A 57,671-nucleotide genomic window follows, 5' to 3' on the forward strand; every position below is an offset into this window, starting at 1 on the left:
TGTTCCATTTTAGAGATTTGTTTAAGATAAGATATAACTCATTGAGATGTGTCATAGTATTCGTCGTTAGAAAACAATTATTGTGACATTATTTCAATGAGTTATCTATTTTTGTCGTGTACAGAGAAAATTTTGAAACTTACAATCTAAAAGAAGAACTAAGCTCAAAACTCAGGCAGAAAAAAGCCAAACACTACGGTTTGGCTTTTTTCACAACATATTTTCGCACTTGGCAATGATTATGCACCTTGCTTAAAGCATATTGTTATTTCGGCTCAATGGGTGCAAACGGTGCAACCACATCGGCATTCTGCGCACGATGACGCATGAAATGATCCATCAATACAATCGCAAGCATAGCTTCTGCAATTGGCGTTGCACGCACACCTACGCAAGGATCATGGCGTCCTTTGGTCAGTACATCCGTATCTTCACGGTTTAAATTAATGGTTTTACCAGGTGTAGTAATACTGGCTGTTGGTTTTAAAGCAATCGCAACACGAATATCTTGACCACTAGAAATACCGCCTAAAATACCGCCTGCATGGTTCGCCAAAAAGCCGTCAGTGGTCAGTTCGTCACGGGTTTCATGCCCAAACTGCGCTGCCACTGCAAAACCATCTCCAATTTCAACGCCTTTCACAGCATTGATAGACATCATGGCATGGGCAATATCGGCATCTAAACGATCAAAAACAGGTTCCCCCCAACCCACAGGAACTTTTTCAGCCACAATTTCCAGTTTTGCACCACAGCTTGTACCCTGTTCACGCAAAGACGTTACCAAAGCTTCAAAACGTGGTACAGCATCGGCATCGCCACAGAAAAATGGATTGTTTGGTACTTCGTTCCAATCTAGCTTTTCAGCTTTTTCTGTACCAATTTGAGTGACGTGACCACGAATCACAATTCCAAATTTTTCGAACAGGTATTTTTTTGCAATTGCACCTGCTGCAACGCGCATTGCTGTTTCACGTGCGCTTGAACGTCCACCACCACGATAATCGCGGAAACCATACTTTTGCGTATAGGTATAATCTGCATGCCCAGGGCGGAAAGTCTGTGCAATATTACCGTAGTCTTTCGATTTTTGGTCAGTATTACGAATCAGTAAACCAATTGAAGTTCCAGTGGTTTTACCTTCAAAGACACCTGAAATAATTTCAACTTCATCGGGTTCTTTACGCTGTGTCGCAAACTTAGACGTACCCGGTTTACGGCGATCCAAATCTTTTTGTAAATCTTCTGCAGACAGTTCAATCCCCGGTGGCACGCCATCGACAATCGCCATCAGACCTACGCCATGAGATTCACCACAAGTCGTTACACGGAAAAGTTGCCCTATACTATTACCTGCCACGTCCAACGACTCCTTATGCTTGAACAGATTGAATAAATAAATCGCGATATTGACGGCATTGTGCTGCAGTCAATGCAAAAATACCTGAACCACCTTTTTGGAATTTTAACCAGTGCAAATCAACCGTGTTGAAATTCTGTTTCATCGCCCATTCAGAATTACCTACTTCAATCACAATCAGACCATCTTCAGTTAAGTAATCTGCCGCCTGCGCCAACATTTTACGGACTAAATCTAAGCCGTCTTGCCCTGCTGCCAATGCCAATTCTGGCTCATGATGGAATTCTTCAGGTAAATCTGCCATATCTTCCGCATCAACATACGGCGGGTTAGATACGATTAAATCATACTGATTTTCGGCTGGGATTTTGGCGAATAAATCAGACTCAAGCAACGCCACTTGGTATTGTTTGTTGTGATGTTCACAGTTAATTTGTGCGACTTCCAAAGCATCTTTTGAAATGTCAGTTGCATCGACTTCAGCATCTGGAAAAGCATAAGCCAAAGCAATCGCAATACAACCTGAACCCGTGCACATATCCAAAATACGTTGTGGGGTTTTAGGCGCAGCATTGGCTGGTAAATTGTTATCTGCTTCGCGCATTTGACCTTCTTCATCTAGGCAATATGGCGCAAAACGATTTTCAATTAGCTCGGCAATAGGTGAACGTGGAATTAGAACACGCTCATCGACATAAAATGGTTTTCCGAAGAAATACGCCAAGTTTAATAAGTAAGAAGTTGGTACTTTTTCATTGATACGACGTTCGAGCAAGCTTAAAAATTCAGCTGCTTCGCTCGGCAATAATTTTGCATCTAAAATTTCAGCGTCTGCATTCCAGTCTAAAGACAAAGTTTGTAACACCAATGCAGAACTTTCTGCAAAATAATCTTCTGTACCTTGACCTAAATGTGCATCGTATTGACGTAGTGCTGTAACCCCAAAGCGAATAAAATCACGAATGGTTGATAGGTTTTCAGCAGCTTCCTGCAAATGTTCAGGGCTAATTGTCGGTCGATCCACTTAAGGCGCTCCAAGGTCAAATTTTAAAACGCCTTATGATACCTTGTTTTGCTCGGTTTTATAATGTTTAAGCAGTTTCCAAGTAATTTATTTACTATGGTTTTACTTATTTGATTCCCACAAACTGACCTTGATAATAATCAGCGCGCTCTGCTGTTTGCAGCAAAACACATTGTGCACGTTGTAATGCGGCAAAATCGCTTTGAGTCGATAAATAACAGCGTTGTTTTACACGGTTTTCCCAAAGTTGATGCTGTTGTTGAATATTACTGGCATTGCCTGCGCTGCGTTTTACATAGGCTTTATAGTGTTTTTTGAGTCGTTTGGTTTGTGCTTTTTGCTCAGTTTTAATACATTTTTGCGATTGGGAAATTTTGCCATAACTATTGTTCATACATTGCGTATAGCCTTGTGAAACGCCATTCGCCCAAACTTGAGCTGTACCCAAAGTCAGCATCCCCAATAGTGTAAATATCCAAACTTTCATATTTTCCCCTGAGCGCAGTCTGTTTTTAAAGCGCGGTAAATTTTCAATATTTTATAATTTTACAAAACCCAAATTGCTGCATTGATGCTACAAGATTCAGGTTAAAAAGCATATAGTCAATCCCCTGCTTTTTATGATTCAGTCTATGATAAATGCACAACAATCATTGAAAAATGTGACAATATCCCAATAATTGAATTACTCATTTTATAGATGAAACTTTCAGCCTTATGAGCTACAAACACAATAATTTGATGGCCATGCGCCAAAGCTATTGGAACGACAACCACTCCGAAGCAGTCTTGATTGAAAAACAATTTTTTCAGCAAATTTTGATTGAAAACGGCATTTTTGAAAATTCGTCATTAGATGATGCCAAATATCTATTTTTTAGTTTGCCCAGCGTGATTATTGTTAAGGGATATGCGCATGGTTTTTTACACGATTCTGTAAAATTGATGATTCTCAAATTTATCCAAGACAACAAAGCGCAATTGATGAAAAAAGCCGAAACCAAAGTGCAATATCGGATGTAAAAGTACTTTTAAGCCGTTTTTCATACTTTTTTCACGAGGAAACTCGTCGTTCAGCAAGTTGAACTTTTTTAATACGTTAAGACGCGCTAATATCCGTTACAATCTAATTTTCCTGCGTATTGCTGATTTAAGGATTGATTTTAATGTCAGATCAGAACGATAAGCTTAAACAACTCAAGACTTCCTCTATGGATCGACGCTTATCCATCGCAAAGGCATCTTTACTTGCAGGAACACGATGGGCAGCCTCGAATGCCACCTCTATGTTTTCAAGCGAAGAAGAAAAAGAACGTAAACGAAAAAAAGCCATGAAAGAACAAGCCGATTACTTGGTGGCTGAAATTGGCAAACTCAAAGGCTCTATCGTGAAGATTGGGCAAATGATGGCGCTGTACGGCGAACATTTTTTACCTGAAGAAATTACGCAAGCACTCAACACGCTGAATAACCAGACTGTCGCATTGGCATGGCCTGCGATTAAACAGCAATTACAGGCACAGTTAGGTGCCAAACTTGATGATCTCACCATTGATCATGAGCCATTAGGTACAGCCTCTTTGGCTCAAGTTCACCGCGCGACCCGCAAGTCGGATGGTTTGGAGTTGGTATTAAAAATCCAATATCCAGGCGTAGCAGATGCGATTGACTCAGACATGAGCCTATTTAGAAATATGCTCAAATTGACACGCATGGTGCCGCAAACCCGTGAATTTGATCAGTGGTTTGATGAAGTGCGTGAAATGATGCATCGTGAAGTCAACTATCAAATTGAAGCGGAAACGACACGTCGTTTTGCTGCCCGTTTAAAAGATGATCCGCGCTACATTGTGCCGCAAATTGTGGATGAATACTGTAGCGACCAAGTGCTGTGTATGACCTTTGAACGTGGCGTACCGATTAACAGCCCTGTCATGCTCTCATTACCTCAAGAACGCCGTAACCAATTAGGCGAAGCCTCTTTAGAAATTGCTGTGCGTGAAGTATTTGAATGGGGCGAAATGCAGACTGACCCGAACTTTGGCAACTACTTAGTTCGCTTAGGTAATGGTGAAGATATTCACGATAAAATTGTACTGCTCGACTTTGGTGCTATTCGTCAATTTGATCAACACTTGCTGACTGTGGCGCGTAATTTGATCAAGGCGGGTTATTACCACGACCCACAAATGATGGTGAATGCCATGACGGGTTATGAGTTTTTTGACAGCATCCCTGAAAGCATTAAACCTGACATGGCAAAAGTGTTTCTATTGGCAACCGAAGCCTTTAGTCACTTAGACAATAACCGCGATTTACCTGCAGGCGTGATGGATGAACAATCGCGCTATGACTGGAAAAAAAGTCAGCTGCATAGCCGTGTCATGCAACAAGCATCTAAATCGATGGCTTCGCGTTACTTTAGTGTGCCGCCTAAAGAATTTATGTTTATTAGCCGTAAATTTATTGGTGCCTACACCTTTATGACCGTGATTGATGCGAAAACCAATGTCCGCAAAATGATTCAAAAGTTTATTTAAGTCCCAACTTTTATTTCTTTGATCAAAGCTGTTATATAGACCTAAATGATTGTTGCCCACTCGATGCAATTGTCATTTAGGTCAATTTATTTTAAAAGCGTAGATTTCTATAAAATTAATAATCTATAAAAATCCACATATTAGTCCAGTTATAAGAAAATTTTTACCGTTTATCTTTGACAATTCTGCATGTCAGCAATGACATAGTTTTTTTATAGTCTGCATGTCAGCATAAAAAACAAGCATTCTCTGTGTAGGACAACACAATCATGAGTCAAATGATAAACAAAGCCCAAGGATTCGGCTTAGCGCTACTCACTAAAATGGCATCGAGTGATCTGCTCGATCAATTCAAATTACGCAAATGGGTTGAACAATCTCTATATCACTCAGCCAAAGCAGGTTTTAAAACCTTTGAAACCACTCAAAAAAATTTTAAAAGCACACAAAAATTACCGCAACAACGACTGACACGTCAATCCAAAGATTTATTTGATTTGTCATTGAGTGAAGAACAGCAAATGCTGGTCGATGCCATGCAGCAATTTGCTACAGAAGTGATCTATCCATTGGCACATCAGGCAGATCATGATGCGAAATTCCCACAAGTATTATGGCAATACAGCACAGATTTAGGTTTGAACACCTATGCTCTGCCCGAAGCTTTAGGCGGTGTTGCCACTGAACAAAATATTGTCAGCCATATTTTAATTGCCGAACAATTGGCACGTGGCGACTTTGGCTTAACCGCAGGATTACTTTCCACATTTGGCGTAATGAATGCCATAACTCGCTGGGGTTCAGAACAGGTTCAAAATCAGTATTTATCTGCGTTTTCCGAAACAGACGCGAACCATCCAACGCCACTTCAAGCCACTTTTGCGATTCAGGAAAATACTGCTGCGTTTAATCCGTATCAGCTAAAAACCAAAGCGACTTTGCAAAATGGACAGTACCTAATTACAGGTGAAAAAACGCTGGTGATTTTGGCCGAAACAGCAGATTTATTTTTGGTTAGTGCAGAGCTAAATGGTCAAGCCGATGTGTTCATTGTGCAACGTGATGCTTCTATTCAATTTAAAGCAGCGCCTGCAATGGGCTTAAAAGCCTGCGAAACGGCGACTTTAAAGTTTAATCAAACCCCTGCGGAGCGTTTAGGCACAGATGATTTCGATTACAGCGCATTTTTAGATTTAGGCAATCTCATGTGGTGCGCCATGGCAGTTGGTTGCTGTGAAGCAGTGAAAAGTTATTGTATTCGCTATGCCAATGAGCGCACTGCATTTGGCGAACCAATTTCACATCGTCAAAGTGTGGCTTTTATGATTGCAGATATGGCCATTGAAATTGAAGCCATGCGCATGCTGTTGCTGAATGCAGCGAGTCTTGCCGAATCGGGTAAAAACTTTCATCGAGAAGCATATTTAGCACGTCTGCTCTGTGCAGAAAAATCTATGCAAATTGCCACCAATGGCGTGCAAATTTTAGGTGGTCATGGCTTTACCAAAGAACATCCTGTAGAGCGTTGGTATCGTGATTTACGTGCGACTGCAATTATGCATTCAGGCTTGCATGCTTAATCTCACACCATCAATAAACGATAGCCAGCTAGAAAAATAAGGAATACATCCATGAATTTACAAAATCCAAAAAAATTCAAAATGTTGGTCGATCAGGCACATGAAGTTGCTTTAAATGTATTACGTCCCATTTCAAGGAAATATGATAAAGCCGAACACGCCTACCCGAAAGAATTAGACATGCTTGCCGCCTTAGTTGATGGTATGAACCAAGCGGGCGATGGCATGAATGCAGGTGCAGCAGTCAACAAACGTGGTGACACATCTACAGGTAACAAAAATGGCGTAAATATGTCTACCGCACTGAGTATTGTCGAAATGTGTTATGGCGATACAGGTTTATTACTCAGTATGCCACGCCAAGGTTTAGGTAATTCTGCGATTGCTGCGGTGGCCAATGAAGAACAATTACAACGCTTTAATGGTGTTTGGGCAGCCATGGCAATTACCGAACCCAACTGTGGTTCTGACTCTGCGGCTATTCGTACCACTGCCACCAAAGTAGACAATGAATATATTTTAAATGGTGAAAAGATTTTTGTGACCTCTGGTGACCGCGCCGATGCCGTTGTTGTGTGGGCAACCTTAGACAAAAAACTGGGACGTGCTGCGATCAAATCCTTTGTTGTGACTAAGGGCACACCTGGCATGACCGTGGAACGCTTAGAATATAAATTAGGGATTAAAGCCTCGGACACAGCAACAATTCGATTTGAAAATTGCCGTGTTCCTGCGAGCAACCTTTTAGGCAATACAGAAATTGATGTTGCCAAAGGGTTTGCAGGTGTGATGGAAACCTTTGATAACACTCGCCCTTTGGTGGCAGCTATGGCCGTTGGTTGTGCCAAAGCCGCTTTAGAGCGGATTAAGGAAATTTTTAAAGACCAATTAGATGCAAATTATGCCACGCCCTATTTACAGTGTTCACATATCGCAGCACAGACTTATCGGATGGAAGCAGAATGGGAAGCCGCACGTTTATTGATGCTCAAAGCAGCATGGATGGCAGACAATAAACAGCCTAACTCACGCGAAGCTTCTATTTCCAAAGCCAAAGCTGGTCGCGTGTGTAATGAAATCACGCTCAGGTGTGTCGAGTTAGCTGCATCGGTGGGTTATAACGAAGATGAGTTATTGGAAAAATGGGCACGTGATTCGAAAATTTTAGATATTTTTGAAGGTACGCAACAGATTCAGCTATTGATTATTGCCCGTCGTGAATTAGGTAAAAGTTCGAGTGAGCTCAAGTGATTTTATGATTTAAGGCATATAGTAAAGTAAGATAAAAGACAGATTTTCATAGAAATATTGCTATAAATTTCTGTCTTTTTCTATATAAATTAATCTTCAGGTGAAAAAATTGCGATATATCTTGCTAAAACCTCATCCAAAACATCTGCGTGCGAGGATTCTAAAAACCGCGCGTGTCTAGCTTCAAAATCTAAAGCTCTAGATTGATCACAACGCACAATACCTGTAGTTTTCCCACCAATAAGCTCTACAGCGAAACCCATATTTCGTGCAAAGTTTCCACCAGAAGTAATAGGCAAAACAATCGGCATTTTAGTAATAAGATTAAATGACTTAGGTGAAATAACAAATACAGGTCGCTTACCTTGTTGTTCATGTCCAAGTGTTGGATCTAATGAAATCAAATAAATATCGCCTTGATTCATTAGATTTCTTCTCGCCCAACTGCTTTTACATCATGCCACGCATCTTGCTCTAATGCTAAAGCTTGATGCTCTTGCAGCAAGTCAGCCAATTTATAAGATGGCTTCGCTTTAGGTTCGACCACTAACTTACCATTCACAATGCTCAGAGAAACTTCCTTTCCCGCATCTAAACCTAAACTTTTTAATAATGTAGGCGGTACGGCAAGCATGACCGAACCACCTACTTTTCTCAAGTTTGTATGAATCATACCCACCTCAATATTATATAAATATATAACTTTATTATGCGCCAAAATGAGATGAAGTCAATTCATAGTAAGATGAGTGAAAATAGACATCTGGTATACATCTCAATCTTTCTTTTGAAAGATATATACAAAAGAAATATCAAAATGAATATTAAAAAATAATCTTAATAATTCAATCAATTATCCACCACACCAAATTTCTTAAAAATTCGTGCACGGCGTTTAGGCTGAATATTGGCTTTGTTTAAATTGCCTTGATAATGTTCAAATACACGTTTATCCATAATTTTAAACCACAAAGGTGGAATCATGGCAGGCAGCAACATGCTGGCATAACCGCTTGGTAATTCAGGCGCTTCATCAAAATGTCGCAAAGCCTGAAATGGTCGGGTTGGATAAGCATGATGATCGGAATGACGTTGTAATTGATACAAAAACAAATTGGTCACAATATTGTTATTATTCCAGCTGTGTTCAGGCATAGTGCGCTCATATTTGCCATGCGCATCTTTTTGTCTAAGCAAGCCATAATGTTCTATATAATTAATTATTTCAAACAGGCTAATGCCATAAAAAGCCTGTGTCGCCAAATACGGAATGATCCCAGTACCAAAACGCGCCAACAATGCAGCATGAAATGCCGCACTCATGCCCCAGCCTTGTAATAATTCATTGTCTTTCGACCAAAAACTTTTGCCTTTACGTTTTAAACGCTGAGTTTCAATTTGCAGTGCAGACTTAAACGAACCTTTTACCGTGCGGGGCCAAAACTCATAAAATGTTTCTCCCATACGTGAAGATGCAGGGTCTTCAGGTGTCGCAGCACGTTTATGATGCCCATACGGATGCTCAACCCGAAAATGGTTATATCCTGTTGGTGCTAAAGCCAAATGTGACAGTAAGTGATCTATTTTTGAAGATTTATGGCTGAGTTCATGCGCAGTATTGACAGCAATACCATTCACCATCCCCATGGAAATACCCAGAAAAATTTTATCGACTAACGAGGTTTGTGGCCGTCCAACCAAATAAGCTGCATAAATATTGGCGGCATATTGCAAAGGAATAAAACTTTTCACCAAACGCGAATAATACCGATCTTCCTCAAGTCGTTTCATATCTTCATTGCTTGGGTTATTGGCATCTTGACCAATTAAAGTATCAATTGTTGGAATAATCACATGCAATAATAAAGGGCCACCTAGAGCAAAAACTTTTTTCGCAGGCTTCGGAGCGAATTGATAACCCGCCAAAATCCCCATCCCCAATACAGGTAAAAATGGGCTGATCAACCATAAATAACGCTTTTTATCGAGTTGAGCCGCGCTTTTATAAGGAACATCCTGTTCCATCTCTTTAAGCAAATGAAGTGGTGCGTTCATCTTATTTTCTTCCTTCTACGCTGTTCTACCTATATATTTGAGGAAAGACACGAGAATGAACAGTTGCAGACGTCCAAAAAAGCTATGCAAAAGTCTTTGGCGCAAAAATGCGCTATATTGTCCTGAAATCACAGGTTTATTTTTTATAATGATTTATGCTTAAAATATGGATGCTTTAAGTAAAATTTTTGATGATATACATCTGCACCAATCAGAATATATCTATTTAAATCCTCAAGGAGATTGGTCATTTCAATATCGTGACCAAGGGGCAATGCTGGCTTATGTAGTACTACAAGGCTCGCTGCATATCCATTTATCTGCACAGACACACCTTCACATTGATGCAGGTGATATTGTCCTGATTCCATCGGGTTGCAGTCATTACGCAAGTGCAACTGCAGACACTCACTGGACAGAACACTTTGATATTTCGGATTTATTTCAAATTCAGTCACAGCAGTCAATAAATTTTGGCACGATAAATCACACACAAGCTGAAGACGCATTTATTTTGGTGATTCAATGCCACATGGACACCACCATGGCAAAACCGCTTTTAAGTGCCCTACCCGAATATCTGCATATTCCGCATATCATGTGCAGCACAGCGCCCGAGTGGTTACAAATTGGCTTGCAATTTTTAGCGGTGGAAAGTCATCAAATCCGACCGGGACGGGATAAAATATTAGATCACTTGGTCAGTATTTTACTGATTGAATGTGTGCGTGATTATATTTTTCAGCTTGATGACTCAAATAACTGGCTCGGCGCTTTGGCACATCCTGAACTTTCCAATGCGCTCGCAGCTATTCATGGTCAACCCGAAAAAGCATGGACGGTAGAAAGTTTGGCAGAACAATGTTGCATGTCACGTTCTAAATTTGCCAATTTGTTTAATCAGGTGATTGGTGAGCCGCCTTTGGCATACTTACAACAACATCGGCTACGCTTGGCATCGCATTATTTACAGCAAGGACAATTGTCGATTCAACAAATTGCCCATCGTGTCGGTTATTCTTCCGAAACCGCCTTTAGCCAAACTTTTAAAAAGCAATTCGAGCTAACACCTAGCCAGTATCGGCAGCAGTTTCAAAACAACAATGCAATCACGAAATGAACAGTTTAACGATCTAAAATCGCCAAAATTGCTTGTGCAGGGTCTTCGCTGTTATCGGACAATAATTGCTTATGCATAGTGATATGTTGCATCACTTGAATTTGTGCAGTTTCGATATAAATTAACTTTTCAATTTCTGCTGCCAAACGCTCTGGTGTTGCATCATCCTGAATTAATTCCTGAATCACCTTTTTACCTGCAATAATATTTGGCAATGAATAATAAGGAATTTTCACCAACAGTTTCGCAATCCAGTACGTAATGCGATTGAGCTTATAAAACGTAACCATTGGACGATGTAATAGCATCGCTTCTAACGTCGCCGTGCCTGAAGCCAGTGCAATCATATCGGACGCATTCATTACCTGACGACCAATTTTGGATTCTGTGCCACGATTTTCCATCAATTGCACTTTGTCTTGTAATGCACTCGGATAAGACTGCAGTAACGCTTCAATTTGTTGTTTACGTGCATCATTAATTGCAGGAATTAAAAACTTAAACTGCGGATATTTTTGCGTCAAAATATAAGCCGCATCTAAAACTAACGGCCCTAAACGCTCAATTTCACCACGTCGGCTACCAGGCAATAACGCAATATGTTGTTGCTGTTGGTCTAAACCCAATTCTTGTTTTGCTGCAGCAATTGGATTTTCCAACGGCAACTGACTCGCCAAAGGATGTCCGACAAAGGCTGCAGGCACATCCCATTTTTTAAAAAAGGCTTTTTCAAACGGAAATAAACACAGTACCAAATCTATACTGGCTTTAATGCCATGTACCCGACCTTGTCGCCATGCCCATACCGAAGGACTGACATATTGCACGGTTTTAATCGGCAAGTTTTTCTGTTTTAAACTTTTGGCAAGACGTAAATTAAAATCAGGCGCATCAACTCCGACAAAGACATCGACGGGATGTTGAGTCCACTTTTCGACCAAACCATCCCGTACTGCAAAGAGTTTTTTCAAATCTTTCAGCACTTCAACAATGCCCATTACCGATAAAATATCCATCGGATAATAACTTTTAAAACCTTCCGCAATCATTTGTGGGCCACCAATGCCTTCAAACTCTGCATCAATGCCTTGCTCACGAAAACGTCGCATGAGTTGTGCCCCTAAAGTATCACCCGATACTTCTCCCACAACGATACCTATTTTAAGTTTCCGATTTTGCAAGCGTTTTGTCCTCTAAATTTTAATGGATATGAATTTTCGCATTTTAGCATAGCCACTGTATTTTGTAAGAAACAGAAAGTAAGCCGTGGCTTGAATCTGCGATCTTTTGCACTGATTTTCCACATTGACTATATCTGTTTTAAGAATAAGTAAATCATTAATCAAGACAACAGCTTATTGCCAAAAGTCATAATATATTCACGATTTTTGACTTCGGCATATCTTCATGGTTGGTCCTTTAGAGTTTATTTTGGCAGGTGTATTGGTCGGCTTCTGCGTGGGTGTGACTGGCGTAGGTGGCGGTTCACTGATGACTCCCATTCTGATCAGCTTGTTTAAAATTGAACCGCATATCGCAATTGGAACAGACCTACTTTATGCCGCCATTTCAAAATTCTGCGGCTCATTGGTTCATGCCAAAAAAATGAATATTGTATGGCCCATTGTCATTTGGCTTGCGGTGGGCAGTATCCCTGCTTCATTTGCGACCCACTGGGTTTTAGAGAATTATTTAAGCCAATCTACCCATTACAAAATGGTACTGACCGTGGTACTGGGCTTTATGTTGACCTTAACTGGCATCTCAATTGTGTTTCGCAGTCAAATTGAAACATTTTTCAATAAATACCATAAACAAGAATTGCCTGATATGACTCAAGACCTTGAAAAGGTCAAACTACAGGCTGCAGATAAGCGTGCCCTCATTGTAATTATGGGAGTTGTACTGGGTGTATTTGTCACACTTTCTTCAGTGGGTGCAGGTGCTTTTGGCATCATGGCATTGGTGCTGATGTTCCCGAATCTACCGATGATTCGTATTATCGGTTCAGATGTCGTGCATGCCGTCTTACTTACCCTAGTTGCAGGCTTAGGTCACATGAGTTCAGGCAATGTCGACTTTCACCTATTGGTTTGGTTGTTGGTTGGCTCGATTCCTGCAATTGTGGTGGGAACTTTAGTCAGTTCACGTTTACCTGAAAAAGTGATTCGTAAAGTTTTAGGTATTACCTTATTTATTATCGGGATTAACTTTATGGTCAATCCTGTGAAATCAAAACCTATCAGCACACCAGAAACTGCAACAGCAGTTTCTGAGGCACAAGCCAGCCAATAATGAATGCTTTATCTGACAGGATTTTGCTAAAACAGACCGTTTAATTTATCTACCCGATTCATCACTTATTTTTTAAAGAAGTATTCATCTTTTTATAACAAAATACAGTGAAATTCATGTTATATTCAGACTATTAAACAATCTTTTGTATGATCAAACCAGTGACGGCAATGAATACTTTACAGTCTAATCCTCTTACACAATCAGACATCGATGACGTGAATATTGAAAGTATTCAGCCACTCGTGACTCCTGCAGAATTAAAAACTGAGTTACCTTTGACTGAAAATGCTTATCAAACCGTTCTTCGTGGTCGTGAAACAATCCGCAATATTTTAGATGGTAAAGACAAGCGTCTATTTGTGGTGATTGGTCCATGTTCTATTCATGACCCTGCTGCTGCACATGAATATGCAGATCGTTTAAAAGTATTAAGCGAAAAAGTAAAAGATTCTCTTTATATTGTGATGCGTGTTTATTTTGAAAAACCACGTACTACAGTGGGCTGGAAAGGCTTAATTAACGATCCAGACATGAATGACTCTTTTAACATTGAAAAAGGCTTGCGTCTTGGTCGTAAACTTTTACTTGAGTTAAATGAAAAAGGTTTGCCATGTGCGACTGAAGCACTTGATCCAAACTCTCCGCAGTATTATCAAGATTTAATTTCTTGGTCTGCAATTGGTGCACGCACTACAGAAAGCCAAACGCACCGTGAAATGTCATCTGGTCTTTCTTCTCCAGTCGGCTTTAAAAATGGTACAGATGGCGGCTTAACAGTTGCTACCAATGCCATGCAGTCGGTAAAACACGGTCACAGCTTCTTGGGTCTTAATGATCAAGGTCAGGTTTCAGTAATTCGTACTAGCGGCAACCCGTATGCACACGTGGTTTTACGTGGTGGTAATGGCAAGCCTAACTACGATGCAGGCTCTGTTGCAGATGCTGAAAATGCATTAAACAAAGCCAAAGTCAGCACCAAAATCATGATTGACACCAGCCATGCTAACTCAAACAAAGACCCATTCTTACAGCCATTGGTATTAAAAAATATCACTGAGCAAATTTTAGATGGCAATAAGTCTATTGTTGGGATTATGGTCGAAAGTCACCTGAAAGGTGGTCGTCAAGATATTCCTGAAAACTTATGCGATTTAGAGTATGGTAAGTCTGTGACTGACGGTTGTATCGACTGGGATACCACTGAAAAAGCATTGCTTGAAATGCATGAAGCATTAAAAGACGTTTTAGTGAATCGTTAAGATTTAAAAACGCCATCTTCATGATGGCGTTTCTATTTGTAGCATAGGAAATTCTGCGCGCATGAATGACATTGAAACCCAACTTAGCCAAATTAAAAATTTCCAGTTCATTCATGAGCGTTTGTTTTCTTCAGGTCAGCCTACGGCTGAAGAATTAAAACAAATTAAAGAATATGGTATTGGCACTGTCATTAATTTGGCTGAAAGTGATGCGGAACACGCCCTTCCCCATGAAGACAAAATTTGTCTGGATGTTGGACTAAACTATATTCAACTGCCAATTTCATGGGAAACACCATCCTCTGATCAATGTTTATTATTGCTCGATTTGGTCAATCATTTATTAGAAAGCCAAATGGTGTGGGTACATTGCAGCAATAACAACCACGTCAGTAGTTTAATGTATTTGTATCGTCAATATTTTATGGATGTGGATATTGCAACGGCTCAAGACTTTTTACATGATATCTGGAAACCCAATGAAACTTGGACAGGCTTAATTCACGCCGTTTCTTTGCAATTACAAGGTCGTAAAGCCACGCAAGATTTACAACAAGCTTTAGAATCTGCTGAACTTTCTTAATTCAGCAGATTGTATAGATAAAATTCTAACGCGATTATTTTGTATGAGAAATCAATACAATCGCTGTTGCTAAAATACCTTCCTGACGCCCAGTAAAACCTAATTTTTCAGTGGTTGTCGCTTTGATACTGATTTGTGTGACCTCTACATCCAATACATCAGCGACACTTTGGCGCATTTCTAGCGTATGCGGTGCAAGTTTAGGACGTTCGCACGCCACAGTAATATCGGCGTTATTCAGTTTATAGCCACGGTCTAAAATGAGTTGATAAACCTGTTTAAGCAATACCCGACTATCTGCACCTTTATAATTTGGATCGGTATCTGGAAAATGCTGCCCAATATCCCCCAGCGCCAAAGCACCTAATAATGCATCGCATAGTGCATGCAGCACTACATCACCATCTGAGTGTGCTTTTAAACCTTGTGTATGAGGAATTTGAACACCTGCAAGCGTCACAAAATCTCCCGCTTCAAAGGCATGAACATCTAATCCTTGTCCAATACGAATCTGTGCAACCATGTTCAACTCCTGTAGAAATAAATCATTGAAATCTTGTATTCATACTTTCGATTTCGCTATATTAGACCTAGCGCAACATAGTGAAAGTATAAGCGATCATGCTGTTGAAATCTGAGATTCATCTTATCAAAAACTTAAGTACACTGCTGTTATTTGGCTGTTTATATTCATCTTTCTCTTATGCACAAGGGATTGATTGTAGATCTACACCCAATAAAAAGTTGGCGCAGGTGTGCACAGAAAATTTCTCAGAATTGAGTGAAAAATTAAGTGATCAACATTTAACAGCTTATTTGATGAGTGATGCGCCTATTCGCTTGTTAGAAGATACTCAGCAATTGTGGATCCAACGCTTACAGCAATGCAAAAGCTTAAATTGTTATACTCAGCAATTTGATTTTAGAATTGATCAACTGAATTTTTTCACTTCAATGAATCAAAGCATGACTCAACATTATTTAAAATATGAAAATGGTCAATTTGCTGCACAACCCGTACATTTACAAATTCATCAACTCAATAAAAACAGCATTAAAATTGAAGGTATTGCTTATCGCAATCCAAATAACCGCCTTGAAAGCCAAAGTATTGCCTTTTTAGCTTATACAACACCTGATCAAAAAAACAAAATCATCGACAATGAGCACGATTGCAGTTATGAGTTTAATTATTCTAAAGCAATCTTAAAAATTCAAACCAAACAAAAAGGTTGTGAACGCTTTGCGGGCATCTATCGTTTATACGATTAATGCTGAACAATAGATTGTATTAGACAGATTAAATGAGCAACCACAACACAATTGGCAAAGTTAATGCGGCGAATACGGTTTGCAAGCTAATAATTGAAGCCATTAAACGACTATCTCCCCCTAAAACTTGTGTAAGTACATAAGCTGCCGATGCAGTAGGTAAAGCAAAAAACAAGACTAAAATTTGCGACTCCAACACTGGAACATTTAAGCTCTGACAAATTAGCCAAGCCAAAGCAGGCATAAATAACAAACGCCCGAACACATTCAATGCCAATGCGAATACATCTCGTTGCAAGCCATTAAATTGTAATGCTGCGCCCACACACATTAATCCCAAAGGCAAACTGCATAACGCTATTTGACGAATAAAATGCGCTGCACCTTCCCACAAGCTCAAACCTGATAAATTAAATAGACCGCCAACAATACACCCTAAAATTAATGGATTTTTCATTAATGACCATAAGATTTGCTTTGCCTGTAAAGTCTTAGTATCGCTTAAAGCCAGCACAGATAAAACATTCACCAATGGAATGCAGAACACCAAAATAATCGCAAACAGCGCCATGCCCTGCACCTGAAACAATGCTGCGACCAAAGCCAAACCGATATACGTATTGAAACGTACCATGCTTTGCATATACACCCCAAAACGGACTGCGGGTGTTTTGAAATAGCCGCGCAAGGCATATAACAGACAACTTACTAAAGCCACAATAATCCCTACGACCGACAAAATCTGTGCGATTGATTTCGCTTCAATGTTTGCTGTAGCGAGGTTTAAAAACAACATGCTAGGAAACAAAATATAGTAATTTAACTTTTCTGCACCCTTCCAAAATGGCTCATCCAACATACGTGATTGCTTAAGCAGATAACCCATTGCAATTAAGGCAATCAAAGGGAAAAGTGCAATAAAAATTAAATGGGTCATGGGGTGCTCTGTGTTACTGTTATGCTGTTCTTTTTAAATTATTGCTTAATAAATAAAGTAAATTTACTGGATATTATAAGGATTGTTTTGTGTTTATCCTAATTGCTTAGGCTTTTTAAAACCACAAAAAGAGAAAAAGATGATAATAGCAAAACTCACCTACATCATCTTTCAGATGGATTCTGTATTAACGATGAGTATGGATAGACATCACAATCCCCATACTCGCCAACATGGAAATAACAGCCGTTCCACCATAACTCATCAGCGGCAATGGGTCACCCGTTACAGGTAAAATACCACTCACCATCCCTGAGTTTAGAAATACAAAGAAAAAGAAAGTCAGACCAACCGTGCCTGCATACAAACGTCCAAAATTATGGAAACAATTCATCCCAATCATCAAACAACGTAAAATAATGGCAGCAAACAAACTGAACAGTAAAAATACGCCAATAAAACCAAATTCTTCGGCATAGGTCGACATAATAAAGTCAGTATGATGTTCAGGCAGATAACCCAAATGTGATTGCGTTCCTTCTAAATAACCTTTACCTGTAAAGCCGCCTGAACCAATGGCAATTTTAGATTGAATAATATTCCAGCCTGCCCCCAAGGCATCCGACTCTGGGTCAAATAAGGTGAGTACCCTTTTCTTTTGGTACTCCTGCAAAAAGAACATCCAAAGCAATGGTGCTGCGAGCGCCAATGCAGTGATTGCTCCTAAGATTAATCGCCATGACATGCCACTTAAAAATAGCGCAAAGACACCAGGAATAATCAAACCAATGTTTAAATCGGGTTGCAATGCCACCAAGACAAAAGGAATCATCATAATCACTAAAGCGACAATGATATGGATCAATTTAGGCGGGAAAGCACGACGCGAAAAATACCACGCCATCATCAATGGCATGGCAAATTTCATAAATTCACTGGGTTGCATACTGCCAATACCCGGCAAGCTGATCCAGCGTTTTGCCCCCATACGGGTTTCACCAATGACCAAAACCAAAGCCAGCATGATGACTGCAAAGATATAAAAATATGGACTGGCAGCTTGATATACCTTAGGCGGAATTTGCGCCAAAATAATCATGGCGATAAAACCAATGCCAAAACTGGTTGCTTGACGCAGCACCATCCCCATATCTTGCGCGGTGGCACTATATACCACCATTAAACCCAGAATCGCATTTAAAATCAGAAAACACAGCAACCATGGATCTAAATGTAATTTAGTCCAGCGTGAGGAATCATTTTTAATGCTTCTACCATCACGTAATGAGTGACGTAAAAAACGATACTGCTGCGATGGATTCATGCGACTCAAAGGTATTTAAAATAGACAGGATGGACAATTATAGAAGCAAAGCGGCACAGAGTGAATCATTAAAGCTTAATCGTTGAAGATTCAAGTTTAACGCGGTGTTAATTACACTAGATTTTTATCATCCATGTTGTTGTGAGGCTAAAATTAAACGTGCCAGCTCTAAATCATCGGGATAGGTGATTTTAATATTATCCGAACGACCGTGCACAACATTTACAATTTGCCCTGCTGCTTCTAAAGCACTGGCCTCATCGGTAATCGTCAATTGCTGTTTTAATGCAGATTCAATGGCTGTTTTAAGCACATCAAGTTTAGCAATTTGCGGAGTTTGCGCTTGCCAAAGTTGGTCACGGCTTACCGTGGTTTCAATTTTTGTGCCTTGGCTTACCTTTTTTAAAGTATCACGCACTGGAATAGCCAAAATTGCACTTTGATCTGTTGCCAGTGCAGTCTGATACAACTGTTCAAGGCAAGCAGCTGTCACACAAGGACGCGCTGCATCATGCACCAAAACCCAGTCATCTACATGGGCGATTTCAGATAAATAATGCAGTGCATTCAAGACTGAATCCACTCGCTCTGCACCACCTACGCAAAAATGTGCTTTTTCTTTTTCTGCCAAGTTTAGGTTTTGCGCCACATCATCTGCTTGACCAATCGCCAAAACATAACCCGCTAAAGGCAAGTGATTTAAACGTGCGATGCTGTGCGCTAAGACTGTTTGATCTTGAATATACTGATATTGTTTAAGTTCAGTTCTAGAAAAACGACTACCAGAACCCGCTGCGGGAATAACCGCCCAAAGTTTAGGGTGTCGGGGCGGTTGCTGCTGCAGGTTGTTGTGATTCATTGGTGCGTAAATCTACTGTGGAATTTGGTTGAATATAAATTGGTTTATATTGTGTGCTGATGGTGCTCATTTGCACAAAGGTTTCATGTGGCTTAATTAAGCCTAAATCTAAACGGGCATGCTCTTCAATGGCTTCTACCCCATTTTTTAAATCATAAACTTCTGCTGCAAGTACACGATTGCGCTCCTTCAGCTCTGTATTTAATTCTATTTGTTGTTGGATTTTTTCTGTCAGTGCAGCATGGTCACGATAACCACCTTCACCAAACCAGTGTAAATATTGAAACCCTGCGATCAAAAAGATCGCAAGGCCCAACAATGCTTTACTCGCTTTGGAGTCAAATACATTTAATAATGACATCTACTGATTTCGCTTAGTTCAAACCTTTGAACTCAGCTTTACCGCGATATGCAGCATTCGTCAATTCTTCAATACGAAGTAATTGGTTATATTTTGCTACACGGTCAGAACGGCACAGTGAACCAGTCTTGATTTGACCTGCTGCTGTACCTACTGCAAGATCCGCAATTGTAGAATCTTCAGTTTCACCTGAACGGTGTGAAATAACAGTTGTGTAACCATTGGCTTTCGCAAGGTAAATTGCATCAAGCGTTTCAGTCAAAGTACCAATTTGGTTGTACTTGATCAGGATTGAGTTACCTACTTTTTCATCGATACCGCGTTGTAAGATTTTCGGGTTAGTAACGAACAAGTCATCACCGACCAATTGAATCTTGTCACCTAAGATCGAAGTGAGGTAAGACCAACCTTCCCAATCAGACTCATCTAAACCATCTTCAATTGAGATAATTGGATATTGATTTACAAGACCAGCTAAATAGTCAGAGAATTGGTTGCTTGTGAATGCTTTGTTGCCTTCACCTGCAAGAATGTACTGACCATTTTTGTAGAATTCTGAAGATGCACAGTCAAGCGCCAACATGATGTCAGAACCCGCTTTGTAGCCAGTCTTCTCAATAGCTTCAAGAATAACTGTGATTGCTTCTTCGTTAGAACGTAAGTTTGGCGCAAAACCACCTTCATCACCCACTGCTGTGTTTAAACCTTTTTGATTCAATACAGATTTTAATGAGTGGAAAATTTCTGCACCAGCACGTAATGCTTCAGAGAATGAAGTAAAGCCCACTGGCTCAATCATGAACTCTTGAATATCAACGTTGTTGTCTGCGTGTGAACCACCATTTAAGATGTTCATCATTGGTACAGGCATGGTTAAAATGCTGTTGTTACGAAGGTCTGCGATGTATTGGAAAAGAGGAATTTTCTTTTCATCAGCAGCAGCGCGCGCAGCAGCCAAAGACACGGCTAAAGTTGCGTTAGCACCTAATTTTTCTTTGTTTTCAGTACCATCAAGCGCAATCATGGTGTTGTCGATGTCTTTTTGTTCAAACACAGACTTACCAAGTAAAGCATCACGAATTAAAGTATTGACGTTATTTACCGCAGTTTTAACGCCTTTACCCAAGTAACGTGCTTTATCGCCATCACGAAGTTCTAGAGCTTCACGAGAACCAGTTGAAGCACCTGATGGTGCACATGCACGGCCAACTACGCCAGATGCTAAGATTACGTCTGCTTCGATGGTTGGGTTACCACGAGAGTCCAAAATTTCACGTGCACGAATGTCAACGATTTGGCTCATGAACAATTCCTCAGTTGATTAATAACGTGATGCTTTAGGCATCAATGAGTCTATAATTTAATATGGATCTAATTTAGTGTGTATCTAGCTTTTGGAAACCTTTTACCAAGGTATCCAATTCTTTAAGCTGTGCCAAGAACGGCTCAAGTTGTGATAGACGCAATGCACATGGGCCATCACACTTTGCCTGCTCTGGTTCAGGATGTGCTTCTAGGAATAAACCTGCCAAGCCAGTTGCCATACCTGCACGTGCCAAGGTGGTAATTTGTGCACGACGACCACCTGCCGAATCTGCACGACCACCCGGAGTTTGCAAAGCATGGGTTACATCAAAGAACACAGGTACATTCATTTCTTTCATGATGTCAAAGCCCAGCATATCGACAACCAAGTTGTTGTAACCAAATGCTGAACCACGCTCACAAAGAATCAATTTGTCATTCCCTGCTTCTAAACACTTATGCAAAATATGACGCATTTCGTGCGGCGCAAGGAATTGTGCTTTTTTGATGTTGATAATGGCTTGAGTTTTTGCCATCGCTTCAACCAAATCGGTTTGGCGACTTAAAAACGCAGGAAGCTGAATAATATCTGCCACTTCTGCCACAGGCGCAGCCTGATACGGCTCATGCACATCGGTAATAATTGGCACATTAAAATGCTTTTTAATGTCAACCAGCCATTCAATACCTTTTTCTAAACCGGGACCACGAAATGAGTTCAGGCTAGAACGGTTGGCTTTGTCAAAACTGGCTTTGAATACATACGGGATATTTAAGCGTGTGCAAATATCCACATAAGTTTCAGCAATTTCAAATGCAAGGTCTTTAGACTCAAGTACATTCATGCCGCCAAACAATACAAATGGCAAATGATTCGCCATTTGTATATCACCCAAACGTACAATTTCTTGTGGTTTTAATTGTGACATTTCAACTTCCTAGTTTATCCCTAAAGCCATCTTATTTGGTTTTTTGATGCTGTTGTTTTGCCGCACCGATAAAGCCAGCAAACAATGGATGTCCATCACGTGGCGAGCTGGTAAATTCTGGGTGGAATTGTACCGCAATAAACCAAGGATGTTGCGGAATTTCAACAGTTTCAACCAAGTGCTGAATTGGTGAATAACCCGAAATTTTAAGACCTGCTTCTTCAAGCACAGGAATATAACGGTTATTCATTTCATAGCGATGGCGATGGCGCTCTACAATTTCTGCAGAACCATACACTTCACGAGTTTTGGTACCTTCAACCAATTCAGATTTTTGTGCACCTAAACGCATAGTGCCGCCCAAGTCAGAATCGACAGAACGCTGTTGAACTTCGCCGCGCTCATCTAACCATTCAGTAATCAAACCAATAAGTGGCGACTTAGTCGAACGGTTAAACTCTGTTGAACTTGCATCGGCAATACCTGCCACATTACGTGCATATTCAATCACAGCCAATTGCATACCCAAACAGATTCCCAAGAATGGGACACCGTTTTCACGTGCATATTTGATGGCTTGCATTTTACCTTCGGTACCGCGCTCACCAAAGCCGCCCGGAACTAAAATTGCATCGGCATCTTTAAGTACAGTATTAACGTCTTGGCTTTCAAGGTCTTCTGCATTGACATAGTCAATTTCAACTTTGACGCGGTTTTGAATACCCGCATGCAATAATGCTTCGTTTACAGATTTATAGGCATCTGGCAGTTCAACATATTTACCCACCATCGCCACACGAACGCTGTATTCAGGGTTCAATAATGCATCAACTACGTTATCCCAATCAGATAAATCTGCTTCTGGAAGATCATTGAAGCCAAAACGCTCACAAATTAAATCATCAACGTCTTGTTCATAGAATGTACGCGGAATTTGGTAGATGGTTTTGGCATCTTTACATACCACAACCGCACGTGCTTCTACGTTGGTAAATAACGCAATTTTACGGGTAGTGTCAGCATCAACATCATGTTCAGTACGGCAGATGAGAATATCTGGCTGAATACCGATAGATAACAATTCTTTAACTGAGTGTTGAGTTGGCTTGGTTTTTAACTCTGCCGCAGATTTGATATATGGCAATAAAGTTAAGTGCATGAGCATAGTACGCTTATGCCCTAATTCCACCATCAATTGACGTACAGATTCCATGAATGGGAGAGATTCAATGTCGCCTACTGTACCGCCAATTTCTACGATTGCGACATCGTAGCCTTCGCCAGCGCGAAGTACACGTTCTTTAATATTATCGGTAATGTGTGGAATCACCTGAACAGTACCGCCCAAGTAATCACCACGGCGCTCTTTGTTTAGAACGTCTTGATACACGCGACCAGATGTAAAGTTATTTAACTTGGTCATTTTCGCACGACGCAAGAAACGTTCGTAATAACCCAAATCTAAGTCAGTTTCGGCACCATCCTCTGTGACAAAAACTTCACCATGTTGGAAAGGACTCATTGTCCCTGGATCGACATTAATGTATGGATCCATTTTGACCATGGTTACTTTTAAACCACGGGCTTCTAAAAGTGCAGCAACTGAAGCAGCTGAAATACCTTTACCTAGTGATGAAACTACACCACCAGTCACGAAAATAAAATGGGTCATTGGGTTTCTCGTACAATCGAGCCTAAATCGGCCTGCAATGTTGCGCAATTTTACTTTACTCTGCACCAATAAAGCAAAGTCATTCCGCATCAATTCATAGAACAATAAACAATTGGTTATTCTATCAGCATTTCCTATAAAAAATTAGAACTTCTTGAGAGGATTTTCATCTGTCATTTTATTGCTATAATACGTCCGTCTATCCGATCTTTTATTTTGTGCAATTATGAATAAGAAACTTTTAATTTGTGGTGCAATTGCAACGGCGTTGTTATTAACTGCATGTGTAAAAAAAGAACAGCCAAAGCAAGATGAGCAAGAACAAGTAGAGGTTCAAACTGAACAAACTACTGAAACTGCTCAATTTGAACCACTAGAACCTGTTGAAAACATTCAAGATGCTGAACCAGAAGCGCCTGCACAGGTAGAAGTGGAGCGCACTGAAACAGTGAACACCACAACTGAAATCCGTCGTGAAACACCTGCACAACCTGCTGCTGCACCTGCGCCTGCGCCGAAAGCGGCAGCTCCTGTAGCAGAAGATAAACCAACTCAAGCACGTCCAAGCAATAACACAGGTGCTCAATCTGAAGATGATGCTGTTGCCGCTGCGATTGCTGCTGCAACCCCAGCACTTGAGAACTAAGTGCTCACTTAAAACTAAGCTTTAAGTTAAAGTCAGTTTTAAGGTGTAAGTTCTTATCTTAGATTTGAATTGACGTTAAAAAACCCAGTCATTGTGTACTGGGTTTTTTATTCATTTGGATGAGTCTTCGCTGAGATAACTCGTGAATACATTTGCAATACAGCTACCTATTTCTATATAGGTTTGTGCGCTTCACTTTAACTTGCCTGCAGCAACTGCGATTGCACTTTAAAATAATTAGAAATTAAACGCGATGCCCAAGATTTAGTAAAACCGACACCTTCATAAAAACCACAATGACTGCCTTTACGGGTCGTCACCACCATAATATTTGGCATTTTCCGTATGGTTTCTTTATAAGGGTCAAAGTTTTTGATGTGGCACACTGGGTCATCTTCTGCATTTAAAACCATAAGCGGAATTTTGACATTCTCAAACACATAAATTGGGTTAATGGCTTGTGTGTAGCTGTCATAATCTTCAAAACCCGCCAATTCAAAATACGCCTTTTCAAACTCTGCCAATGTAGTCGCACTTAACACTTGCGATAAAGATTTTACGTTTTGCCAAATGTCCTGATGGGGCTGAATAAAAAACTGGAATAATTTTTTGGTCATCACTTTACTGTAAAAAGGATGCACATGCTGAAAGCCTAGTTCAGTGTTATATCCTGGGCACAGTGCAAACGCGGCTTTAATTGGGGTTTGCTCGCCTTCTTCGCCCAAATAGCGCACCAATAATCCTGTCCCTGCGGAAGAACCAACAGCATATAATTCAGATTGTGGAAATTGTTGCTGAATAAACACTATTTGTTCACGCAAATCATGCGTCGAACCAAACAGATTCATTTGTGGTACAGGCATAGGTAAATTGCCATGCCCACGACGTAAACATAAGGCAATACGCCACTGTGTCTGCTGATGTAAATCGCGCACCAACTCACGCATACTTTCCAAAGAACCTGTAATGGTATGCATTAAAACAATTGTGGGAGTATCTGCAGGTAAGTCATAACCCACCCAAGCAACTGCGGTGATACCGCCATCTTGCATAGTGAGTTGATCAACCCGATCATACTGCTGACGAATGGTTTTCTTTTTAATTAAATCAAAATATAAAAGATGCGCATGTGTATTGGACAGCCACGGTGTTGGACGGTATTTTTCTTTGAGCTGTGGTAAATAATCCAATACCCGACGGATTTCTCCATGTGGATGATAATACAACGTCGGTAAATCTGCGCCTGTGACCTGATCTAAAACCGCTTGTGTAATTTTCGCTATTTTTTGTAATGTAGACATCATTTTACTCCCAAGCAATACATGCACTTTCAAGCATGCCAACCCGAAACCGATTTCTATAAAACAACTTCATTGCCATACACACGCGGTATTTTATTTTTCGGTTGGCATAAAGGCAGCCATACGTTGTCCCATTTGCACAGCCAATGCCTCTAAACCACTTTTCGGGCGAATCATCACTTCAAAGTCCACAATTTGTCCTTGTGTATTGAATTGAATCATATCAATTCCTTTAAGTTTTTTATCTCCCACATTGGCGGAAAATTCAAGTACAACATTGCAACCATCTTCAGTATAAAACTCACGGTGATAAGTAAAGTTTTCAAAGACCTGAATTACATTGGTCAAAATAAAAAATACCACTTGTTTACCCGCATAAGGTTGGTACGCTACAGGTGAACGAAACACCACATCATCTGCCAGCAATTCACTCAAAATAGACATATCATGGTTTTGCAGCATTGTATGCCAACGCTGTACCGCTAATTTTGTTGTTTCCAAAGTCATGTTAAGTTCCTTTTTTTTGTTTTGATATTTCATTTCTATGCAGAGTCCCTGAGTGAGACTGAAGCACTGCTGCACTGGGCAGAAGCGATTATTAACTCTCTCCCCAGCCCCCTCCCAAAGGAGAGGGAGAAGGAATTACATTAAATTTTCGCTGCCAATTCAGCACCCTGACGAATTGCACGTTTGGCATCTAACTCGCCTGCTTCTTTCGCCCCACCAATTAAATGCACATTTTTGCCTGCTGCCTGTAATTGCTCATACATGGCGGTGTAAGACTCTTGCCCTGCACAAATCACCACATGATCAACTTCGAGCACTGTACTTTGACCATTGACGGTGATGTGCAAGCCTTGATCATCAATCAGGTCATAACTTGCCCCTGCAATCATTTTAACGTCACGGTTTTTTAAACCTGTACGATGAATCCAGCCTGTTGTTTTACCCAAGCCAGCACCCACGGATGATGCTTTACGTTGCAATAAATAAATTTCACGTGGCGATTCTTCAACTTTTGCTGCTTTTAAACCACCGACATGCGCATAATTGGTATCAATTCCCCATTCATCGTAGAATTTTTCAGGATTTAGACTACCACTTTCACCTTCATGGCTTAAATATTCTGCAGTATCAAAACCAATACCACCAGCGCCAATAATCGCAACACGTTGACCTACAGGCTTACGCTCTTTTAATACCTCAATATAGCTCAGCACTTTAGGGTGATTAATACCTGCGATATCCAATTGACGCGGGGTTACACCTGTTGCCACAACCACATCATCGAAGTCAGCATTGAGCAATTGTTCAAAACTAGCCGTATGATTCAATACCAATTTAATATTCGGTTGCAGCTCAATTTGGCGTTTGAAATAGCGCAAAGTTTCGTAAAACTCTTCTTTACCAGGAATGGTTTTAGCAATATTAAACTGCCCACCAATTTGATTCGATGCTTCAAAAATCGTCACCTGATGCCCACGTTCTGCAGCATAGGTTGCAAAGCTCAAACCTGCAGGCCCTGCACCAATCACCGCAATTTTTTTAGTCTGTGTTGCTTCTTTAAAAATGAGTTCTGTTTCATGGCAAGCACGTGGATTGACCAAACATGAAGCAATCTTCATTGAGAAAATATGGTCTAAACAAGCTTGGTTACAACCAATACATGTGTTGATTTCATCACTGCGACCTTGCTCTGCTTTTTGCACAAAGAAAGCATCTGCCAACATTGGACGTGCCATCGATACCATATCGGCATGTCCTGCAGCCAAAACATGCTCAGCCATTTCAGGGGTGTTAATACGGTTTGAAGTGATCAGTGGCACTTTAACCAAACCTTTTAATTTCTCTGTCACCCATGTAAAAGCTGCGCGAGGGACTTTGGTAGCAATGGTTGGGATACGTGCTTCATGCCAGCCAATCCCTGTATTGATAATGGTTGCACCTGCTTTTTCAATCGCTTGTGCCAATTGCACCACTTCTTCAAAACTCGAACCGCCTTCGACTAAATCCAACATCGACAAGCGGTAAATAATAATAAAGTTTTCACCCACTTCTGCACGGGTACGTTTAACAATTTCAATTGGGAAACGAATACGGTTTTCATAACTGCCGCCCCATTCATCATCACGATGGTTGGTACGCGCAACAATAAACTCATTAATTAAATAGCCTTCCGAACCCATGATTTCGACACCATCATAGCCTGCGTATTGTGCCAATTTGGCACAATTCACAAAGTCGGCAATGGTTTGCTGTACTTCTGCCGATGTTAGTGCATGTGGTTTACTTGGGTTAATCGGTGCCTGAATTGCTGACGGTGCGACAATATCGGGCTGATAGGAATAACGTCCCGTATGTAAAATCTGTAAAGCAATTTTGCCGCCTGCATCATGCACAGCCTGAGTCACCACTTTATGTTTTTCTGCTTCTTGACGAGTATCAAGTTTATTGCCGCCCGCAAAGGTTAAGCCTGCATCATTCGGTGAAATACCACCTGTTACAATCAGCCCAACGCCACCTTTGGCACGCTCTGCATAAAAAGCCGCCATACGTTCGTATCCACCCGGTGCTTCTTCTAGTCCAACGTGCATTGAACCCATTAAGACCCGATTTTTTAAAGTGGTAAAGCCTAAATCTAAAGGCGCAAGTAAATGTGGATAGTCAGACATAGAATCTCCCTGCTGGCAAAAATGCTGGCTGTTTTATGCTTAATGCAACTTGTTGCATACTTTTATATTCTAGATTTAATTTTTATGCAACATGTTGCATAATTAAAGCTGAAAAAAATAAAGTTGCTCTGTTTATGTCGCTCGCTCACGTTTTATTGACCAGTTTAATTGAAAAACCCAGTAACGGTATTGAATTGGCACGCCGTTTTGACCGCTCTATGGGGTTTTTCTGGAATGCGACCCATCAACAAATTTATCGCGAACTAAATACAATGCTGAAAAAAGGTTGGATTTCAACCTTAGAAGATGAAGATTCTAGCAGTCGTAGCAAAACCTATCAGGTAGAAGCTTTGGGGCGGCATGAACTGGCAAACTGGATGGTCGAGCAAAGCCCGCCTGCACAATTACGCGAAGAACTTATGGTACGTTTACGTGCCGAAGCCCAACTTGGCGGCAACAGCGTCTTACCCGAACTAGAACGACATTTGCTGCTTCACAAAGCCAAGTTGCACACCTATCAACAGATTTTTGCCAAAGACTTTAGCCAAGCACCTGCGAACAACCGTACCCTGTATATTCATAAAATGATTTTGCAGCTAGGGATAGATCAGGAAATTGGCTGGATTGAATGGCTAGAAAATGTGATTCCTGAACTGAAAAAGTTTGATGCCGAAGCCTCATCTTAAAAGTATATTTTTAAGTAATAGCAACCACATCAATGTGAAATCAGGGTTGCTCACCATACAGAAATGATCAGGCTATGCTATAAAGAATAACGCATCTTTAATTACAACCATGCAAGGAAATGCTGATGCCTTTTTACCGCATGCCCGATGGCGAAGCTCTATTTGTACGTGAATTTGGTCAAGGTGAGCCTGTGGTTGTGCTTTCAGGTTTAGGCATGCACAGTTGGCAATGGTTGCCATTTCTGTATCAACATAAAAAGCAGTATCGTTTTATTATTCCAGACTGGCGTGGTTTTGGGGGTTCAAACCTGTGTGCCGTTCCAGAACTGGATGCTATTTCGAGCCATTGGCAAGATTTAAACAGTCTGCTTCAACAACAGAACCTGCAACAATTTAAACTGATTGGCTATTCCATGGGGGCAACCACTGCCATGCATGGCATGCAATATGGACAATTGGCTGCGCATTTAAGCAGTTATTTACAAATTGACCAAGCACCAAAAATTGGGGTAGATGAAAACTGGCCTTATGGCTTATTTGGCAATCAACATCAACAATTTAAACAGTTATTGATTCATCTGTCCGAGTTTTTACATGATCACGCGCAATATACTGATATTCAACAAATGGATGTGTTGCAGCGTAAAAACTTAGTCGAACTTTGGCTAGAATTTATAGAATTACAAGCCAGCAATAAAATCAGTCCGTTTTTATTTAAACTGGCCGTCAAACGTCCTGTTTTACAACGCTATATTTTACCTACACAGCGTTTAGATTATTTACGCTGGTATATCGACAATTATTTACACCATCAGGAAGATTATCGTGAGGCTTTAACTCAACTGGGTTGTCCGACAGTCTTTTTTACAGGCGCACAATCGACCTTGTATGCGGCAGAAGGACAACGTCAAGTGGTAGAAGCTATGCCGAATGCGAAACAAGTCATATTTCACCAATCTGGGCATACCCCTTTACTGACCGAACCGTTGAAATTTAATCAGGAAATTAGCCAATTTTTAAAACTAAACAGCTAAAGTAAAACGGTGGAAAATGTGGTTTGCAATATTTTCCACCGTAGCATCATTAGACCTAGATTTAGTTTAGATCTAGATTTAATTGGCAAAAGCCGCGATACCCGTTTGCGCACGACCTAAAATTAGCGCATGCACATCGTGCGTCCCTTCATAGGTATTCACGACTTCCAAATTGACCAAATGCCGCGCCACGCCATATTCATCACTGATACCATTCCCACCAAGCATATCGCGCGCCATACGAGCAATCTCTAAGGCCTTGCCACAGTTGTTGCGTTTAATCAGCGAAGTACCTTCGAGTGAAGCAATACCCTCATCTTTCATACGACCAAAACGTAAAGCAATTTGTAAACCCAGCGCGATTTCGGTTTGCATATCGCCAAGTTTCTTTTGAATGAGCTGATTGGCCGCCAAAGGACGTCCGAACTGAATCCGATCCATCGTATATTGATGCGCAGTATGCCAACAAAACTCAGCCGCACCCATAGCACCCCAAGCAATGCCATAACGTGCACTATTTAAACAAGTGAACGGCCCTTTTAAACCACGCACTTCAGGTAACATATTTTCTTCAGGCACAAAAACATTGTCCATGACAATTTCACCTGTGATTGAAGCGCGTAAACCAACCTTGCCTTGAATGATTGGTGCAGAAAGTCCATCCCAACCTTTTTCTAAAATAAAACCGCGAATATCACCCACTTGCCCATCTGCTGAAACTTCTTTTGCCCACACCACAAATACATCGGCAATTGGACTATTGGTAATCCACATTTTCGCACCGTGTAAACGATAACCGCCAGCAACTTTATGTGCTCTGCTGTTCATACTGCCAGGGTCGGAGCCAAAATCAGGTTCAGTCAGACCGAAACATCCCACCCATTCACCCGAAGCAAGTTTGGGTAAATATTTCTGTTTTTGTGCTTCACTGCCAAACTCATAAATTGGCACCATCACCAATGAGCTTTGTACACTTGCCATAGAACGATAGCCTGAATCGACCCGTTCAATTTCACGTGAAATTAATCCATAACTCACATAATTTAAACCTGCACCGCCATATTGTTCAGGTATGGTTGAGCCTAACAAACCAAGCTCACCCATTTCACGGAAGATGCTGCGATCTACCGTTTCATGTCTAAACTGATCACGTACCCGCGGCAGTAATTTTTCCTGACAATAAGCATAGGCACTATCACGAATCATACGTTCGGTTTCAGTCAATTGCTGTTCAAGCAAAAAAGGATCTTTCCAATCAAATTTCACTTTTTCACTGTGAGTTGCAGGCGTGTGATTTGGCGATGGATTGTGTTGTGACATGGCATCCTCTGCACATTATTATAGGTTCTGGTTCATCAATATTTGATTTTGTAGCGTCATACTACTTTACTTTATGTTCTATCATTAAAATGAAATAACAAGCAATAAAAAGTGAACTTTGATTCAATTATTCAGCAAAGTTATAGACAGCACTAAACTTTCACATATTTAGATACTTAAAATTCTGAAAAAATGAGCTGTAGATTTGTGTTTCTATTTTCGGCACTTATACTCAAATCTAACCATCCATCAAGAGAATAAAACATGCGTAAATTAGTGGTTTTTTCGGGTGCAGGTATGAGCGCAGAAAGTGGAATCAACACCTTTAGAGATGGTGATGGCTTATGGGAAAAACATCGCGTGGAGGATGTCGCAAGTCCTGAAGCATGGGCAAGGAATCCTGAATTAGTCCAACGCTTTTATAATGAACGTCGTAAAAACATTCTTAATGCGCAGCCTAACTTGGCGCATCGCTTAATTGCTGAACTTGAAGATGATTTTGATGTACAAGTGATCACCCAAAATATTGATGATTTGCATGAACGTGCAGGCAGTTCAGAAGTTTTGCATTTACACGGCAATATTCGTTTAGCCAAAAGCTCAGGGCCTCATGCACAATACACGACAGAATTTTTTCCAATTGAAGGTGACTCGCTGAACTTGCAACAGGATCTTTGCCCACAAGGCTATCCTTTACGTCCGCATGTGGTCTGGTTTGGCGAAGCAGTTCCTGCCTATGAAGAAGCACTGGATTTGATTCAAGATGCCGATATTTTTATTGTGATTGGTACAAGTTTGGTGGTGTACCCTGTTGCTGGATTAGTACACGAAATTCCTGCAAATTGTCAGGCTTATTATATTGACCCAAAAGCCATGCAAGCCCAACTTCCTGCTCAATTTCAACGGATTTCCAAAACTGCCACTGAGGGCATGCAGCAATTGTTCGATCAATTACATCAAGTTTAAAGTAATTACAGTATCTAAATTTTTCCACTTGTAAGATGTCATCAACATGCTTAGGCTATTTTGACATCTTGCAGGATTGCATCATTTTCATAATAGTTTTAGGTATCTCTTTAAAACTTTGTTACCATCGCTCTTTCTCTGTGTTTGTGATGTTTACTGCATATGACCTCATCTTATCAGCAACAACTTGATGCAAAAGTTGCCCGTATTTCTGCCCAATTTGCCGAATATAACCCGCCTGCCTTGCAAGTATTTGCCTCACCAGAACACAACTACCGTATGCGGGCAGAGTTCCGAATTTGGCATATTGAAGATGATCTGTTTTATGCCATGTTTGAACGCAGTGAAGATAAGCAGAAAAAAGTTATTCGTGTAGATGAGTTTCCGATTGCAGACCGCAGCATTAACTTATTAATGCCAAAGCTGTTAGCCGCCCTGAAAGCCGATCCCGTATTATCGGCTCGTTTATTTGAAGTGCATTTTTTAGCGACTTTAAGTGGCGAAATGTTGGTTTCACTGCTTTATCACCGCAAACTTGAATCTGATTGGGAGCCTGCAGCCCAAGCTTTGAGCAAAGCATTAAACATTAAACTGATTGGACGCAGCCGTGGGCAAAAATTCGTGCTATCCGATGAGTATGTAGTTGAACAATTACAGGTTTTTGAGCGCACTTATACCTATAAGCAAATTGAAAGCAGCTTTACCCAGCCAAACGCGCAAGTTTGCCAAAAAATGCTGGAATGGGCATGTACGGTTGCCGAATATTCTGAGCAAGATTTATTAGAACTTTATTGTGGTAATGGTAACTTTACCCTGCCGCTATCGACTCGTTTCCGTCGTGTACTTGCCACAGAACTGGCTAAATCTTCGGTATATGCAGCGCAGTGGAATATTGAACAAAACCAGATTGAGAATATTCAAGTAGCACGCTTATCGGCTGAAGAGTTTACTCAAGCCTATAACGGTGAGCGTGAATTCCGCCGCTTGCAAGAAGCGAACATTGATCTTGCAAGTTATGATTTTGATACGGTCTTTGTCGATCCGCCACGCGCAGGAATTGACGATGACACCTTAAAACTCCTACAGCGTTTTAAGCGTATTATTTATATTTCGTGCAACCCAGACACATTGCATGACAATTTAAAAACCTTGTGTCAAAGCCATAAAGTGACGCAATTTGCACTGTTTGATCAATTCCCATACACCCATCATGTTGAGTCGGGTGTTTTACTGGAAAAGATTTAAACAATTTGTTGCATTATTCTTCAATATTTACAAGTTCTCCTTTTTAGCACTTGTAAATATTATGATGTAAATGAATCAGTTAAAGCATTACAAGCCCTTTAACTGTCATAATTTCGTTAAAAAATGCAATATCATCGAAAATTCTGCAACTCGATTGCTGCTTTTATCACTTAGGTCGACTTGATTTATTTTTTATATTGGCTATATTTCGATCTATGTTAGGTTGTGAATGAAGGCTCTATGAGTTTTTGGCAAAAGTTGTTCTCTACAGAACAGCAAAACGAGCATAAAAATCAAATTGCTTGTGTTGAAAATGATTGCTCTTGCAAGACAAATGAACAACTTCTCGAAGCTTTAACCAAAGCCACAGATGAAGATGTCATTATCGGGATTAAGAAGGTTCTCGCTTCGCGAGGTTATAGCCGCAAAGAGTTAAATGAACTCCAGCATCTACCATTCCAGTAATGGAATATGATAAAAAAGGCATTTAGTTGAACTAAGTGCCTTTTTTAATTGCTTCAAATATATTGGCACTTAAAACAATAAATTTTATAAATCGCGACACGTGCTTGAGCTTGCACAAAAACGCTAATCTTTTCAAACGCAGTCAATCATATCTTCATAATCATGCGCTAATATTTCTACACATAATCATTACACCAATAAATTCGAATTATTCAAACAGAGAAAATGACAATGAAAAAAACTAGCCTTAGCTGTCTTGCCCTACTCAGCCTAAGTTTAACAGCCTGTAGCCCAATGCCGAAAGAATGTGCCGAAACTTGGGAGAAAATGGAAAGTTTTGCTAAAAACATGGGTATTTCAGATGAGCAACTTAAACAACAAAAAAAGCAATTTGAAAATGAAGTCAAACAAATGAAAAGCGAAGAAGCAGTCAAAATCTGCAGGATGCAAGGCACAGCCTTAGGTTTTATTGGACAATAAATTCAGCCAAGCCAAAACCAAATTCCAATGTTAGGGTTTACAGCCTTGATGATCTATATAAGCTAAAATTGGACCTAAATTGCGATGTGGATGAGTATGACGTTGTAATTTCGGAATATACGCTGTAGAAATCGAACCATCTAAATACAAGGCATTTGGCGTTTGCAGCTCATCTTTAAAAAAGGTGGCAAATTGATGAAAAGTTACGGGCGTCTTGCTAATCACAAAGTACAGGCTTTGGTCTTTTAACCCAACCCCATTTCTAATTTTATAAGAAGTACTGTCTGCCAAAAAACGTGAATTTAACTGGCGATTAATAACTAACATTGGGCCAGACTGTGTCGCATACTGCGCTTTGAACGCTTGATTGGCATATTGTTGGGTTGTTCCTAAAAACACCCGTTGATGATTCCACGCCAGTACACCATTGGGCTGAATTAAAAAATTCCCCCATCCCTGTTGCTGTCGGTTCAGCTTTTTAAGTTGTCGTCCTTGTTCCACATACAAACCCACAGGCGAATAATCTGGATGAAACATGCCTGCATTCATGGCAAATTGCATGTTTTCACAAGACTGTAGATTTTTTTGTAGTTGTGAAATTTGCAGATATGGTTTCCCTTGCCGATCTTTCAGATATAAGCCTAACTGTGACAACTGTGTCACTTCCACCACATCTGCATTGATTTTACTGTTGTTAACCGTCCATGCGCGAATTTCCGCTTGTGCAGTAGGCGTGCAGAATAAATAACAGAGCAATAAGCACTTCCACCGAGAACAAAACATTATCATCTCCATACCTGCTATGTTACAAATTGTGCATATAACTGAATGGGTTATCGCATATTTGCTTCAGACGCAGTACACTATAAAACCTGATTTCTTTTCTCTACTCATGTTACTTTATTGGTCAAGCGTACGATGCTCAAGCAGAAAACACGATTTCCTTTAGGGGCACATTTAATTGTGAAACACTTCGGCTATAGCCATCATGGTATCTATGCCGGGCGTGGTCGCGTGATTCACTATTCGGGTTTTGCACATCTTTTTAAAAAACACCCGATTGAAATGACCAGTATTGAAAAGTTTAGTCACGGCAAAAATATTATTGTGCAGTCGTATCATGCGCCCAAGTATAAAGGCCGCAAAGTGGTACGCCGTATGCGCTCCAGAATGCATGAAAACAATTATCATCTGATTATGAATAACTGTGAACATTTATGCACTTGGGCAATTACAGGTGTGGAAAGCAGCCCGCAAGTATTTAAGATGATGGATCGTTTAACCACCATTGGTTATGTCAGTTCATTGATGAGTTATATGAACAGTATGATGCTGACCCTGACCACCACTTGCTTTGCTTTAGTGCTCTATATTAAGAAGAAACTACGCGATAAAGCCAAAATGCAGTTACCGCAAATCCTGATGAAGCAGGAACAGCATAAAAACCGCTAATCGCAGTCATTTTAGCGACACTGTATATCTCACAAAATATTCTATAAACCTCAAATAGATAAAACCAAAAGCCCAACCTGAATTGATCAAGTTGGGCTTTCAAGTTGCAAGCTAAAACTTAAATAAGGTGTTACTTGCCAGGTTTGAAGCTGTCTTTTAAGTCTAAAATGCGGTTAAACACTGGTTTTTCCGCACTGTGATCATACTGATCTGCAACAAAATAACCTTCACGTTCAAATTGGAAACGATCTTCTGGTTGTGCTGTTGCCAATGCAGGTTCAACAATGGCTTGTACCACAGTCAACGATTCGGGGTTTAAATTCGCCAAGAAATCATCACCCACTTCTGGATCAGACTCAGTAAATAAGCGATCATATAAGCGAACTTCTGCCGCAACGCCTTTACTTGCAGAGACCCAGTGAATCACGCCTTTTACTTTACGACCTTCTGGGTTTTTGCCCAAAGTTTCAGGGTCAATTGAACATTTCAGCTCAATGACTTCGCCGTTAGCATCTTTAATCACTTCATCACACTTGATTACATAAGCATGACGTAAACGTACTTCTCCTTCAGGCACTAAACGCTTAAAGCCTTTAGGCGGCACTTCTTCAAAGTCTTTACGGTCAATGTAAATTTCAGAAGTCAGTGGAATGATACGTTCACCCATATCTACATTTGGATGACGTGCATGGACCAAATCTAATGCTTCTGGCAAGTTAGTCAAAGTCACTTTAAGTGGATTTAACACCGCCATACCACGTGCTGCAGTATTTTCCAAAGATTGACGGATGCAATATTCAAGCATTGCCACATCCACAATACCATCAGACTTAGACACACCTACACGCTTACAGAAATCACGCAAACCTTCTGGTGTAAAGCCACGACGACGCATACCGACCACTGTTGGCATACGTGGGTCATCCCAACCTTTCACAAAACCGCCTTCAACCAATTTACGCAATTTACGCTTAGATGTGATGGTGTAATCAATATTCAAACGGCTAGATTCATACTGACGCGGCACAGCCTCGGATTTCACCTTTTCCACCACCCAATCATAGAATGGACGATGGTCTTGGAATTCTAAAGTACATAGTGAATGAGTAATGCCTTCAATGGCATCTGATAATGGATGCGCATAATCATACATTGGGTACATTTTCCATTTATCGCCCGTTTGGTGATGCGATGAATGTAAAACACGATACAAAATCGGATCACGCATGTGTACGTTTGGTGAAGCCATATCAATTTTGGCACGGAGTACTGCCTGACCTTCGCCTAATTCACCATTGCGCATTTTTTCAAATAAAGCCAAGTTTTCTGCTACTGGCGTATCACGATATGGCGAATTTTTACCCAGCTCTACAAAAGAACCACGATTGAGCTTAATCTCATCAGGGGTTTGCAAATCGACATAAGCATCGCCTTGTTCGATCAGCTGAATTGCCCATGTATATAATTGATCGAAATAGCTTGATGCATAGCGTGGTTCGCCATTCCACTCAAAACCCAGCCATTTCACGTCATTGGCAATACCATCAACATATTCTTGTTCTTCTGCATCTGGGTTGGTGTCATCAAAACGTAAGTTACACACCCCTTGATATTCTTGTGCGATGCCAAAGTTCAAGCAAATTGCTTTCACGTGACCAATATGCAAATAACCATTCGGCTCAGGTGGAAAACGTGTCACCACCTGCTGAGTGCGACCCGCCGCAATATCATCGGTAATGACTTGACGTATAAAGTCTAAGCCCGGCTGTTGTTCTTGCTGCACAGCATCGACAGAGGCATTTGAACTTGGTGTCGGGGTGTTTGGCAGAGATGCAACAACATCATTTGGCTTCATAGCAATAAAATCACTTCTAAAATAAAATTGGATAAACTAGGTTACAGAAACTTCAGTAGTGAAGCATACATCACCCATTAGAACGCTTTTCCTTGTTTTTAACAAAGAAAATAACGTTTTTACTTGCCTTGTAGTTTACAGTTTGCTTATGCTTCTCTCAACCAAAAAACCCATGGCATTCGTGTCCATGTTTAGGAGATTACACAATGAGTTTTCCTCAAGTCGAATTAAACACCAATAAAGGTCGTATTGTTTTAGAATTGAACGCTGAAAAAGCACCAATTACAGTTGCTAACTTCTTAGAATACGTTCGTGATGGTTTTTATGACGGCGTAATTTTCCACCGTGTTATTGATGGTTTCATGATCCAAGGCGGTGGCATGGATGAAAACTTCAAAGAAAAAGCAACACGTGATGCGATTGAAAACGAAGCAGACAACGGCTTAAGCAACGATGTTGGTACAATTGCAATGGCACGTACCCAAGCACCTCACTCTGCTTCTGCACAGTTCTTCATTAACGTAAAAAATAACTCTTTCTTAAACCACACAGGCAAAACTGCACAAGGTTGGGGTTATGCCGTGTTTGGTAAAGTTGTTGAAGGTATGGACGTTGTAGATGCAATTAAAGGCGTGCGTACTGGCAACCGTGGTTATCACGCAGATGTTCCACTAGAAAATGTGGTGATTGAATCTGCAAAAATCATTGCTGAATAAGAATCTTACCCGACCTCGCTTACGCACATCATTTTAAAGTACTGCTTTAAAATTCGTTTAGGGAGGAGAAATCCCTCTTTTAAAAGAGGGATTTCGGGAGATTCCAAGGAATAATTCGTGACCTATCTGTTTATCGCAGATTTACACTTGTCACCAAATCACCCTCGACTTGTTCGGGGGTTTTTAGATTTGCTAGACGCTTATCAAAATAAAAACACCCAACTGTATATTTTAGGCGACTGGTTTAATGCATGGATTGGCGATGATTACACCGCAGCGTGGCTCGATGAAGTTGTTGCACGTTTAAAGCAATTTAGCCAAGCAGGTAATCAAATTTACTTTATTGTCGGCAATCGTGATTTCGCTTTGGGTCAGAAATTTTTAGATCAGTTTTCAGGACAACTCCTGCCCGATGTGTACACGCTGCATATTGGTTCTCAACAGGTACGTTTAGAACATGGCGATGCACTGTGTACCGATGATGTGTCCTATCAAAAATTCCGTAAAATCATTCGCAATCCCATCATTTTAGGGATTTTAAAGAAAACACCTTTGGCTTTTCGGCAAAAACTTGCACAAGGTTTCCGCAAAAAAAGTCAGCAAGCCAATCAAGTCAAAAGTTATGACGTCATGGACGTAAATGCAGATGCTGTGTCACAAGCCTTGCAGCATGCAGATGTGTTAATTCATGGGCATACGCATCGTCCAAATATTCACAATGAACACGGCAAACCTAGAATTGTATTAGGCGATTGGCGCACAGATGCTGCACAAATTTTAGTAGTTGAACCAAATCAAGCCTTAGCAACTTGGCAACTGAGTCATTGGAACTATTAAGCGCAACATCTTTACATAAAAATAATAGATACAACACTAAAGGTACTTAGCTAAACATAGCTAACTAAAACCTCTTTAGCCAAAATCTCTTCAGCTAGCAGATTAATACCCACCTTCCGTTTTAATCACTTCGGCATCAGCTTTATATTTAGCCAACAACTCACGCAGCGAAGTCATCAACACACTGGTATCTACCCCAACTGCCACAAATTCTGTGCCTAAATCCAAATACTTTTGTGTCACTTCATGTTGGGTCGATAAAATCCCTGCTGCTTTGCCTGCTGCACGAATCCGTTGAATCGCATCGACCACAGCGGCTTGTACTTCTGGATGGTTCGGATTGCCTTCATAACCCATCGTGGCAGATAAATCCACCGCACCAATAAACACCCCATCAATCCCATCGACTTGTAAAATAGCATCCAGATTTTCTAAACCTGTGACCGATTCAATTTGAATGAGCAAACAAATATTTTCATGCGCTGTCGCGTAATAATTTGGAATACTGTTCCAGCGAGTTGCACGTGCTAAAGCTGCGCCTACGCCGCGAATACCTTCAGGTGGATAACGTACCGCTTTGACCATCAACTCAGCGTGTTCAACGCTTTCAACCATAGGAATCAGCAAAGTTTGTACGCCAATATCCAACAGTTGTTTAATGAGTTGCACACTGCCAATCGGCGGGCGCACCACCGCTTGAGAGGGATAAGCCGCAATACTTTGTAATTGTGACAAAGTGGTTCTTAAATCACTCGGTGCATGTTCCCCATCAATTAAAAGCCAGTCATAGCCTGCATTGGCGGCAATTTCAGTGCCATACGCATCTGCTAAACCTACCCATAAGCCAATTTGCTGCTGAGTTTTTAATTTACGCTTAAAATAATTGATATATTCCATCCATACACCTTTGGGATGCACCATGCTCAAGTTTATATTTAACGCCTATTTGCTATAAACAACCAATAGTGAAAACGTCTTGCATGATTGAATTTAACACTAAGTTTAAAGATGTTTATGTCGTGCTCATCTCATCTTAACCGCATAAATAGCACATGGATTCATTCCGTTAGCATAGCGAGGCATGTTAAGCTTTTGGCGCACACCTGCCCCAAATATAGTCTTTAAATGGAGATGATTCATGGATTTGCTCAACGTTGCACAAACTCGTTATACGACCAAAGCCTATGATGCGAGTCGCACTATTCCTGCAGAACAATTTGAGCGTTTATTAGAAATTCTGCGTTTAGCACCATCTTCCATTAATATTCAGCCGTGGCATTTTTTTATTGCAGATCGCCCTGAAGCCAAACAACGTATTGCTAAAGCTTTAGTTGGAAAGTACGCCTATAACGCCCCTAAAGTTTTAGATGCTTCGCATACCATTTTATTTTGCACCAAAGCTGACATTAGCGAATTACATTTAGAAAACCTGCTTAATCAGGATGCTGCTAGTGGACGCTTTAAAGATGAAGCCGCTAAACAAGGTCAGAAAGACAGCCGCACAGGTTATGTCGATTACTACCGCAATGAAAAAGGCGATATTCAGCGTTGGGCAGAAAATCAAACCTTTATTGCACTCGGACAAATGCTTTTGGCTGCAGGCATTGAAGGAATTGACGCAACGCCAATTGGTGGTTTTGATGAAGCAATTTTAACTCAAGAACTGCAACTAACTGAGCAAGGACTGATTCCTTCGGTTTTATTGTGTTTAGGCTATCGTAGTGAACAAGATTTTAATGCCAAACTGCCAAAATCACGCCTTGATAAACGCGAGATTTTCACGCAACTGTAAAACAAACATGCGATAACACTAGGGACAAAATTTGTCCCTATTTTTTGGTCTGAATTTTGCTTTATCTATATTTGCAATCTGTACTCAATCTCTATCAAAAATAAAAATGAGGTGTATGATGCTCAATTTAATGCCGCTAAAACTAGAATGCCGACGTTGTAAAAAACTGTATTTATATCAAGCCAAACCAAGCTATCCAACCCTGCGCTGCCCGATCTGCGATAGAACCACAATGCTGCATGGTCTTGCAGAAACTGCAGATTTATTGCGACATCCTTTTCGCTTTATGTTGAGTTATCTTAAACCGTCATGGCATAAGCGAGGCAAAGCACACTAAGCAATGCCAAGCCTAGCCCAATAGTGGTCGTGCTTTTCAGCTTTTCTTTAAAGAACAATACTCCACTGATCACGCCAAATAGCACCACTAAAATATTCATCCCTGCAAATACCACTGCAGGGCTGTCTTTGAGCAGCATGTGAGCTTTGACATACAAGGCAATATTGGCAAAATTCAGTGCACCCAAAATTAAACCTGCACTGATATTTTGCATACTGCCCATGCTTTTATCGCGGATTAAGATATAAGCCATCGCCAAAACAAAAGCACATACAAACATCAAATTCAGCGCAACTGCAAATTGCAGTCCTAAACCTGTGCTGTATTTAAGCAAAACATCAATCAGTGCATAACCCAGCCAAACACAGCTCAAATATAAGATGCCTTGTTGCGCTTTAGCAGACTGCCCTGCAGCACGATGCGAATACAAAATACATAAGACTGCGATAATCCCAAGCGCGATTCCCACAATTTTCAGTTGGCTAAAATTTTCCTGAAAAATAAAATAAGCGGCTGCCAAAGACAAAACCACTGACAAACGCTGTGCAATTTCAGTTTTTAAAATACCTGCGCTGTCTAACGATTTTGCTAATGCTAAAAAGACACTCGGCAACAACACACCCAAACTAATAATGAGCCACCACGGCGTATGTTGGATTGAGATCGTGCCCAAGTTGGGTTTAAACCAGTAAAAACACAACACACTGGCACTGACATAATTCCATGTGATCATCTGCATAGGGTTAAAACCCTGCATTTTGCAGACTTTTAATAAAATAGAGACCAGTACACTACAAAAGGCTGCGGCTACAATCAGTTCCATGACACGCTCGAGGATTGTTTTTGTTCTTGATTGGAAGTTGTGGATTCATCAGTAAAAAGCCCACAAGGACTGTGGGCTTTCGAGTTCTTAATCAAATTAAGAATTACTTATAGCGTTCAACCATTTTCTCTAAAGAAATTGGGCGAATTTTGTCTGCATTACCTGCAGTACCAAATGCTTCATAACGGTCTATACAAATTTGTTTCATTGCATCTACAGTTTTTGCGAAGAATTTACGTGGGTCAAATTCGCTTGGTTGTTCTGCCATCATACGGCGCATTGCACCAGTAGAAGCTAAACGTAAATCTGTATCGATGTTGATTTTACGCACACCATGCTTAATTGCTTCAACCAATTGCTCAACAGGTACACCATAAGTTTCTTTGATATCACCGCCGTATTGGTTAATCACCGCCAACCATTCTTGTGGTACAGAGCTAGAGCCGTGCATTACAAGGTGTGTATTTGGCAACGCAGCATGAATTTCTTTAATACGGTCAATTGCAAGAATATCGCCTGTAGGTGGACGAGTAAACTTGTATGCACCGTGCGAAGTACCAACAGCAATCGCTAAAGCATCCACATTAGTATCTGCAACGAAGCTACGTGCTTCTTCAACAGATGTTAACAATTGAGAGTGGTCAAGTACGCCTTCTGCGCCCACGCCATCTTCTTCACCTGCCATACCTGTTTCAAGACTACCTAAACAGCCAATCTCACCTTCAACCGATACACCACACGCATGCGCCATTTGCACAGTACGACGCGTCACTTCGACGTTGTATTCATACGACGTTGGTGTTTTACCATCTTCACCCAAAGAACCATCCATCATTACTGATGAAAAGCCTAGTTGGATCGAACGCTGACATACATCAGGACTTGTACCATGGTCTTGGTGCATAACCACTGGAATATGTGGCCACTCTTCAATTGCAGCCAAAATCAGGTGACGCAAGAATGGCGCACCTGCATATTTACGCGCACCTGCCGAAGCTTGAACAATTACAGGTGAATTGGTTGCATCTGCGGCTAACATAATTGCGCGCATTTGTTCTAAGTTGTTGACGTTAAACGCTGGAACGCCGTAAGCATGTTCACCGGCATGATCCAAGAGCTGGCGCAATGAAATAAGAGCCATAATATCCTCCCAAATAATGTTGGTTATTCTACCCTGTGATTTGTTTCAATTCAGCAACAAATCGCCTTTTTCAAAAAAAAGTCCCTGCAAAAGCAGGGACTTTTAAACAAATTACTACAATTTGTCGTTTTTCAGCACTTATTGCGCTTCAGAAGCAGCAACTTCTGTGTCTGCAGTCGCAACGTCAGCAGGTGCATTTGCAACATCTTCAGGAATATCGGTGTTGCCTTCATCCAAGATTGGTTGGTCAATTGCGTCGATTGCAGCTTGTTGTTCTGGTGTAACTTGAGCGTTATCTACAACTGCAGAAGATGCATCAGTTTCAGTCGCAGGTGCGCTTTCTTTTTTTGCACAAGCAGTCAAGGCTAAAGATGCAGCAATTAAAGCAGCAAGTGTTAGTTTTTGAATCATCGTCATTTCCTACAGTTAGGTCATTCATTTACTACAGTTTATTGCATATTTATGACATTTTGATGACTACGGCATGACATAAATATAAAAAAGTTGACCGAAGTCAACCTTTTTAAAAATTATTGATAAATTTTCTAGATTTAAGCGCGTTCTAATAATACCGCAACTGCAGGTAAGGTTTTACCTTCTACAAATTCAAGGAATGCACCTCCACCTGTAGAGATATAGCCGATTTTGTCTGCAACTTCATACTTGTCAATTGCAGCTAAAGTGTCACCACCGCCTGCAATAGAGAAACCTGCAGATTCTGCAATCGCCAATGAAAGTGCTTTCGTACCTTCACCAAATTGATCAACTTCAAATACACCCACTGGGCCATTCCAAAGAATTGTTTTTGAAGTTTTTAAAATTTCAGCAAATGCTTTTGCAGTTTCTGGGCCTACGTCTAAAATCATATCGTTGTCTGCAACATCTTCAACTTTTTTCACAGTTGCTTTCGCTGCTGCCAATGAACCCAAGAAATCTTCAAAATTAATTTCAGCGGCATCTGCAACTACAACATCGGTTGGCAGTGGTACAGAAACTTTTGCGGCAATTGCTTTGGCAGTGTCAATCAAATCATTTTCACATAATGATTTGCCCACATTATAGCCTGCTGCAGCAAGGAAAGTATTGGCAATACCACCGCCTACAATTAATTGATCGCAAATATCAGACAATGAAGTCAATACATCTAACTTAGTCGATACTTTAGAACCTGCAACAATCGCCACCATTGGTTTTTCAGGTGTTTTTAAGGCACGACCCAAAGCATCTAATTCCGCAGCCAATAATGGGCCTGCTGCTGCCACTGGTGCTAAACGTGCAACGCCTTCAGTAGAGGCTTCTGCACGGTGCGCGGTACCAAATGCATCCATCACAAATACATCACACAATGCTGCATATTTAGCGGCAAGTTCTGGGTTGTTTTTCTTTTCACCGTGGTTAAAACGGCAGTTTTCCAATAAAACGACTTGACCAGGAGCAACGTCTACACCATCTAAATAGTCAGTGATCAGTTGAACATCTTGACCTAATGCTTGGGTTAAATACGCAGCTACAGGTGCTAAAGATTGTTCAGCTTTTGGCTCACCTTCAACAGGACGACCTAAGTGAGAATACACCATCACTGCTGCACCTTTGGCAACAGCAGCTTGAATCGTTGGCAATGCCGCACGTAAACGTGCATCGCTGGTGATCACACCATTTTTAACAGGTACGTTTAAATCTTCACGAATAAGGACACGCTTACCTGCTAAATCGAGGTCAGTCATACGCTGAAAGTTCATGTATAGCTCACTTTATTGATATCAAAACGCCACGATTTTAAATGATTATGCAGAAAAAGGTTAGCAACTTTTGTAGAATTGCTGTTTAAAGCAAAAGTTTTGATTATGATAGAGAAAAGCTACCATCTTTCTCGCACTTATGTCTATTCATCCCGATCCAAATATCAATCGTTTAAATGTTTTGGGCGAACCTCTCGCCAGTTGTTGCTTTGATCCTATTACTGGATATTTCCGTAACGGTTTTTGTCATACCGCCCCAACCGATTTAGGTCAGCACACCGTTTGTGCGCAAATGACCTCTGATTTTTTAAATTTCTCGCAAAAAATTGGCAATGATTTAATTACGCCAGTGCCAGAAGTTGGTTTTAACGGCTTACAGCCGGGTGATTTTTGGTGTATTTGCGTCACTCGTTGGGTTGAAGCCTATCAGGCAGGTCAAGCGCCACCAATTAAAATTCAAGCCTGTCATCAGTCCGTATTGTCTTATGTGCCTTTAGATATTTTGATGGATTATGCGGTGTGATGATCTGATGCAACATCCTGAAATTATTTTAGCGTCTAGCAGCCAAACCCGTCAGCAATTGATGAATCGTCTGCATTTGGCTTATAAGTCAATTTCTCCTGATATTGATGAATCTGCGCAGGGTGAATTGCACGCAGATGATTTAGCGCAACGCTTGGCTTTTGAAAAGGCACACTATATTGCGCAGCAATATCCTAATGCGATTGTAATTGGTTCAGATCAAGTGGCATGGCGTGAACAGCAGCCAGATATTTTTATAGGTAAACCGCTCACTTCAGAAAAAGCCATACAACAATTACAAGCCAATTCAGGTCAAACGGTTTATTTCAGCACTGCGCTGAGTGTGCAGCAGCAATCTACAGGCTTTGAACAAACAGTTGTAGAACACTACACCGTTAAATTCCGCAACTTAACCGACAATGAAATTGCACGATATGTTGCAAAGGAACAACCGCTACATTGTGCAGGTAGTTTTATGTGCGAAGGTTTAGGTATTAGTCTGTTTGAAGCCATGCAAGGCAATGACCAAACTACTTTGATGGGTCTGCCGATGATTCAGTTATGCCGCATGTTAAGAATGCTGAATATTCAGGTTCCTTAAGTTTAAAACTGTGTAATTTAACAGCCGTGAATATTTATAAAGACTATAAATCACCTTGCCCTTTACAGCGACAAATCAGACAATATTGAGATTATAGATAAAACTTGCTTAGGCTATTTTATGTCGCAACCTTTAGATGTTTTGGGCGGAATTACCGCAGAACAATTCCTAAGTGAATATTGGCAAAAAAAACCACTTTTGGTACGCAATGCACTCCCAGAAATTGCCAACCTACTTGAACCTAGTGATGTAATGGAACTGGCACTTGAAGAAGATGTGACTGCCCGTTTAATCAAACAAAAAGATCGCGATCCAAATCAATGGACTGTGAAATCATCACCGCTCATTAAGGCTGATTTTCAAAAAATGCCAAAGTTGTGGACGCTATTGGTACAAGCCGTTGATCATTACTCTTTTGATCTCGCTGAACTTTGGAAAAAATTTCCTTTTATTCCGCAATGGCGACGTGATGACATAATGGTGTCTTATGCCCCTAAAGGCGGCTCTGTAGGTCAGCATTTTGATTTCTACGATGTGTTTTTGCTACAAGGCTATGGATATCGTCGTTGGCAACTTGGGCAAATGTGTGATGCTGAAACTGAATTTGTCGCAGGACAACCGTTAAAATTATTGCCTGAAATGCAGGTCAATTTTGATGAAGTTCTTGCACCTGGCGATTTACTCTATGTGCCACCGGGTTTGGCACATTATGGCGTGGCGGAAGATGATTGTCTGACGTTCTCGTTCGGTTTCCGCATGCCGAATATTAGTGAAATGATGGATCGAGTGAGCGATAAATTCTCTGCCGATGAAATGTTACGCACGCCACTACAAGACCTTGTTCGTAAAAAAAGTACCCAAATTGGCGAAATGACTGCGACAGAATTGGATTATCTGAAAGCAGAATTGTGGGCGCGTTTACAAAACTCATCGGTGTTGGATGATGCGATTTTAAGCTTAATGTCTGAACCGAAATATCCTGAAAATATTCCTGAAGTAGATGAAATAGGTGTAGGCGATTTAGAAGATGCGCTAGATCAGGGTTATCAAATCATGTTGGAACCCGCCTCTCGCCTACTTTATGCAAATCAGCTAGATGAAGTTTTATTTTGGGCGAATGGTGAAGCGATTTGTGTCGCAGAAGCATCTATCCCTACGCTGCAAAAAATTGCCAATGGTGAACGCGTGCTGCTCGATGAAAACCTTTACGACGCAAATATTTTGGAAGATTTGGTACAACTGCTCAATGAATCCATTTTAATGTTGTTACCTGCTGAAGACGCTTAAAATATTCGTTTCAGCCCCCTCAAGATGATCAATTCATCTTGGGGAATTTAGATAAGCGGGATCTAAAGTTAAAACTGCCTGAATTAACGTATAGCCAGGTGTCGAATTTAATTTTAATTGCCCTCCAACCCGTTCTAAACGCATTTTCATACTGCGCATCCCAATACTCATGCCATGTTCAAGCACGCTATTGGCTTCAAAACCTACACCATCATCCTGAATTTTAAGTACCAATTGCTTAGGCGGTACAAATTGCATACTGACGGATACATGCTTGGCTTGGCTGTGTTTAATCACATTGGTTAAACTTTCTTCTAATACCCGCATCAAAGTTAAGCACTGTAACGAATTCGGCTCAATCACCCATTCATTTGGAAAATCCCACTTGGAATGAATATCCATTTCATCCATCAATTGACTAAAACGATGACGTACTGGCGCAACCCAAATTTTAGGATTTTCAGGCACTTTAGAACCAATGGAAGAACCACTATCAATAATTTGACGTAAATCATCACGCAGTAATTTCAGCATAGATAAGAACTGCTGATTACTCATGTTCTGTTCGCTTTGGTCGACCATAATCATGGAACGTACCAAAGATGCACCCAAACCATCATGCAAATCATGCGATAGATGAATCCGCTCTTGCAAACGCACATTTTCCAATTCTAAATAATGCTTTTCTGACATACTGCGTTTTAAATCATCACTGACTTCAAAAACTTTAAGCTCTAAATCGTGATTAAATTTCTCAATTTTTTGAATATTTCTTTTTAGGCGCATGCCTAAAATAATCGCAATAAATAAAGTAATTACTGGCGAGGTATACGGTGATAATGGCTGATATAAACTTGCCGTTGCCGCATTACTTAAACGAAATACATCTACACCTGCAAAAAAGCCAATCAAGGTTAAACAAAATAGCAGCAGATATACTTCTGTTTTTGGGGATTTATACGCTAAATACGCCAAATAAAAATAAACCACGACTAGTAAGCTGGCATAACTTAAAAAGACAATCCCAAATACCAGTTTGACATAATCTAAGGGTGTTAAAAACACACAAACAATTACCGCTAAACTCAGAATAAAAATACTTTCTTCCAATATTGGCAAGCGTTGATTGACAAACCTAATTAAATACAGACTAAAAGCTAAAACATAGAGGATAAAAAAGCTTAAATTGGCTTGAGATGCCACCAATACACTTGGGTATGGAAAGGTTTCTGTGGTTAAAAAATGAGAAATAAATAATAACCAGAACATGCAACTCAACGCGAACCAACCAAAACTCTGATCACGGCGTAAAAACAGCCAAATAACCAAACATAAAATGCCTAAAGTGGCAGATAAAATCGCATTAATTTCAAATAAAGTACGTTTATTCCATATACTTTGCTGGTGCTGTTCAATATTGTTATGCACATTATTAAAACTTATTTTTCCTATACCCGCATTTTGAAATGCATATCCATTTACATAGACCAATATTTGATTTTTACCTTGTTTTAAGCCTGAAATAGGTAAAATCCAGTAACGTGGCATATTCCAGTTTTTTGACAAAGGCTCTTCTAAATGTTGACTTGCCCAAAGTAAATCTTGATTCAGATAAACTGCCCCTGCACTATTTAAAAAATTCAGTGCAAAAACGATGGGTTGATTTAAACGATGATCACGCTCACAAAACCACTCCCACTCTATTTTGTACCACGCCCCACCATTATAATTTTTCCAGCGATCATCCCAAACGTCGGGCAGTTGAACATTTTCCCAACCCGTTTCAGGTTTTTTATTATGTGATGCTGTTTTGGCAGAGCTGATTGAAAGTACATGCACATTGCAGTACTGATTAATTGGGTACACCACTTGCTGCGCATAGCTTTGCCACGCACAGAACAATAACAACACGCCCAAACCACACTGCCAAAGCCTTTGAATCATAAAAGACCTAAAGTTCTAGCGGTACTGACAGCCTTAGTGCGTTTAGTGACCGACAACTTCCGATAGATATGTTTAATATGACTTTCAACGGTATAACGCGACACAAATAATTGCTCAGCAATTTCACGGTTACTTAAGCCCTGCGCCACCAGATTTAAAATTTCTAATTCACGATTGGTGAGCTGTTCATAATGTGAGTTGAATGCTTGAGCATCGGCGCGATCTGATAAATCTTCGGTCAGCACGGGTACTTTTTGATGTGAAATTTGCGATAAAATTTCACGGGCGATAAATGGGTCTATCGGTGCACCACCTCTTAAAATGCTGCGTATTGCGATAATAATTTCAGCATCATCACGTTCTTTAAGCACATAGCCTGTTGCACCTGCTTGAATTGCAGAAAATAAGCTGTCTTGGGTGCTCCATGCAGAAATCACCAAAATTAATGCGCTTGGATCTCTAAAATGTAATTGTTCGATTAGTTCTTTACCATTGCCATCGGGCAAGCCTAAATCGACTAAAGCTAAAGCAATCGGATGATCTTCTATACACGTCATTGCAGCTTTAAGATGACTCACGAAAAATAGCATGTCATCTTGATAGCCAATATCATGCAAAATTTTTCTAAGACGTGACTGAATAATAGGCTCATCTTCAACAATTAAAACCGGTACGGGTAATATCGCTTCCATTTCTGCCATCATTCATCCCCTTGATTATGTTTGTAAATATATCAATCGTTTTGATGTAAACACTATCCCTAGAATTAAGGAGTTTTTCAAATTTAGCTTATTTTATAAACATGAGCATAGCACTGAAACATGAAACTCGAGCATGAAATAAAAAATAAATGTGAAGTACTATTTTATTTTAGAAATCGCTTCACATTTTAATGAGCAGCGCAGCATAAATATGCTTTGATGCCGAGAACAGCATCAAAGCAAATGTAGAGCCGTATTTAAAAGATGGTTGATAAATTAATAATAAGTCTTAGAGCTATGTGCATGTAAAAATGCAGGAATCAGCCCTGTTAAAGCCGCACGAATATCCGCACGTTCATTGATTAATTGATGCGAGCCTTCTTCTAACATGAGTAAGGTTTGCAGGCGGAATTTACGCCGAATAAACTCAATGTTGTAGCGCCAATCTACGGTTTGATCTTGCGCCCCTTGTGCCAACCAAACAGGAATACGGCAAGCTGGACGTTCTTCCATCTCCAACATCCATTTAGACATGGCTAAAATCCAATCCATGCCCATCATTCTAGGTTGCAGCGGGTCTTTTAAACGCACAAAGCGTAAAAATTCAGGATTATGATTATTGCGTCGGAAATGTCGCGGCACTTCACGCTTAATCCGACGGATAATGCCCAAACCAACAGAGTTATGCCACCATGCCGATTTTGCAGGACGAATCAAAGGCGATAACAACAACACACGCTCTACAAATGGATTTTCACGGCGCTGAGCAAATTCCAACAAGTGATGCATCCAAATTGCACCACCTGTACTTTGCCCAATGCCCAACCACGGTTTTGGCAATTGATCGGCATTTTTTACATATTGATAAACCGCATGTAATACTTGCTGATAATGATCAAAATTTTTGATGTTGGCAGGATAACCATCACTCAATCCATGTCCGGGCAAATCATAAGTCAAAACACTAAAGCCCTGCTCTAATAATTCTTTGACGATAGGTTGATAAATCCCGCTATGTTCCAAATAGCCATGCAGTAGAAATACCGTGCCCTGCACCTGATCAAATTTGGTTTTGCTTAAATCGGGTTGAAAAATTTGCACATGCAATTTAAACAACGGCATTTGCACATAGCCTTGCCAATGTTCACAGTCCAACAAATGAAAACCATATAGCTGTCGATAGGCTTGTAACTCAACACTCGGTTCAAAACCACGATTCAAATTTAAAGGTTGTAGAATTTGTGGTGTGGTTTCCCTACTCGGCACTGGCAAATCTAATTGCTTCAACACGCTTGGGTTTAAAAATGGAATATCAGGCATTATGGCACCTCGCGACATGCGCTAGAACCAATCAAGACATCCCGAATGGCGGCAAGCATTTCATAATTGGCACGGCGGCTGTGATCATAGTTTTGTTCACTTGGACGCCATGCGGTCAGTTGAGTCGGCATTGGAGCTTCGACAGGAATCGTTTCAATTCCATTTAAAGCAAATAAACGGCGGGTGCGTGGCATGTGATAACGGTCTGTAATCAAAATCACTGTCGGCGCCCCCCCTTTTTTTTGTAATAATAAAGAACTAAAACGTGAATTTTCACAAGTATTCATGCTGCGATCTTCTAATAATTTTGCTTCGACATCATATTTTTTTAACCAACGCTGCATATAAGGTGCTTCTACACCACTCAGTACAATCGGCAATTGATATTGTTTTACCACCGCTAGGGTCGTTTCTAAACGTAAACGTGTGTAGTCATTGACCACAATATCTTTGCCATTATCATCTAAAGTTAAGCCACCACCTAAAACCACAATCGCATAAGGTTTAGAGTTTGCAGGTATTTTTGGAATATTTTGTTGCTGAATTAAAGCAATATCTTTAAAGATTTCTTCATCTACAGGCTCACTTTCGGTTTCGGCAATTTTATGAGTGCTTAAAAACTCCAAGTATTGTTCCATGAGTACCTGATTTTCATGACTATCCAAATTGAGCAAGGCTTTTACATTTTCGGATGGGTCTTCTACAACTGCTTCAGAAGCTGCATTAGACACCAACAATGGGACTTGCGGCAACTCTTGCTCAGATGCTAATTTTTTTTGCGTTTGTTCTTCTAAAATAAGCGCTTGTAAGGCTTTATAACGAGCCTGAATTAAAGTTAAATTTTTCGAATTTTCAGATTGAATCTCTTGCTCCATCAGCTTCAAATAAGCTTGTCGGGCAATCCATAAATCTGAACCGGGTTCCAAGCTGTCTTGATCACTAAAAGCCGCCATTTGCTGACTTTTTGCTGCCACTTGATTCACTTCTACAGGTACCAAAGTGTTCAGCGTTTTGACCACCAAAGTAGAATAAAAAGGTGAATAGATAAAAATCATGAACGCTGCAAACAATACAAATAGCACGGCAGCAATTTGTACCAATCTGAGCATCCAATGATTCTGTTTCATCTTCACTTAACCTACCGGTTGATGTGCACGAATCAAACCTGTTTCATCAAATAACACAGGTTCAGGTTCTAGTGAAATACCAAAACGACTCAAAACATCTTGCTGCACAGCACGATAGGTGTGTTGCACATCTGCCAAAGTGGCATCGGCATAATTGACTAAAACCAACGCTTGTTTATGAAACATACCCACCACACCCAGTTGTTTTCCCTTCCAGCCAGCTTGATCAATCAACCAGCCTGCTGCAATTTTAACTTGCGCATTCGGCTGTGGGTAATGGGGTAAATTTGGAAATTGTGCTGCAATTTGGTCAAATTGCTGAGTCGAAATCACAGGATTTTTAAAGAAACTACCTACATTTGGATATTCTGCAGGATTAGGCAGCTTACTTTGGCGAATTTGAATGACTTGTTGCTGCAGATTTTCAGCAGTTTGCTCATCGCCTACAGCAGCTTTTAAGTCGCCATAATTTAATTTTAACGCAGCCTGTTTTAACAGTTTAAAAGTCACATGGGTAATGATGTAACGGTTGGGATGATCTTTAAAAATACTGTGTCGATAGGCAAACTGACAATCTGCAGCAACAATTGAGCTGAATTGTTGGCATTCACGATCATAGACCTGCACAGATTCAATAAACTCACCGACTTCAACGCCATAAGCACCAATATTTTGCACAGGTGAAGCGCCGACCAAACCTGGAATTAAAGCCAGATTTTGCAGACCATATAATTTTTGTTCCGTGCTCCATAACACAAAATCATGCCAGACTTGTCCTGCACCAACTTTTAGGGTAATACTTGCATCATCTTCAGCGCATTTTTCGATGCCCTGAATATCCATGTGCATGACCAAGGCATGAATATGTTCAGGCAATAACATATTGCTACCACCCGACAAAATCAGCACATTTAACTGTTCTGTCTGAGCAAATGCCAAAGCATCCTGCACATCTTGGATATTTTCAACTTTGACATAATGCGATGCAGTTGCATCTAAATTTAACGTATTGAACGGTTTGAGTTGCATGTTGTGTTGAATGTGCATGACTTAAACCTTCAATTCAAATTGTTGTTGTAAAACTTTCACCCATGCGCGACTACTCGACTCGCATTGATCGAGCACCCGCTCAAAACCATCGGCTTCGCCATAATATGGATCGGGTAATTCTTGCTGCGTATAATGCGGATCGTGTTCGCTCATTAAGGCTATTTCAGCGCGCAAACTGCCCAGTTCAGCTTCAGCACGGCGCATTAAAGATTGAATATTGCTTAAGTTTTCAAAATCCATCGCCAAAATCAAATCAAACTCGACAAAGTCTTGTATACGTAACTGACGCGCGCGCAATGTAGATAAGTCATAACCACGTTTGAACGCATGTTTTTGGCTGCGTAAATCTGGGGCTTTGCCTGGATGATAATTACTGGTTCCAGCAGAATCTACCAACACATTGAGTTGTTGTTCATCACAAAAATGTCGAAGTACAATTTCTGCCGTTGGAGAGCGGCAAATATTTCCCAAACAAACACATAACACCTTATATGGCGTTTTGGATGACATAAACAACCTCAAAGCTACTTTATTTTTAAGAGTCTTATGTTAAGTTATTTATGATATGAATCCTATATTGTGACCCTACAATAATGTTGAATTAGGTATAAAAATTAGGAATAAAGACGATGCAGCATTTTCAATTTCAAACGGTTGGCAACATTATTTCTGGATTAGGCTCAATTTCTGAACTAAAAACGGTTTTAACCGAAAAGAGTTATAAGCGTTTGTTATTGGTCACCGATGCTGGCATTTTACAACAACAATTACATCAACCTATTTTAGAAATTTTAAAGCAACTGCAACTGGACTATGCCATTTACTCGAATGTGCAAGCCGACCCCGCAGAACAGATTGTGTTAGAAGCAGTTGATTTTGCCAAACAGCAAAATATTGATGTTGTATTAGGTTTTGGTGGGGGTAGTGCGATGGATGTCGCCAAAATTATTGCCGTGCTGAGTCATTCCGAACAAACTCAACAACTGTCGGACTTGTACGGTGTTGGCAATGCGAAAGCACCACGTTTACCACTCATTTTAGTTCCCACAACGGCAGGTACAGGTTCAGAAGTCACACCTATTTCCATTGTCACCACAGGTGCAACCAGTAAAACAGGCATTGTTTCTCCTATTTTATATGCCGATGTTGCCATTTTAGATGCCAATTTTACCCGTCATCTACCTGCACAGATTACCGCAGCCACAGGTATAGATGCGATGGTACATGCCATTGAAGCCTATACTTCTAAAATCAAAAAAAATGCGTATTCAGATTTTCTGGCAAAACATGCGCTGCGTTTACTTGATCAAAACTTAAAATTAGTGCTTGAAGATGGCAGCAATATGCAAGCACGGCAAAATATGCTGTTTGGTTCAATGCTGGCAGGACAAGCCTTTGCCAATGCTCCTGTGGCTGCGGTGCATGCACTTGCATATCCTTTAGGCGGGCATTTCCATATTTCACATGGTCATAGCAATGCATTGGTACTGACTGAAGTTTTAAAGTTTAATGCGCCTGCTGCAAAACAATACTATGCAGAACTAATGTGTTGGTTAGACCCTCGTAGCAAAGGCTGCACAGATGGATTATGTGATTTATTTATTGATCATTTACAAAATCATTTAGATCAAAGTGGTTTGTTGTTAAAACTCAATGCATTAGGCATTGCAGAAAACATACTGCCACAATTGGCAGAAGATGCGATGCAGCAAAGTCGTTTATTACAAAACAACCCGAGAGCAATGCAAATGCAGGATGCTTTACAAATTTACCAAGCCATTTATGCCTAACATTTACGCTTAACGTTCTGTATTTAACTTTATAGATTTATTTGGGATGATTTCCACCCATTAAAGCATGACACCACATTGATAAAAATATAGGTAAACTTGTGAAACCTGACACCAAAACCCGTGAGCAATACGCTTTTTTCTTTCCCATCCAAACTCGCTGGGCAGACAACGATATGTATGGACATGTCAATAATGTCACTTATTACAGCTATTTTGACAGCGCAGCCAATGCCCTACTGATGCAAAAAGCAGGCTTTGAACCCAAACGATCACCCTGTATTGGTTTAGTGGTCAATTCCACCTGTCATTTTTTGCAGGAATTGTCCTATCCTGAAATGATTGAAGTAGGTGTTGCTATTCAAAAAATTGGAAACTCATCCTTAATTTATGATTTGGCAATTTTTAAAAACAATCAAAATCTTGCCGCTGCACAAGGACAAGTGGTGCATGTATTTGTAGATCGAATTACACGCCAAAACTGCCCGATTCCTGACTCCATCCGCGAAGCATTACAGCCATATAAAAGCACAGATTCAGCTTGCGCTTAGCAAAAAATAAGGCTGGTTTGACCCAGCCTTAAAATTCTGCAAACAAAAGCTAACAACAGGTTATTTCAACTGAATGTTATGTAATTCGCCATCAAAGTTTTGCAAAATATCTTTCACAATCGGTTCTTGATGCAATAAATTTTCAGCCCGTTGATAAGCGCGTTGTTTGCGCTGTTGCTGCAAAATGTACGGTGTCGTGTCATCCACATTTTCATATTGCACTTTAAACAGAGTTTTACTCCACTGTTCTTTTAAAGCACTTTCTAAAGCATGTTGCAGTTGAGTCAATAACTGCTGATATTGCTCAGGAATATGAAAAACCGATTCAGCATTAATCTGCCCCGTCATTACGCCATGCTGCGCCAATTCTTGCACGGCAGGTGACAACTCGCTGTGTCTAAACCAATATTCCCACTTGTCTAAAGTCCACTCACCTTCTAAAACTTGCGGCTGTAAACGCAGAATATCCTGCGGCATTAATTGATCATCGGCATTAGATGCTATGGTTTGCTGCGGTTGTGCTGTCGCACTGGCAACATTCGGTTCGACTTCAGTCGCTGCTAAATCAAATAAAGCGGTTTCTGCATTACTTACATTTTGTGTAATTGACGGTGAAGCATTATTCGATTGTAGTGTAGATGAAACTAGCGATGTTTCGGCTGATGCAGCAAGATCACCTAACGGTGCAACGGCATCAAAACTTTCCAGTAAAAAATCATCATGACTTTGCACATCAGATGTAGTGCTTACCGATGAGGCATCTTCATCTAAACCAAACAATTGTGCATCTGCATTTGGATCAAACACGATAGATTCAGATTGCTTATCCTCAGCCTGTATTGCAGTTTCTTCATTCACTGCAGGTTCTGACATAGATTCTGGTGAAATCGCAGCTGTTGAGTGTAGCGCTTGCGGAGTCGATTGTTGCGCTTGAATCGACTGTTGATCTTGATGTGTTAAAGCTTCAGGCTCATCCTCATCTAAAAAATCATCTGAAGAAGGTTCTGCAACACTGGTTTGTGTCGTGGTGTGATCTGAATAATCGTCATCCTCATAGTCAAATCCATCAAGATCAGGTGTTGCAACCGCATCTAATTCAGTTACATGCTGTTCCGCTTGTGCTGTATTTTGAGTTGCCACAGCTTGTGGAGTTTGCTCCATTTGAGCAACTGGCTGGGAAGCCGCTGTTTGTGCAGTATTTTGTGGCGCAGCAACCAACACTTCATTGGCTTGCAAAGGTCGAAATGCCAGTAAACGCAGTACACACATTTCAAAGCCTTGTTCTTGGGTTACGGCAATTTGTAAATCGGCGCGTCCTTTACAAGCAATTTGATAATACAACTGTAAATCTTGTGCAGAGATCAGACCCGCAAGCTGCTGAATTTTTTGATTAATTTCAGCACTGTATTTTAGGTTTAAATCTGGCAGATATTGCATGATTGCCAATTCATGCAGTGTCGAAATTAACTGATCCAACACCAAAGACACATCTAAAGCTTGCTGTCTAAATTGTAATAACAACTGACTCACACGCTGCTGTT

General features: G+C 40.5%; 59 protein-coding genes (1 of these 59 running past the window's edge). 26 read left to right on the plus strand and 33 right to left on the minus strand.

Annotated elements, in window-relative coordinates; genetic code table 11:
- Positions 1-265 precede the first annotated feature (265 nt).
- From aroC to FTT70_RS06325, 3 genes are all read right to left on the minus strand, one after another.
- Positions 266-1,360, minus strand: coding sequence for a chorismate synthase (aroC, locus tag FTT70_RS06315; RefSeq protein WP_004973401.1), 1,095 nt, complete (start codon positions 1,358-1,360; stop codon positions 266-268).
- 13 nt (positions 1,361-1,373) lie between these two features.
- Positions 1,374-2,384, minus strand: coding sequence for a 50S ribosomal protein L3 N(5)-glutamine methyltransferase (gene prmB / locus FTT70_RS06320; protein ID WP_004973398.1), 1,011 nt, complete (start codon positions 2,382-2,384; stop codon positions 1,374-1,376).
- A gap of 106 nt (positions 2,385-2,490) precedes the next feature.
- Complete coding sequence (locus tag FTT70_RS06325; protein ID WP_004973395.1) at positions 2,491-2,871, minus strand: DUF1311 domain-containing protein; 381 nt, start codon at positions 2,869-2,871, stop codon at positions 2,491-2,493.
- Between the two features lie 230 nt (positions 2,872-3,101).
- Here FTT70_RS06325 and FTT70_RS06330 point away from each other — a divergent pair, with 230 nt between their 5' ends.
- The 4 genes from FTT70_RS06330 (at position 3,102) to FTT70_RS06345 (ending at position 7,755) form a co-directional block, all read left to right on the plus strand.
- Entirely contained in the window at positions 3,102-3,407 is a 306-nt protein-coding gene (locus FTT70_RS06330; protein WP_154320717.1) for a hypothetical protein, read from the plus strand.
- A 143-nt stretch (positions 3,408-3,550) separates the two neighbouring features.
- A complete protein-coding gene (locus FTT70_RS06335; protein ID WP_004973390.1) occupies positions 3,551-4,924 on the plus strand; it encodes an AarF/ABC1/UbiB kinase family protein in 1,374 nt (457 codons plus the stop codon).
- Between the two features lie 269 nt (positions 4,925-5,193).
- Complete coding sequence (locus FTT70_RS06340) at positions 5,194-6,504, plus strand: acyl-CoA dehydrogenase family protein (RefSeq protein WP_004973388.1); 1,311 nt, start codon at positions 5,194-5,196, stop codon at positions 6,502-6,504.
- Positions 6,505-6,555: 51 nt separating this feature from the next.
- Positions 6,556-7,755, plus strand: coding sequence for an acyl-CoA dehydrogenase family protein (locus FTT70_RS06345; protein ID WP_154320715.1), 1,200 nt, complete (start codon positions 6,556-6,558; stop codon positions 7,753-7,755).
- Between the two features lie 89 nt (positions 7,756-7,844).
- On the opposite strand, the gene FTT70_RS06350 is transcribed toward FTT70_RS06345, so the two are convergent.
- From FTT70_RS06350 to FTT70_RS06360, 3 genes are all read right to left on the minus strand, one after another.
- A complete protein-coding gene (locus FTT70_RS06350) occupies positions 7,845-8,180 on the minus strand; it encodes a type II toxin-antitoxin system PemK/MazF family toxin (protein ID WP_096900853.1) in 336 nt (111 codons plus the stop codon).
- Positions 8,180-8,428 (minus strand): AbrB/MazE/SpoVT family DNA-binding domain-containing protein, encoded by a 249-nt coding sequence (locus tag FTT70_RS06355; protein WP_004973383.1) that lies wholly within the window; start codon positions 8,426-8,428, stop codon positions 8,180-8,182. Before FTT70_RS06355 ends, FTT70_RS06350 begins: the two co-directional genes overlap by 1 nt.
- Positions 8,429-8,604: 176 nt before the next feature.
- On the minus strand, positions 8,605-9,810 hold the full coding sequence (locus FTT70_RS06360; protein ID WP_180168419.1) for an alkane 1-monooxygenase: 1,206 nt from the start codon (positions 9,808-9,810) through the stop codon (positions 8,605-8,607).
- Between the two features lie 166 nt (positions 9,811-9,976).
- Here FTT70_RS06360 and FTT70_RS06365 point away from each other — a divergent pair, with 166 nt between their 5' ends.
- Positions 9,977-10,930: an AraC family transcriptional regulator gene (locus tag FTT70_RS06365; RefSeq protein ID WP_096900855.1), complete on the plus strand. Its 954-nt coding sequence runs from the start codon at positions 9,977-9,979 to the stop codon at positions 10,928-10,930.
- A 5-nt stretch (positions 10,931-10,935) separates the two neighbouring features.
- Here FTT70_RS06365 and lpxB read toward each other — a convergent pair whose 3' ends face one another.
- Positions 10,936-12,111, minus strand: a complete 1,176-nt coding sequence (gene lpxB, locus FTT70_RS06370) for a lipid-A-disaccharide synthase (RefSeq protein ID WP_004973375.1) — start codon at positions 12,109-12,111, stop codon at positions 10,936-10,938.
- 226 nt (positions 12,112-12,337) lie between these two features.
- Here lpxB and FTT70_RS06375 point away from each other — a divergent pair, with 226 nt between their 5' ends.
- The 3 genes from FTT70_RS06375 to FTT70_RS06385 all read left to right on the plus strand — a co-directional run bounded on the left by FTT70_RS06375 (position 12,338) and on the right by FTT70_RS06385 (position 15,070).
- Positions 12,338-13,225, plus strand: a complete 888-nt coding sequence (locus FTT70_RS06375; RefSeq protein WP_004973373.1) for a sulfite exporter TauE/SafE family protein — start codon at positions 12,338-12,340, stop codon at positions 13,223-13,225.
- Between the two features lie 170 nt (positions 13,226-13,395).
- On the plus strand, positions 13,396-14,487 hold the full coding sequence (locus FTT70_RS06380; RefSeq protein ID WP_042068745.1) for a 3-deoxy-7-phosphoheptulonate synthase: 1,092 nt from the start codon (positions 13,396-13,398) through the stop codon (positions 14,485-14,487).
- Positions 14,488-14,548: 61 nt separating this feature from the next.
- On the plus strand, positions 14,549-15,070 hold the full coding sequence (locus FTT70_RS06385; RefSeq protein ID WP_004973370.1) for a protein tyrosine phosphatase family protein: 522 nt from the start codon (positions 14,549-14,551) through the stop codon (positions 15,068-15,070).
- A 34-nt stretch (positions 15,071-15,104) separates the two neighbouring features.
- On the opposite strand, the gene ispF is transcribed toward FTT70_RS06385, so the two are convergent.
- A complete protein-coding gene (ispF, locus tag FTT70_RS06390) occupies positions 15,105-15,593 on the minus strand; it encodes a 2-C-methyl-D-erythritol 2,4-cyclodiphosphate synthase (protein ID WP_004973369.1) in 489 nt (162 codons plus the stop codon).
- Between the two features lie 98 nt (positions 15,594-15,691).
- On the opposite strand from ispF, the gene FTT70_RS06395 reads away from it, so the two are divergent.
- A complete protein-coding gene (locus tag FTT70_RS06395) occupies positions 15,692-16,342 on the plus strand; it encodes a hypothetical protein (protein ID WP_180168420.1) in 651 nt (216 codons plus the stop codon).
- Positions 16,343-16,370: 28 nt separating this feature from the next.
- Here FTT70_RS06395 and FTT70_RS06400 read toward each other — a convergent pair whose 3' ends face one another.
- The 7 genes from FTT70_RS06400 to FTT70_RS06430 form a co-directional block, all read right to left on the minus strand.
- Entirely contained in the window at positions 16,371-17,279 is a 909-nt protein-coding gene (locus FTT70_RS06400) for an AEC family transporter (protein WP_154320714.1), read from the minus strand.
- Between the two features lie 187 nt (positions 17,280-17,466).
- Entirely contained in the window at positions 17,467-18,603 is a 1,137-nt protein-coding gene (gene rodA, locus FTT70_RS06405) for a rod shape-determining protein RodA (RefSeq protein WP_154320713.1), read from the minus strand.
- A 127-nt stretch (positions 18,604-18,730) separates the two neighbouring features.
- On the minus strand, positions 18,731-19,462 hold the full coding sequence (gene ispD / locus FTT70_RS06410; RefSeq protein ID WP_167846042.1) for a 2-C-methyl-D-erythritol 4-phosphate cytidylyltransferase: 732 nt from the start codon (positions 19,460-19,462) through the stop codon (positions 18,731-18,733).
- Positions 19,419-19,823, minus strand: a complete 405-nt coding sequence (locus FTT70_RS06415; protein WP_167846043.1) for a septum formation initiator family protein — start codon at positions 19,821-19,823, stop codon at positions 19,419-19,421. Before FTT70_RS06415 ends, ispD begins: the two co-directional genes overlap by 44 nt.
- A gap of 13 nt (positions 19,824-19,836) precedes the next feature.
- A complete protein-coding gene (eno, locus tag FTT70_RS06420) occupies positions 19,837-21,126 on the minus strand; it encodes a phosphopyruvate hydratase (protein WP_004973347.1) in 1,290 nt (429 codons plus the stop codon).
- A 73-nt stretch (positions 21,127-21,199) separates the two neighbouring features.
- On the minus strand, positions 21,200-22,057 hold the full coding sequence (gene kdsA / locus FTT70_RS06425; protein WP_180168421.1) for a 3-deoxy-8-phosphooctulonate synthase: 858 nt from the start codon (positions 22,055-22,057) through the stop codon (positions 21,200-21,202).
- Between the two features lie 31 nt (positions 22,058-22,088).
- Positions 22,089-23,729, minus strand: coding sequence for a CTP synthase (locus FTT70_RS06430; protein ID WP_004973343.1), 1,641 nt, complete (start codon positions 23,727-23,729; stop codon positions 22,089-22,091).
- Positions 23,730-23,955: 226 nt separating this feature from the next.
- On the opposite strand from FTT70_RS06430, the gene FTT70_RS06435 reads away from it, so the two are divergent.
- Entirely contained in the window at positions 23,956-24,375 is a 420-nt protein-coding gene (locus FTT70_RS06435; RefSeq protein ID WP_096900861.1) for an internalin, read from the plus strand.
- Between the two features lie 197 nt (positions 24,376-24,572).
- Here the strand turns inward: FTT70_RS06435 and FTT70_RS06440 are convergent, their stop codons facing one another.
- From FTT70_RS06440 to FTT70_RS06450, 3 genes are all read right to left on the minus strand, one after another.
- Positions 24,573-25,679, minus strand: coding sequence for a YheT family hydrolase (locus FTT70_RS06440; protein ID WP_026438425.1), 1,107 nt, complete (start codon positions 25,677-25,679; stop codon positions 24,573-24,575).
- A 90-nt stretch (positions 25,680-25,769) separates the two neighbouring features.
- Positions 25,770-26,183: a nuclear transport factor 2 family protein gene (locus FTT70_RS06445; RefSeq protein WP_004973337.1), complete on the minus strand. Its 414-nt coding sequence runs from the start codon at positions 26,181-26,183 to the stop codon at positions 25,770-25,772.
- A 140-nt stretch (positions 26,184-26,323) separates the two neighbouring features.
- On the minus strand, positions 26,324-28,348 hold the full coding sequence (locus FTT70_RS06450; protein WP_004973335.1) for an NADPH-dependent 2,4-dienoyl-CoA reductase: 2,025 nt from the start codon (positions 28,346-28,348) through the stop codon (positions 26,324-26,326).
- Positions 28,349-28,482: 134 nt separating this feature from the next.
- Here FTT70_RS06450 and FTT70_RS06455 point away from each other — a divergent pair, with 134 nt between their 5' ends.
- Together FTT70_RS06455 and FTT70_RS06460 are read left to right on the plus strand one after the other, a co-directional pair.
- Complete coding sequence (locus FTT70_RS06455; protein WP_004973333.1) at positions 28,483-29,034, plus strand: PadR family transcriptional regulator; 552 nt, start codon at positions 28,483-28,485, stop codon at positions 29,032-29,034.
- 125 nt (positions 29,035-29,159) lie between these two features.
- Positions 29,160-30,068: an alpha/beta fold hydrolase gene (locus FTT70_RS06460; RefSeq protein ID WP_096900864.1), complete on the plus strand. Its 909-nt coding sequence runs from the start codon at positions 29,160-29,162 to the stop codon at positions 30,066-30,068.
- A 78-nt stretch (positions 30,069-30,146) separates the two neighbouring features.
- Here the strand turns inward: FTT70_RS06460 and FTT70_RS06465 are convergent, their stop codons facing one another.
- The gene (locus FTT70_RS06465) at positions 30,147-31,388 is read right to left on the minus strand and encodes an acyl-CoA dehydrogenase (protein ID WP_180168422.1); all 1,242 of its coding nucleotides are present in this window, start codon (positions 31,386-31,388) and stop codon (positions 30,147-30,149) included.
- Positions 31,389-31,652: 264 nt separating this feature from the next.
- On the opposite strand from FTT70_RS06465, the gene FTT70_RS06470 reads away from it, so the two are divergent.
- The 4 genes from FTT70_RS06470 (at position 31,653) to FTT70_RS06485 (ending at position 34,544) form a co-directional block, all read left to right on the plus strand.
- Positions 31,653-32,354 (plus strand): NAD-dependent deacylase, encoded by a 702-nt coding sequence (locus FTT70_RS06470; RefSeq protein WP_004973326.1) that lies wholly within the window; start codon positions 31,653-31,655, stop codon positions 32,352-32,354.
- A gap of 162 nt (positions 32,355-32,516) precedes the next feature.
- Positions 32,517-33,599 carry a tRNA (uridine(54)-C5)-methyltransferase TrmA gene (gene trmA / locus FTT70_RS06475; protein WP_154320708.1) on the plus strand — a complete coding sequence of 361 codons (1,083 nt, stop codon included), beginning with the start codon at positions 32,517-32,519 and terminating at the stop codon, positions 33,597-33,599.
- 240 nt (positions 33,600-33,839) lie between these two features.
- Positions 33,840-34,064, plus strand: coding sequence for a hypothetical protein (locus FTT70_RS06480; RefSeq protein WP_004973321.1), 225 nt, complete (start codon positions 33,840-33,842; stop codon positions 34,062-34,064).
- A gap of 231 nt (positions 34,065-34,295) precedes the next feature.
- Positions 34,296-34,544 (plus strand): hypothetical protein, encoded by a 249-nt coding sequence (locus FTT70_RS06485; RefSeq protein WP_004973320.1) that lies wholly within the window; start codon positions 34,296-34,298, stop codon positions 34,542-34,544.
- A gap of 30 nt (positions 34,545-34,574) precedes the next feature.
- Here FTT70_RS06485 and FTT70_RS06490 read toward each other — a convergent pair whose 3' ends face one another.
- Positions 34,575-35,327, minus strand: coding sequence for a phosphodiester glycosidase family protein (locus FTT70_RS06490; RefSeq protein ID WP_257229369.1), 753 nt, complete (start codon positions 35,325-35,327; stop codon positions 34,575-34,577).
- A 135-nt stretch (positions 35,328-35,462) separates the two neighbouring features.
- Here FTT70_RS06490 and FTT70_RS06495 point away from each other — a divergent pair, with 135 nt between their 5' ends.
- Positions 35,463-35,996: a lecithin retinol acyltransferase family protein gene (locus FTT70_RS06495; protein WP_096900868.1), complete on the plus strand. Its 534-nt coding sequence runs from the start codon at positions 35,463-35,465 to the stop codon at positions 35,994-35,996.
- A gap of 130 nt (positions 35,997-36,126) precedes the next feature.
- On the opposite strand, the gene FTT70_RS06500 is transcribed toward FTT70_RS06495, so the two are convergent.
- Entirely contained in the window at positions 36,127-37,851 is a 1,725-nt protein-coding gene (locus FTT70_RS06500; RefSeq protein ID WP_180051456.1) for a glutamine--tRNA ligase/YqeY domain fusion protein, read from the minus strand.
- 206 nt (positions 37,852-38,057) lie between these two features.
- Here FTT70_RS06500 and FTT70_RS06505 point away from each other — a divergent pair, with 206 nt between their 5' ends.
- The gene (locus FTT70_RS06505; RefSeq protein ID WP_004973310.1) at positions 38,058-38,567 is read left to right on the plus strand and encodes a peptidylprolyl isomerase; all 510 of its coding nucleotides are present in this window, start codon (positions 38,058-38,060) and stop codon (positions 38,565-38,567) included.
- A 117-nt stretch (positions 38,568-38,684) separates the two neighbouring features.
- On the plus strand, positions 38,685-39,404 hold the full coding sequence (locus FTT70_RS06510) for a UDP-2,3-diacylglucosamine diphosphatase (protein ID WP_154320706.1): 720 nt from the start codon (positions 38,685-38,687) through the stop codon (positions 39,402-39,404).
- A gap of 102 nt (positions 39,405-39,506) precedes the next feature.
- Here the strand turns inward: FTT70_RS06510 and hpaI are convergent, their stop codons facing one another.
- A complete protein-coding gene (hpaI, locus tag FTT70_RS06515; protein WP_096900940.1) occupies positions 39,507-40,301 on the minus strand; it encodes a 4-hydroxy-2-oxoheptanedioate aldolase in 795 nt (264 codons plus the stop codon).
- 241 nt (positions 40,302-40,542) lie between these two features.
- Between hpaI and nfsB the strand changes: the two genes are divergently transcribed.
- Both nfsB and FTT70_RS06525 read left to right on the plus strand, forming a co-directional pair.
- Entirely contained in the window at positions 40,543-41,196 is a 654-nt protein-coding gene (nfsB, locus tag FTT70_RS06520) for an oxygen-insensitive NAD(P)H nitroreductase (RefSeq protein ID WP_004973304.1), read from the plus strand.
- A gap of 115 nt (positions 41,197-41,311) precedes the next feature.
- On the plus strand, positions 41,312-41,533 hold the full coding sequence (locus FTT70_RS06525) for a hypothetical protein (protein ID WP_081402487.1): 222 nt from the start codon (positions 41,312-41,314) through the stop codon (positions 41,531-41,533).
- Here FTT70_RS06525 and FTT70_RS06530 read toward each other — a convergent pair.
- From FTT70_RS06530 to FTT70_RS06545, 4 genes are all read right to left on the minus strand, one after another.
- Complete coding sequence (locus FTT70_RS06530; protein WP_004973300.1) at positions 41,496-42,356, minus strand: DMT family transporter; 861 nt, start codon at positions 42,354-42,356, stop codon at positions 41,496-41,498. The two genes, FTT70_RS06525 and FTT70_RS06530, sit on opposite strands and share 38 nt — an antisense overlap.
- Before the next feature lie 103 nt (positions 42,357-42,459).
- A complete protein-coding gene (gene fba / locus FTT70_RS06535) occupies positions 42,460-43,497 on the minus strand; it encodes a class II fructose-bisphosphate aldolase (protein WP_004973298.1) in 1,038 nt (345 codons plus the stop codon).
- A gap of 138 nt (positions 43,498-43,635) precedes the next feature.
- The gene (locus FTT70_RS06540) at positions 43,636-43,908 is read right to left on the minus strand and encodes a hypothetical protein (RefSeq protein WP_131260911.1); all 273 of its coding nucleotides are present in this window, start codon (positions 43,906-43,908) and stop codon (positions 43,636-43,638) included.
- 140 nt (positions 43,909-44,048) lie between these two features.
- Positions 44,049-45,236 (minus strand): phosphoglycerate kinase, encoded by a 1,188-nt coding sequence (locus tag FTT70_RS06545; RefSeq protein ID WP_004973295.1) that lies wholly within the window; start codon positions 45,234-45,236, stop codon positions 44,049-44,051.
- A gap of 139 nt (positions 45,237-45,375) precedes the next feature.
- Between FTT70_RS06545 and FTT70_RS06550 the strand changes: the two genes are divergently transcribed.
- The 3 genes from FTT70_RS06550 to FTT70_RS06560 all read left to right on the plus strand — a co-directional run bounded on the left by FTT70_RS06550 (position 45,376) and on the right by FTT70_RS06560 (position 47,647).
- Positions 45,376-45,759 carry a DUF2237 family protein gene (locus FTT70_RS06550; protein ID WP_136144481.1) on the plus strand — a complete coding sequence of 128 codons (384 nt, stop codon included), beginning with the start codon at positions 45,376-45,378 and terminating at the stop codon, positions 45,757-45,759.
- Positions 45,760-45,766: 7 nt separating this feature from the next.
- A complete protein-coding gene (locus FTT70_RS06555) occupies positions 45,767-46,360 on the plus strand; it encodes a nucleoside triphosphate pyrophosphatase (protein WP_136144482.1) in 594 nt (197 codons plus the stop codon).
- Positions 46,361-46,480: 120 nt separating this feature from the next.
- A complete protein-coding gene (locus FTT70_RS06560) occupies positions 46,481-47,647 on the plus strand; it encodes a cupin domain-containing protein (protein WP_178865734.1) in 1,167 nt (388 codons plus the stop codon).
- A gap of 33 nt (positions 47,648-47,680) precedes the next feature.
- Here FTT70_RS06560 and FTT70_RS06565 read toward each other — a convergent pair whose 3' ends face one another.
- The 6 genes from FTT70_RS06565 to FTT70_RS06590 form a co-directional block, all read right to left on the minus strand.
- Positions 47,681-49,591 carry an ATP-binding protein gene (locus FTT70_RS06565; protein ID WP_180168423.1) on the minus strand — a complete coding sequence of 637 codons (1,911 nt, stop codon included), beginning with the start codon at positions 49,589-49,591 and terminating at the stop codon, positions 47,681-47,683.
- On the minus strand, positions 49,588-50,292 hold the full coding sequence (locus tag FTT70_RS06570; RefSeq protein WP_004973283.1) for a response regulator transcription factor: 705 nt from the start codon (positions 50,290-50,292) through the stop codon (positions 49,588-49,590). The genes FTT70_RS06565 and FTT70_RS06570 overlap by 4 nt, the downstream gene beginning before the upstream one ends.
- Positions 50,293-50,568: 276 nt before the next feature.
- A complete protein-coding gene (locus tag FTT70_RS06575) occupies positions 50,569-51,612 on the minus strand; it encodes an alpha/beta hydrolase (RefSeq protein WP_096900878.1) in 1,044 nt (347 codons plus the stop codon).
- Complete coding sequence (locus tag FTT70_RS06580) at positions 51,612-52,739, minus strand: YdcF family protein (RefSeq protein WP_154320702.1); 1,128 nt, start codon at positions 52,737-52,739, stop codon at positions 51,612-51,614. Before FTT70_RS06580 ends, FTT70_RS06575 begins: the two co-directional genes overlap by 1 nt.
- Before the next feature lie 6 nt (positions 52,740-52,745).
- Positions 52,746-53,786 (minus strand): UDP-N-acetylmuramate dehydrogenase, encoded by a 1,041-nt coding sequence (gene murB, locus FTT70_RS06585; protein WP_180095635.1) that lies wholly within the window; start codon positions 53,784-53,786, stop codon positions 52,746-52,748.
- A 3-nt stretch (positions 53,787-53,789) separates the two neighbouring features.
- Positions 53,790-54,299, minus strand: coding sequence for a low molecular weight protein-tyrosine-phosphatase (locus tag FTT70_RS06590; RefSeq protein WP_004973278.1), 510 nt, complete (start codon positions 54,297-54,299; stop codon positions 53,790-53,792).
- 119 nt (positions 54,300-54,418) lie between these two features.
- Here FTT70_RS06590 and FTT70_RS06595 point away from each other — a divergent pair, with 119 nt between their 5' ends.
- Entirely contained in the window at positions 54,419-55,579 is a 1,161-nt protein-coding gene (locus FTT70_RS06595; protein WP_180168424.1) for an iron-containing alcohol dehydrogenase, read from the plus strand.
- A gap of 101 nt (positions 55,580-55,680) precedes the next feature.
- Complete coding sequence (locus FTT70_RS06600) at positions 55,681-56,130, plus strand: thioesterase family protein (RefSeq protein ID WP_004973275.1); 450 nt, start codon at positions 55,681-55,683, stop codon at positions 56,128-56,130.
- A 60-nt stretch (positions 56,131-56,190) separates the two neighbouring features.
- Here FTT70_RS06600 and dnaX read toward each other — a convergent pair whose 3' ends face one another.
- Positions 56,191-57,671 carry the 3' portion of a DNA polymerase III subunit gamma/tau gene (dnaX, locus tag FTT70_RS06605; protein WP_179994171.1) on the minus strand. The gene runs 775 nt beyond the window's last position, so only the last 1,481 of its 2,256 coding nucleotides appear in the window; its start codon lies beyond the right edge, outside the window; its stop codon occupies positions 56,191-56,193.

The sequence above is a fragment of the Acinetobacter sp. YH01003 genome, from assembly GCF_013420525.1.
GTDB classification, from domain to species: domain Bacteria; phylum Pseudomonadota; class Gammaproteobacteria; order Pseudomonadales; family Moraxellaceae; genus Acinetobacter; species Acinetobacter towneri.

Excerpts from the sequence above, each read along its gene's own strand:
- FTT70_RS06325 (WP_004973395.1), bottom strand. The coding sequence starts at position 2,871 with ATGAAAGTTTGGATATTTACACTATTGGGGATGCTGACTTTGGGTACA.
- FTT70_RS06330 (WP_154320717.1), top strand. The coding sequence starts at position 3,102 with ATGAGCTACAAACACAATAATTTGATGGCCATGCGCCAAAGCTATTGG.
- FTT70_RS06335 (WP_004973390.1), top strand. The coding sequence starts at position 3,551 with ATGTCAGATCAGAACGATAAGCTTAAACAACTCAAGACTTCCTCTATG.
- FTT70_RS06340 (WP_004973388.1), top strand. The coding sequence starts at position 5,194 with ATGAGTCAAATGATAAACAAAGCCCAAGGATTCGGCTTAGCGCTACTC.
- FTT70_RS06345 (WP_154320715.1), top strand. The coding sequence starts at position 6,556 with ATGAATTTACAAAATCCAAAAAAATTCAAAATGTTGGTCGATCAGGCA.
- FTT70_RS06350 (WP_096900853.1), bottom strand. The coding sequence starts at position 8,180 with ATGAATCAAGGCGATATTTATTTGATTTCATTAGATCCAACACTTGGA.
- FTT70_RS06355 (WP_004973383.1), bottom strand. The coding sequence starts at position 8,428 with ATGATTCATACAAACTTGAGAAAAGTAGGTGGTTCGGTCATGCTTGCC.
- FTT70_RS06360 (WP_180168419.1), bottom strand. The coding sequence starts at position 9,810 with ATGAACGCACCACTTCATTTGCTTAAAGAGATGGAACAGGATGTTCCT.
- FTT70_RS06365 (WP_096900855.1), top strand. The coding sequence starts at position 9,977 with ATGGATGCTTTAAGTAAAATTTTTGATGATATACATCTGCACCAATCA.
- FTT70_RS06375 (WP_004973373.1), top strand. The coding sequence starts at position 12,338 with ATGGTTGGTCCTTTAGAGTTTATTTTGGCAGGTGTATTGGTCGGCTTC.
- FTT70_RS06380 (WP_042068745.1), top strand. The coding sequence starts at position 13,396 with ATGAATACTTTACAGTCTAATCCTCTTACACAATCAGACATCGATGAC.
- FTT70_RS06385 (WP_004973370.1), top strand. The coding sequence starts at position 14,549 with ATGAATGACATTGAAACCCAACTTAGCCAAATTAAAAATTTCCAGTTC.
- ispF (WP_004973369.1), bottom strand. The coding sequence starts at position 15,593 with ATGGTTGCACAGATTCGTATTGGACAAGGATTAGATGTTCATGCCTTT.
- FTT70_RS06395 (WP_180168420.1), top strand. The coding sequence starts at position 15,692 with ATGCTGTTGAAATCTGAGATTCATCTTATCAAAAACTTAAGTACACTG.
- FTT70_RS06400 (WP_154320714.1), bottom strand. The coding sequence starts at position 17,279 with ATGACCCATTTAATTTTTATTGCACTTTTCCCTTTGATTGCCTTAATT.
- rodA (WP_154320713.1), bottom strand. The coding sequence starts at position 18,603 with ATGAATCCATCGCAGCAGTATCGTTTTTTACGTCACTCATTACGTGAT.
- ispD (WP_167846042.1), bottom strand. The coding sequence starts at position 19,462 with ATGAATCACAACAACCTGCAGCAGCAACCGCCCCGACACCCTAAACTT.
- FTT70_RS06415 (WP_167846043.1), bottom strand. The coding sequence starts at position 19,823 with ATGTCATTATTAAATGTATTTGACTCCAAAGCGAGTAAAGCATTGTTG.
- eno (WP_004973347.1), bottom strand. The coding sequence starts at position 21,126 with ATGAGCCAAATCGTTGACATTCGTGCACGTGAAATTTTGGACTCTCGT.
- kdsA (WP_180168421.1), bottom strand. The coding sequence starts at position 22,057 with ATGTCACAATTAAAACCACAAGAAATTGTACGTTTGGGTGATATACAA.
- FTT70_RS06430 (WP_004973343.1), bottom strand. The coding sequence starts at position 23,729 with ATGACCCATTTTATTTTCGTGACTGGTGGTGTAGTTTCATCACTAGGT.
- FTT70_RS06435 (WP_096900861.1), top strand. The coding sequence starts at position 23,956 with ATGAATAAGAAACTTTTAATTTGTGGTGCAATTGCAACGGCGTTGTTA.
- FTT70_RS06440 (WP_026438425.1), bottom strand. The coding sequence starts at position 25,679 with ATGATGTCTACATTACAAAAAATAGCGAAAATTACACAAGCGGTTTTA.
- FTT70_RS06445 (WP_004973337.1), bottom strand. The coding sequence starts at position 26,183 with ATGACTTTGGAAACAACAAAATTAGCGGTACAGCGTTGGCATACAATG.
- FTT70_RS06450 (WP_004973335.1), bottom strand. The coding sequence starts at position 28,348 with ATGTCTGACTATCCACATTTACTTGCGCCTTTAGATTTAGGCTTTACC.
- FTT70_RS06455 (WP_004973333.1), top strand. The coding sequence starts at position 28,483 with ATGTCGCTCGCTCACGTTTTATTGACCAGTTTAATTGAAAAACCCAGT.
- FTT70_RS06460 (WP_096900864.1), top strand. The coding sequence starts at position 29,160 with ATGCCTTTTTACCGCATGCCCGATGGCGAAGCTCTATTTGTACGTGAA.
- FTT70_RS06465 (WP_180168422.1), bottom strand. The coding sequence starts at position 31,388 with ATGTCACAACACAATCCATCGCCAAATCACACGCCTGCAACTCACAGT.
- FTT70_RS06470 (WP_004973326.1), top strand. The coding sequence starts at position 31,653 with ATGCGTAAATTAGTGGTTTTTTCGGGTGCAGGTATGAGCGCAGAAAGT.
- trmA (WP_154320708.1), top strand. The coding sequence starts at position 32,517 with ATGACCTCATCTTATCAGCAACAACTTGATGCAAAAGTTGCCCGTATT.
- FTT70_RS06480 (WP_004973321.1), top strand. The coding sequence starts at position 33,840 with ATGAGTTTTTGGCAAAAGTTGTTCTCTACAGAACAGCAAAACGAGCAT.
- FTT70_RS06485 (WP_004973320.1), top strand. The coding sequence starts at position 34,296 with ATGAAAAAAACTAGCCTTAGCTGTCTTGCCCTACTCAGCCTAAGTTTA.
- FTT70_RS06490 (WP_257229369.1), bottom strand. The coding sequence starts at position 35,327 with ATGTTTTGTTCTCGGTGGAAGTGCTTATTGCTCTGTTATTTATTCTGC.
- FTT70_RS06495 (WP_096900868.1), top strand. The coding sequence starts at position 35,463 with ATGCTCAAGCAGAAAACACGATTTCCTTTAGGGGCACATTTAATTGTG.
- FTT70_RS06500 (WP_180051456.1), bottom strand. The coding sequence starts at position 37,851 with ATGAAGCCAAATGATGTTGTTGCATCTCTGCCAAACACCCCGACACCA.
- FTT70_RS06505 (WP_004973310.1), top strand. The coding sequence starts at position 38,058 with ATGAGTTTTCCTCAAGTCGAATTAAACACCAATAAAGGTCGTATTGTT.
- hpaI (WP_096900940.1), bottom strand. The coding sequence starts at position 40,301 with ATGGAATATATCAATTATTTTAAGCGTAAATTAAAAACTCAGCAGCAA.
- nfsB (WP_004973304.1), top strand. The coding sequence starts at position 40,543 with ATGGATTTGCTCAACGTTGCACAAACTCGTTATACGACCAAAGCCTAT.
- FTT70_RS06525 (WP_081402487.1), top strand. The coding sequence starts at position 41,312 with ATGATGCTCAATTTAATGCCGCTAAAACTAGAATGCCGACGTTGTAAA.
- FTT70_RS06530 (WP_004973300.1), bottom strand. The coding sequence starts at position 42,356 with ATGGAACTGATTGTAGCCGCAGCCTTTTGTAGTGTACTGGTCTCTATT.
- fba (WP_004973298.1), bottom strand. The coding sequence starts at position 43,497 with ATGGCTCTTATTTCATTGCGCCAGCTCTTGGATCATGCCGGTGAACAT.
- FTT70_RS06540 (WP_131260911.1), bottom strand. The coding sequence starts at position 43,908 with ATGATTCAAAAACTAACACTTGCTGCTTTAATTGCTGCATCTTTAGCC.
- FTT70_RS06545 (WP_004973295.1), bottom strand. The coding sequence starts at position 45,236 with ATGAACTTTCAGCGTATGACTGACCTCGATTTAGCAGGTAAGCGTGTC.
- FTT70_RS06550 (WP_136144481.1), top strand. The coding sequence starts at position 45,376 with ATGTCTATTCATCCCGATCCAAATATCAATCGTTTAAATGTTTTGGGC.
- FTT70_RS06555 (WP_136144482.1), top strand. The coding sequence starts at position 45,767 with ATGCAACATCCTGAAATTATTTTAGCGTCTAGCAGCCAAACCCGTCAG.
- FTT70_RS06560 (WP_178865734.1), top strand. The coding sequence starts at position 46,481 with ATGTCGCAACCTTTAGATGTTTTGGGCGGAATTACCGCAGAACAATTC.
- FTT70_RS06565 (WP_180168423.1), bottom strand. The coding sequence starts at position 49,591 with ATGATTCAAAGGCTTTGGCAGTGTGGTTTGGGCGTGTTGTTATTGTTC.
- FTT70_RS06570 (WP_004973283.1), bottom strand. The coding sequence starts at position 50,292 with ATGGCAGAAATGGAAGCGATATTACCCGTACCGGTTTTAATTGTTGAA.
- FTT70_RS06575 (WP_096900878.1), bottom strand. The coding sequence starts at position 51,612 with ATGCCTGATATTCCATTTTTAAACCCAAGCGTGTTGAAGCAATTAGAT.
- FTT70_RS06580 (WP_154320702.1), bottom strand. The coding sequence starts at position 52,739 with ATGAAACAGAATCATTGGATGCTCAGATTGGTACAAATTGCTGCCGTG.
- murB (WP_180095635.1), bottom strand. The coding sequence starts at position 53,786 with ATGCACATTCAACACAACATGCAACTCAAACCGTTCAATACGTTAAAT.
- FTT70_RS06590 (WP_004973278.1), bottom strand. The coding sequence starts at position 54,299 with ATGTCATCCAAAACGCCATATAAGGTGTTATGTGTTTGTTTGGGAAAT.
- FTT70_RS06595 (WP_180168424.1), top strand. The coding sequence starts at position 54,419 with ATGCAGCATTTTCAATTTCAAACGGTTGGCAACATTATTTCTGGATTA.